This is a genomic window from Photobacterium sp. J15 (assembly GCF_963870815.1).
Taxonomy (GTDB): Bacteria; Pseudomonadota; Gammaproteobacteria; order Enterobacterales; family Vibrionaceae; genus Photobacterium; species Photobacterium marinum.
This window is the reverse complement of sequence record NZ_CAWMUI010000003.1, coordinates 1-57,671: the sequence shown is the minus strand read 5'-3', so window position 1 is coordinate 57,671 and position 57,671 is coordinate 1. Positions and strand designations below refer to the sequence as shown.

Genomic DNA, 57,671 nt, shown 5'->3' with positions numbered 1-57,671 from the left:
TCGACAATATCTCCCAACCGTTATGATCACTGTGATTACTCATCCCCCCTCCCGGTAAGCGCAACCTACTAATATCAAAAACTTACAGCCTGCCTGTATATTTAACCCAGCGCGCCTTGCAACTCAAGTGATTGCATATTAAGACTTACCTGCCTACCCGATCCGTATCAAGTTATGAGCTTCAGCGCCAAAATTTATTTCGAATAAGGCCCGGAACAACAAAATAACGTGACACCGTCACTATACAAATTCGACTGGCGGCTCCTTCCTCTCAAGCTGACGCTCAGAGAAGACCCATGACTTTCAGACACAACTCACCGCTTGCTGGCCGATTGTACTAACCGGCAGCAGCCACCCTGTCACAACTCCACACTCCTAAAAAAACCATTCAAAGACGCAGTTCACGATAAGTCGCAGCCAAAGCAACCTCAGCGTAAAGTCAAAGCAATTGCGTAACCGCCATACTACCCGTATAGACAGTCGTAACTTGTTAGCACAACACTCAAACTTTCGCTGAGGTGTAGCCAGATCCAACTAAACCACAAACACTGCACCTAACTTTGAATATTTTGTTTCTTAAGTGATTTAGCGAGATCTAATGACATCAACCACTGTGTATTTAAGTGATGCCCCGCTTTAGGAACCTTGATATGTGGCTGGTCTAAGGCAGAGTTCATGCCACCAAACCAGTCAAAGGAACCAATCAGCTGAGTCGTATTACTCATCCCATCCGGCAGATTGACGACAGCCCCAACAGTGGTCAGTTCAATATCCTTAGCCCGACTCCAGGCAGCTTCATCCCCACTACTGGCAATATTACGTAACGCATAAGCAATACTCAGACAGCCTTTAGAGTGACCCAGCAGTGTGCGTACAGTTCGTCCTTCCTCCGTCAGCAGCTCTATAAGGGTCTGAGTATCAGGACTCTTCATCTGATCCTTCGCAACTTGCTTCCAGAATTCGCTGAATGCACTTAGCTGCCCCTGATCACAGCTAATCTGCCGTTCAATAGCCCCAAAGAAAAACCAACCACCTAGAGCTTCCTGAAACAGATCAGCCATGCCATAACCAGAAACAATCACCCCAACGGGCTCACGCAAATGGTTGGCCAGTGTCCTACCCAAAGAAGCCGCCCCCAGATCGGAACTCCCCACCCCAGCAACAGCGAAATGGCTGAGTTTATCTCCCGGAGCTTCCCTCAACCTCGCAGCATCATCAAACTTCGTCACCCCCTGTTCAGGCCCATCCGGAGTGACCAGTAAAATACTGCCTTCCAGGCTAGTCTGCTCAGTCAAATAACGACGCTCAGAATCACTGAGGTTGCCGACATCGTAAAAGAGACCATCAAGCAGGGTATTTCGTACTTTCAGTGGTTGGATGTAGTTGGCTGTAAACATACTCGTTCTCCTTTTCTCATTCATGTAAAATGAAATTCAGGCCCTTGTTCCTAAAGCGGCTCTCTAAAGAGAAAGAACTTAGCCCAGATTATGCGGTCTCTCAGTTACTCCCAGGACAGACAGCCCATCGCTTTGACGGGGCAATAACCCACAGATTGTCGCGGATCTGCCTTCAGATTAACTATTTTCCTCTATTGTTTGCCCTTTTATCTCAACTGATTTGATATCGCCCGCATATACACCAAATTGTACATGCCGATTGGATATTTTGCCGTTTTCCTGAAGTAAAGGTCGATGTACTAACGCTACATCCAGAACATTTATCTGAACAATCAAATAAAAGGAAACAAAAATGGCCAGTGCATTACATGAGTTGCAAGAAACTCTGCTTAACCTCAAAAGTTCAGTAAACCTTTGGACAAGCAGCCTTAACAAAGCCGTTGTTACGTCCTCAAATACTGTAATGATTGATGAAAAAACAGTACTGAACAGTAACCTTGGCGGTCTGGGAGCCTTTGTTGGTGTATGGGAAGGACTGAGTGCGCCAAAATCGATGAACGAAATTGTTGGTTTGACATACCTAGACGGAGTATCTCAAGGGCAGTTTGCCAATAAAACAATCGAAACCAATCATGCCGGTGTCAATTTATTAGATGGCCTTTACAGCATTGGGCTGTTTATGCGCCAAAATGACGTTACTTCTCTGGTCGCCACCGCCATATTAAATCAGTCCACCCCGCTGAACTATCAGTCGACCTCTGTCTTTGTTCAAAACGCGACAACACAAAATATTAGCGTGAGATACCAGATACCTGAAAATCTTTCACCACAGTCACGTTCTGACTGGATTTACCTGTTTAAAGGTGATCAACCTGTAATGAATAACAGCGATTACTTACGCCATGTCAGTGTTGGTTCTTCTCCTGCAGGAGTGCTTAATATTCAAGTAGACGATATCGTTCTCAAACCAGGCAGTTATATTGTGCAATACAATCCTGGTCACTCATTAGCAACAGTGGGCGCCGCCTACTCGTTTGTTATTGAATAATCAACTGTATTACCGTTGCTGAAAAGTGACACACCAAAATTACCCGCACATCGGATAGAGCAGAGAACTATCAAATATTCGATTGCGAGCATTATTGCACTAATAATTAAGCCGGCGATGTATACCGCCGGCTAATAAAGATTACGCTTCCTTGAACCTCTCCCCTTTAAACACTCGGACAGGATTTCCGCGTTCGAGCTGCAAGTGTGCCAGCCAACGCTCTTGGGCTTGAGCACTGACCTGCTTCTCCCTTAACTCAGCCAACTTGTGAGCCAGTAATGCCTTCGCAAGACGCTTATTCGCATGCTGACTGCGCTCCGTCTGAACCTTGACACTAATACCTGTCGCTAAGTGCGTCGCATGCACTGCTGAGTTGGTTTTGTTCACATGCTGCCCACCTGCACCGCTGGAACGGCACGCCTGGAAGGTAACTTCGCTATCTAAAACAGCGTCAGCGTCTTTGAATAAACGACAGCTGATAAACCAGTTCTTACGACCATGCTTAGGTCTCAGTGGACTTTTACAGACCCACAATACAGACCCAACCCAACGCGTTGTAAGAGTTGTTGAAGCATCGCCATCAAGCCCAACCAGGACTGAACGCATGGAGCCTTTCACCGGCCCTTCAAGAGCCTCCAACACCGTTATTGTCACCTTTTGCTGTATCGCTTCCTTCTCAAGCTGTCTTAGCGCCTGCTGAACAGCCAAACAGCATTCTGCTGGACCTTGCCCAGCACTGAGTTGCAACATCATCATCCCTGCGTCCCTCTCGTCTTGTAGGTCAACACAGGACGAAATCGGGCGACAATATCGATTAACCCAGCCTCGCTCATCGCACTGATAACGTTGTCGATAGATTTGTACGCCTGAGGCGCTTCCTCGTACACCAGCTCACGACTGCCGCAGATAACACGACCACCCAGCTCAGTACGCTTCATCTGCTCCACCGTGTACTTACGCGATAGCCGCGCCTTGCAGCCACTGCGGATCCACTTACGCCCGGCGCCATGAGCCAGAGAACATAAGCTGGTGTCACTAGGTCGGGCTTGCACCAAATAGCTGTAATCACCACGAGAGCCAGGGATCATCACCATCCCTTGCTCTGCAGGTGTCGCCCCCTTACGGTGAACCCAACCTGCGCCAAGTGAATACGGCTCAACAAGGTTATGATTGACGTCCAGAATCATTTCACCACGAGCCTTTAGGTTTGATAAAAGCCTTCTGGCAATGAACTCACGATTAAGTTCAGCAAAGCGCAAAGCATGATTGTGACGCTCCACATACTCATGGAAAGCGTCCGAGCCAACATCCAGCCCTTTATGAGAATACTTATCTACATGCTGCCTGAGGATCTGCTCACCTAACCCACGTGAACCGCTGTGTACCAGCAAACAGAGATGTTTAACACTCAGGTTTACCGCAGCGAGTTGCTCCGGCATATAGACTTCGTCAACCATTTGTAGCTCAGCGAAGTGATTACCCCCACCAATGGTTCCCAGTGCCGAATCAAACACACCAGGCAGAACCTGCTTGTCTTGTTGGCGCTTCCTGACCATCTCTTGCCAGTCATCGCCTAAAGGCTGATCGATATTGCCCAATAGCTTTTCGAGCTTATCCAGCTTAGTTTTGTACACAGCTAGATCCGTAGACCAAACAGCCATACCACAGCCAATATCATTGCCTACTAGAGCCGGATAGATATACCCCTCACTCAAGAAAGCTGCACCGATCGGATAACCGCGCCCGGGATGCAAGTCAGGCATTCCCACAGCTCGGATCACACCAGAAAGTTCAGAGGTTTTGATTAATTGTTGGATCGCATCGCTTTCGATCCAGGTGTCCCCGCGTGCAACCAAAGAGGCTCGCGCAGAAACGTTTTGAATACAGTTGCCCATAGTCCAATTCCATACAGAATTTGAATAGATATATGTGAATAGACAAGCCTAAGGCTGGGCAACAAACAGAGAGGTTGGATTAACCCAGACGAGGCTTGTAAGAAGATTTATTACGTCGCATTGTCGTTCTCCTTATCAAGTTGAGTGAATATTAGTCGGGCGGATACTAACGTAATTGCAGTTGTTATGCAAACACCAACCACGGGCCTGAAGAGCTTACCAGCGGAGGTAAACAAAGTGTGTTTGAAACTTTCTCGGTACAAACTACCAAGCTACGCATAAAACTTAAAACAGGACAAAAGCGACTTAGAGTAGGTTGTCAGATCTAGTCGTGTTGTTAGTTTGTAATTGCTAGCTACAACCGCATAAATCGAATACTTCTCATCCAGATGCACTTTTCGGAATCTCCACATATTGCGTTCCGGCATGTAATTAACTTAAATTCATTTGCTTTCGTCATGCCAACCCCATTCAACATTAGAGTTTTTCTGGTTTTATGTCGGGTTTGGCTGAATGTACGACCAAATCATCCTTCAGATACTCCCCCAAACGCTGCCTGACGACTTTAAACTGTTTAGGTTACAAGTCACTAAAATATAATACCGGAAAGCACCAGAGGCTTTTTAGGGCGCTTCAGCGCCACATGGAAAATCTTTAATTCCTCCTGCGTCAGTTAACCATTGACTATACGTTCGATGCGAACTTCCTTTTATCACAATAAATTTTGAAGTGTTTAAGCGAATTGTTGCTTGTAGTCGCTGATGGACATTTTGCTGACTTCTACCCGCTCGTAAATATTTACGTGTTCAAACTCAACACCTTCAGTCTTTGTCAATTCAGTTAACACTTTGTGCATAAGGCCAAGTTTTTTCAGCTTCATCCTATTGGTAGAAAGGCTTCTTCAATACGCATTGATAATTTCCAGCTCCCATTCACCAGCACACTTAAAATCACCACGTTTGTATCCTGATTTGGATTTTGGTTGTGGGACAGTCTTCAATAACCTGTGACGCCTCCCTGACTGAACTACCCACTTGATTTGATGCCACCTGATTGAAAAGTTATAACGTGGAAACATCACCTGTAATTCATACGTGGTTTTCTCCGACGAATCGACCTTTCTTTGTGAACGTACAACTCCCCTTTTCGCAACATCCCTCATCCCCGCCTTCTGTACATGGATGTAAAACGAAATTCTTCATCAATTAAATCGTAAATATTTTTTTGTAGCTACGCGATTTTTTCCATCACTAAAATCCTCCCTCTAGCAGTTTAATAAATAACACTACTAGTCTACTGAAGTGACAAATGACCACCTATTTGTCTCTAACAAAAAGCAGCAACTCTATTTGTCTCTTAGAAAATGACGAGTCTATTTGTCTCTAGCTATATATTAAAAATGTAGTTTGTTTTTTTGACGATAAAATGCCAAATTTCTTCAAAAAAATGAGGCTTTATTATGGATATAGCGACAAACAATTAAGCTAACAACTCAACCATACTAACCAATTTTAACCATTGGAGGTGTGTTACATTTCAATATAATCGCAAAGAAACACATTCAATAAAACACCCTGCTGAATTTTTCTCTTCTGAAAGTTAACATTACAGTAATCACAGGGTGAAAAAACTTGTTAACTTAGCCAGCGAATTAAATACAGGCTAGATTCAATCGTTATATTAGCATTTTACAAATGCTGCATTGGGTGGTTTTAAACAGCACTCAATTAAAAATAAAGCTTGGAGATTTAGCATCTACGATTGCATTAAAGATGTTGGCATTATTGATTTTACCACCGTGAAATCAATAACATTACGTAAATCAAGTTCAAAAAAACACTACAATATGCGTTGGATTTAAATACATTCTCATTGGTTAATAATAGCAAAATGCAATACGACCTAACTGATAATTATAGCAATGAACAGTAAAAGCCACAGTGAAAAGCTATAACTTTCCATTAGTTTTTATAGTTATGTCTTAGTGCATTTGCCTTCCAAGATACAGATTTTGGGTACTGATTATTTTCCTATTTATAGCGATTAGCGTTAGGATCACCTGGCTCTGAAACTCACAATTGGACAAAAATTTGCCAGCCTATTTGCTAAATTAGCAATCCATGAATAACTTCAATTATGGCAAACCTGAGTTGTGAGGGGGTATTGCAAGTAGTATACTGGCGCTGATTATCAACAGGTAACTTTATGTACATCAATAGGCTTGATTGGTGCAGATTAAGTAAATGGACGACTAATTTTATAACTTTAAAGTGGTTAGATCATGAAGTAATGAGATCTTACTTTACTGACACAATACTTAAGTTTTCATGCAAAAAAGTGGAATTGTTTAATATACATAATACATAGGTTTTATGAGAGGATTCTCTAACTATGCAGAAGACTCAAACAGTAACTATTTAAGCTAAGAACCAAAATGATAATAGATCCAGATATACTATTTGTTGGTAACAGTAAAACTAAAGATACCGACGGAAATGATTTTTTGACCTTCCCAGTATTCAAAAGTCTAACAGGAATAAGCTACGACTTTCAGCCACGATTCTTACCAGAAGATCCACAGTCACTTGAAGAATGCCTAAATTTGGCTTTTGATCGTGCAAGAGTCGAAGCAAACCGAGTTATCGCAGATTTTGATGGTTTCGATTGGGATAAGCTCAAGCGAGAAGATAGTCGTAACTATCTAAACACCAAATTATTTGTTGAAATGTACGAAAAGCGTTTGGCAAATATTAATGATGCAGAAAAGCACAGAGAGACCCTTGATACGTTTGGTAAGTTCAAACTACTCAACTATCTGACAATGCTATGTGAAGAGGTAATCTTTTCTTTCAGAAACGATGACTGGACAGACTTGCGCAAATCTAATAAAGCAGTAGGTACCAAAGACTATATCTTCTTTTGCAAATATGTTCAGCGTGTTCATGAGCTTTCTATTAACGTTCGAACCAAGAAATATATTGATAAGATTGAAACTCATCTTAACAATGTCCGTAATTACATGAATAGTGATTATCTAACAAGCCCATTTGTTCCAACTTCATCAAATATAACTGGAAGTTATCCCATCACAGGTTCTTCGACGCAAGTCGTTAGCTCAAAGCCTGTTAAGGACATCAACGAGCTACAAGAAGAATTGAACTCTATGATAGGTCTTCATACGGTTAAATCCCGTGTAACGGCCCTAGTTAGTGAGATTGCGATAAAAAAAGAACGTGAGGCTCATGGACTACCCATTAGTGAACGTAGCTACCATATGGTTTTCACTGGTAATGCTGGTACTGGGAAAACCGTTGTGGCACGTATTATTTCCAAGATGTTCTTTGCTCTCGGCCTAACCAGCAGTGATAAATTTATTGAGGCTACACGTAGTGATCTTGTTGGTGAGTATGTTGGGCATACTGCAATAAAAACCAATGGAGTGGTTGATAGCTCTTTGGGTGGAGTTCTGTTTATTGATGAAGCATATGCATTAAAAGGGGAAGGGAATGACTTTGGTAAAGAAGCCATAACTACCCTTATCAAACGCATGGAAGATGACAGAGATAATCTAATCGTTATTATGGCTGGTTACGAAAATGAAATGGAAGAGCTTATGGAAAGCAACCAAGGGCTACGCTCTCGCTTAAACCGTAGGATTCATTTTGATGACTACGATAGCAATGAGCTTACTGAGATATTGAAACTCAACTTTGAAAAGAATGCCTATGTACTCGATAAAATGGTTAGTGACGACTTATTAAATATGATAGTGGGTGTTAACGCTGAAGACAAAATAAAGTTTTCTAATGGTCGGGGCATCCGTAACCTGTTTGAGAAAATTATCGAAAACCAAGAGTTGAGGATGTGTCGCAACGGCAGAGTAGGAAAACTAGACAAAGATAGCTTACAACTAATTAAGTTAGAAGATATTGCATCTGTCGCCTAATTTTGATCTCAGCGATGGTCACCTCCTTACCAAGATTTTTCTGTCAGTGACAATGGTAAAGTCAAAAATGAAAACATTCTTATTATATGTTCCAATGATGTTATTAAGTATAGACGTGTTTTCAGCACAACTTTCCTCTGCTGATGAAGTCGCTGCGTTTAAGACCGCAGGCTATCGTTCAGATGGCAAGTATTGGCGTAGTGATTGTCATGAACTTAGCCCCTCATCTTCGGGTGAGATAACAATCGTACGAGATTTAAATGGTGATAGCCTACCAGAAGTGCTAATCACTGAGGGTAGTACTTATTGTTATGGTAATACTGGCTATCACTATTCTCTCGTCAGTAAATTGAATAATAGTAGCTGGAAGCTAGTCACCAGTGGAGTTGGAATACCTACGTTTATAGCAACTGAGGATTCTCACGGTTGGCCAGATATTGAGGTAGTAGGCACGGGGTTCTGTTTTCCTGTTATGCGTTGGAATGGACGTAATTATGTATTTAATCGGTATCAATATGATAATGTCCTTTGTTCTCCACAATAATTAATGCCACTTCTATTGATAAGGTCTTATGTAAGGTCGTTTAAATTTGATTTAACCAATATCAATTTTATTGGAAAGAAACAGAGATCAGCTCTCACACATGATTTTGGATCTAGCGCTCCTGAAACTACTAGATCCAAAGTCACCAAACATAGCGCAACACTTGCTACTAGGAGAAAGCGAGCGTAGCTGACACTTAGCAGCCCTCTGCATCCTCGTATAAGCAGCGGTATCGCTAAGCAACATTATCAGCCTGTGAATGAACAATTACTCTAAATAGCTTTGGGGCAGAAAAGATTTACAAAGGAAGTGAACTGTTATGTCAGATAGGTGATAATGAAAAATATCAGTTAAACATAAGGTGAGTTCAAGTGAAAGCCCCAAAAATAGGGCTTTACACCTATTAAATCAGAAAATCATCTAGTGGTTTTCCTTCGTTTTCAATAGCTTCTTTCAGAGGCGCAGGCATGCGACCTTGGCCTGTCCAGGTGCGCTCTTTACCATCAACGTTGAATTTATACTTAGCTGGACGAGTTGCACGCTTCGCTTTTTTAGGTGTGTCGGCTAGAGTTGCTAGCAACTCTTCTGGGGCGATACCATCTGCGATCAGCATATCGCGGTATGCCTTTAATTTTTCTTCTTTTTCCTCCTCTGCTTGGCGAGCTCCTGCTTCAGCTTCTTCACGCTCGGCAACCACAGTTTGCAGTTTCTCAAGGGCCTCTTGAAGTTGTTCTAACGTAAATTCTTCTCGTGCAGTAGCGCGCAAAGAACGCAGGTTTAATAGTGTCTTAAAAACGTCACTCATAATTTAAATGTTCATAGTAAATAAAGCAGATACATTACATTAATTTCGGTAATTAGACTATTCACGATTAATGACAATAACACTTGCAACGCTTTGAAACACAGGCTTTTTAGTGTATCAAAAAGCCTGAATTGCCATCTCTAGCAGTCGGTTTGCTCTGAAAGCCTCAGAGCATCTTCCAATTCAACGCCAAGGTCACGGATTGTATTATCTAATTTAGAATGACCCAACAAGAGTTGCACAGCCCTGATATTATTTGTCCTAGCGTAGATTAAAGAGGCTTTAGTGCGACGTATGGAATGCATTCCATAATAATCTGCATTCAACCCCAGTTTACTCGCCCAATTCCTGATTATTGAACGATAAAACGAGTAGCTTATAGGTTGCCCCTTTCGACGAGCACTAGGAAAAAGGTAACTACTTGCTTCTAGAAGGCTGAATAGATCCATCGGCTGATACTTTGCTGCGTTCTTGGCGTGCTCTCGTAATGCACATCAGTACCAGTTTTCTGCTGGATGCATTGCACCCTCTCGTAGATCACTCCTTGGGATGATACATCGTATACGTTGAGTTGAAGTAAATCGCTGGCTCTCAATTTACTATCAATGGCCAGATTAAGTAGTGCAAGCTGCATCAAATCTTTCTCAAGCACTAATCGAGTTCCGATTCGCCAGATTTCTTCAAGCTTGAATGGCCTTTTTATGCCGCCACATGCCCCTGATAATTGCTTCCTCATATTGACCTTCTTTCGAATCTTATTGGCCAACTAGGATTTTAGGAAAGCTAGCATGACGTTCTAGCTAGGAAAGTCATGGACATAAATGATTCAGCCTAGTTAGGCGGCACGCAACTCTTTCTGTTGGACCTAATTCTCTGATCTGGGGCATCACCACTCAGGTCTCTCAGTATATCCCAGGAATCAACCGATAGCGCACGCGTCGCGCATAGTCTCGATAGCCCGGCAACTCTTTCTGTAAAGTCTGGTCTTCGAGTACGGTTCTAATCACCGCGATGATTAATGCCACCGCCGCAGGAATCAGTGTCCATACCGAACTCAGAGCAAGAACAATACCGAACAGTGCAAGAATATTTCCGGCATAACCCGGATGCCGCACAAACCGATATGGGCCACTATCACACACCACATGCCCTCGATCCGTCTGAATGTGCATCACGCTGGAGAAAAAGCGGTTCTCTACCAATGCCCATGCAGCGAAAGCGTATCCGAGCGAGATCAAAATGAAGCCAATTACAATAAGCCATAACGCAAATTTGGAGGACCAGTCATAGCGGTGGTCCAGCCCTGCCACAATGACCATAGGAAACCCGACACTCACAGCCATCAGTGGAGCAAGTACTCTGTCCCAGGTTTTTGCGTTTTGAATATTTGCAATATTTTGTCTTTCGGCTGTTAATCCGGGATGTCGTTGTTCCGCCCATATGCGCCCACCAATACCTGCAGCCAAGATCAGCATGGAAAATAGCCACGCCTGCCACCAACCGAGGTCCCCACCGCATATAAATAAAATCAGCGGGATTAAGAGATACACCACAACTAATCTGATCCACTGACGGAGAGATACTGTCTGGGCTGCCTCTTTATTAACCGTCTTTGCTGACATGTCTTCCCCGAAATAGAATGGATTTGAGTGTGTACCTAACGCTCCGCTCAGGCGCCATCATCCAGAGTGGGATTAACCTGCACCCAACTTTCTAGCCCACTGATAGGTTAGCGCTTTAACCAACTAAACACATAATGAAGCATTAGATAATTTAGGCCAATTAACAGACAAGTCCATTGTAGAAAGAGATTACTCTAAATTGATAAAGAGCATCATCGTGCTAGATGAAGAGGCTGGCACAACGAGGGACACCAACGTATTAGTGCTTTATTTATTGGGCTTTCTGTTTACTCGCCTGTATTAACTCCCTATCTTATCCGAGGTTACAATGAAGGCAACGATACAGCTGCAGCTAACGATGATGCTAGATCATTGAACCGAGGGAGTCGACCAGATACGTTAAACCTTTGTATCAGCTATAACGTGTTGTTTTGCCAGTGTAAAATTTCAGTTCTCATGCAAGAGTGACGCAGGTCTAATGCTTAGTACATTTTTTTGCTAGATTGTATATAAAATTAATCACCCATGTAGGGCGATATATTCGGGGGGCTATTGGCAGAGACACTGTGCTGTTAAGTATAGGTATCCTATAGCCTGCTGCTTAAACGTACCTGATAACAATCTTTAACAACATAAATGGAGTTATATTGTGTCAGATTTGAAATTCAGTGTGGTTGGACATTCCGAATCGGCTACTCGCGTTGCCGTTAAGGCTCGTGATTTTACGCTGGTTGTCGATGAACCCATAGGGCTTGGCGGTCAGGACCTGGGGCCTAATCCAGTGGAATACGAGCTTGCTGCGCTTGTGGGGTGCATCAATGTTATGGGCCACATAATTGCGAAAGAGATGAGCTTTGGTATTAATAGTCTTAAAATTAAAGCATCAGGTCAGCTTAATCCCGACCGCTTGTTCGGTAAGGAAACAGCCGATCGGGCAGGCTATAAGAACATTGAGGTCGTTCTTGAGGTGGATGCAGATACAGATCAGGACACCTTGGATATCTGGATGAAAAAAATTGAGTCACGCTGTCCGGTATCCGATAACTTGACTAATACCACCCCGGTTACCCTTGCGCTCAAGGCGTTAGCTGTGGCTTAAGTTGGCTAGAAACTTTCTCAATTAAAATCAAAAGGTTCGTCGTCGCTTTTTCCTGAAAACCGCGATGAACCTTTAATTTATTGGTTATGGGTGTACACGGGGAACTAAGTCTTAAGCAACGTCATAATTGGGAAAAAATGAACATAGCTGACACTCTGCAACCTCCTTCACCCACGCATAAGCTCTGGTATCGAAAAATAGCATTAACAGCCTGTGAATGAGTTTCAGTTCTAAGTGATAATGGTGCAATTCCGAGTTACGATCCATAGAACACTCTAACTTTTTGCATTACTTCTAGTATCGCAACCATGCGGCCAGCCTACATGTGGCTAGTCTAGTTACTATGCCTCTTCAGTCAGGATAGACTGACTCAACGTTTGAAGGCATATCCACACTCTTTATCCTTTAGGGTTAGCGAATTGAACGCCATTCCTCCCCCAAAGCAGCACTTATTCTTTGGCCTGCATTCGTCAGCGTCACCTAGCGACAGTGATGAAATCATACGAAAAACCATTGAAGCCCTCAAAATAAGAAGCAAAGAAAACCAGCTAAATAACGGTTACTAACGATAACGTTGACACTCAACTATCTCCCCTTCCCCATTAAAAAAACAGGACGCTCATCCAGCTAAGTCATTATCATACCGACATTTTTTAATAAAAATCCGCCTTCTTAGAAGGCGGTTTTAATATCAGCCCCCTAAAAGGGGGCGACGACGCTCTTAATTCTTTAACAACTCTAACTGTTGCTCATGCTCAAGCTCTTTTTTGTCTTGGTGCCTCACATATCTTCTAATGATTTCTTCATTAACTCCAACGGTGTCGACAAAGTATCCTCTCGCCCAAAAATGATTTCCCCATAACTTCTTTCTGATGTGCGGAAATTTATTAAAAAGCCGTATTGCCGTTCGGCCTTTCAATACACCCATCAAAGTTGAAATCGATACCTTTGGAGGGATTACCGCAACAAGATGAACATGATCAGGCTGGATATTTAGCTCCAAAACCTCGCAATCCTTCATGTTGCAGAGAATGTATATTGAACGATAAAGCTCTTTACCTACATTCCCTTTCAAAATCTTAAATCGGTATTTGGTCGTCCAAACAATATGATATTTACAACGCCAGTAAACATGTGATGAACTTCGATAATCGCCCATGTTAGTTGATCCCTCTTACTTGTGGTGAATAAGAGTTTTTCTTCTAACATGGGCACTTCTACGGGCAATATCCCTAGGAGCAATCACCACCGCCATAGGCGGTGGTTTAGGGATGACAGCCAAGGGGCTGCACCATAATGGCGCAGCCTATTAATTAGCTTACCATCAGTCCATGCTGTGGTAACAGTTCCCGCAATACATACCAACGATGGTAAGACGCTGCTTGATAGTATTGGAATATAGGATGTGAAATCGCTTCTTTGCTTGACCGGCACTCAAGCGCCTCAAAACCTTCATTCCAGTCTTTATATTCTGGTATATTTTCCGCCACATTAAGCAACTCTCCATATTTAGCTTCGTGTTGCCAACGTTTGCATCGGGCATCACCTTTCGCCTGGTATTGCAATATGGCCACCACTTTGGGCTCCAACTGATTCCAGGTCTGCTGCTGTGAAACGTCAAACCAATCAGGGTTTTTGCTCGCAATTTGAGTAAAATATGCATGGATGTTTTTGCAATACTCAGCAAACGTTGTGACATTGTCACGCCAACCGGAGTCACCGCTTAACGTATAGTCAAAACGCCATTGCAGATATGGTCGATCAGGAAAAGTGACAACCCCTCCATGTCCAAGCGCATTAGACACCTCCTGTGCCACCGATGATTTAATATTTCGAATCAGTGGATTAAACATATCCCATACGTTGTTCTTTTTCGTTACGATGTAGTCTTTGATGCCACCATCTAATCCAATGAATTCAAAAGAGTATTTATCTACACGATTGCGCCGTGAGCTCACTCCTGAAAAGCCATAATGAGCAAAGGTGTCAGCATATACGTGCGCCATTATCCCTACCAGGGACAAATAATAAGGCTTCTCAGATTGTGCAAGATGGTTGGCACACATTTGCCGAGCAATCACGCTGTCTTTCCGACAAATAAGCCGTTCCGTAAATGAATTACCCTCATTACCGGGTAAAAAGTGAAACGGAACCCATACCTCACGCTGATCCTTAGGGTCCAGGTTCTCAAACGCCGTTGTATGATGCGCAGTGGCTTCCACCTGACAGCTAGACGCATCCCCTAATTCGATCCCAGTTTGATGAGCATTGTCATCGACGAATTGCGCGGAAGTAGCGATAACGCGCGAAGCCTCACGTGAAAGACCAGCCGCACGAGCAATACAGTAAGTACCGTAATAGTGCATATCAATTTGCATTACCGTTCTCCTTACATCGCGCGTTTAGCGGCAGAAAGCATATCCTGGGTTAGTTCCCAGGCTTCATCCCCGAGCTGGCGGATATTATCCTCAAGCTCAGCGACACTTAAGTTACGTGAAGAGGCAGACTGAATAACCTGAACCAACGCTTGATACTTTTCGTTGTTTTGGATGGCAGGGCTCAGGTGAACCAAGTCAAAGTTTGTGTTTAGCAGGAGCTGCCCCTCTCGTTCACCAAGCTGCTGATTTGCATGGGCTACAGATTTTTTGATTCGGTCTCGCATACTCATAACACTTTCTCCATAACGGGCTGGGCTTTTTCATCGAGTTCACGAACTTTCTCTAACCCTTGTTCTGCCTTGTCCGATAACTCACTAAGTTGTTGGTTGATTTGACTTCGAAGCTGTTCAAGATCAACACGTTCAAGTAACTGGTTCTGCACATCCTGAACCTGACGAATACTGTTGAGGTGAGCAGTGATGGTTTGATTTCCAAGCATCAGCATTGCGAAGCTCTGCCGAATATCTGAAATCATTTTTGCTTCTGCTTGCTCGAGTGGCAAAAGTAACTCACGACGTTTAATTTCAATTTCTTCAGTAGCAACCAGAGCCCATTCTTTAATACCATTTAGCTGAGCCATTCGATTGGGCTGTGAGGTTTTAACAAAGTCATCGATTTTCCCGTCATAAACAACTTTGCCTTGCGCCATTTCAATTAGCATCCCCTGTGAAATCCAGTCCTCAAGCATTGTTGGGACCCATTCTCTGTACAGGTACTCTTCTCGCTGTCGCTTTAGAACAGCAATGTGCTGTTGGACCAAGTCCATATATGCACGCTCTACGTGCGTCATGTCTTGCTCCATTTTGTAGGAAAGCTCAACTACTTCTTTAGGTACAGTTGCAGAACAAGCTGACAATAGTAACGAAATGCTGAGTAAAACCACTGTTTTCATCCAGCGTTTACGTTGGATGAATGGGGGGCAGAAAGGTGAGTTGATATTGGATACATTGATTACACACACAGATGAGGTGCTACCGTTCTCCACGATCAACCGATGTACAGAATCGGACATTATTATACCTTCTATTTCGGCGGACAGAGTCGTCCGCCATACTTCAAATTCAATTAACGTGGATACGAGCGTTTGTGCTTGCAGACGTATTCGAGGCGGCCGAAGCGGCGACGCACATACGCACAAACATCAACGAGTTTTGGTCGAATACTCATGTGAGATTCCTCCATCTTGCATAACAAAGAGGGAACTCTACGATTGAAGTGAAGGCTATAGAAAGGTACTATCGCAATTGTCACCGAGCGATTAGGTTTCTAAGCAGACCTGAGACCTCTTAGTGTTGGGTCTTGTAATCGTCCACGGCTAATGGTCGAGTACAGTTCACTTCACTGTAAAAAGGCACTTTTAGTATTTACTGAAAGTGCCTTTTTATTCCTTTGAGACACCTTTAAACGGTTTCTTGTCGCTTTTTACGTCCATAAAACGTCCTGTTTCAGCATCTCTTTTTACCCAGTTCCCTGCCCCAGTCTGAGTTTGAGAACGGTTTTTCACCGCACCTTTACGGTAATCATTACCTGTATTTTTTGCCATTTGAAATCCTCATTAACCTCGAGCAAACCATACGCTCTTCAACAAGATCACTTTACCATCATTGTGGTCACTAGATCAACAGCACTTATAAAAAGAAGACGAAGACTTCATATTTAGACGACGAAATGTGGATAAATTGTAAACTTTTACATATGATGTTTATGATGTCCAACGTGAGAAAATGATAATGCTGAACTACGATGAACTAAAAACTGAACATAAAAACAATGCAGATCGTTTTGCTTACATAGACTTCATGTTGCGTTTCACTGGCACTGTAAGACGTTCAGAAATAGGTACCCAGTTTAACCTGTCTGATGCAGCAGCCTCGAAAGTCTTAAAAGCTTATAACGACGTATGTCCCAACAATATGAGATACGATCATTCCATACGAGCCAATTCTTTAAGTCCAGATTACGAGCCGCTACTTGAGTGGGGAGCAGAAGTTGCTCTTGGCATGCTAGCAAACGGATTTAACAAAAATAAGCTTTCTGAACCTGCTCGAACTGTCATTCCATACGAGAAAATCACATCACTCCCTGACCAAATGAAAACAGAAACCGTCGCAGCCATAACTCGTGCTATTAGTGGTGGCTATTCTGTGCATTGCGAATACTACTCAAAAAGTGGAAAAGGACTTTCAGACAGGGAGTTGGTACCACTCGAAATATTAAATGATGGTGAATTTTGGATGTTTAGAGCCTACGACCGCTCAGAGAACTCCTCTAGTCGAAGTAAATTCAAGTTTTTTAACTTTGCCAGAGTTCTCTCACTAGCAGAGAACTCATACGAAAGTACGTCGAAAAGAAAAGAGCACGAAAACATCAAATACGACGTCGATTGGAATCTAGAAATACCATTAGATCTAAAATTACATGAAGACAGGTGTGAAAAAGAGCGAGAGGAAATCCGCATCGATTTTGGCCTGAGTAGCGGCGTAGACCAGTTATTTATATTAAAAAGAGCTGCATTTTTGTGGATACTTAAAAACAAATGGAGCATTGATACCCGAACTACAGAGCAAATAGCAACAGAGAACAAACGTCTTGAAAAAGTTAACAAACAACTTGGAGAAAATTACATAAGTAACAACAAAAAAGATTACAAGTTTAGGCTCTGTAACCTCGAGATGATAGAGATGCTGCTCGAACAGAACAATAGCTATATCAAACTCAGATAGGCATAAAGTGCATCAGGTCAAATACAGATAAATTCAAATACCTACATGCCAGAATGACTGACACTTAGCCTCCGGCTAAAGAAAGGAGCTCATTTAATTGTTACAAGCATCGGCTTTCCTCTCCAAAGTAGCAAGCTGAGTCAGCGAAGAACCCGCTGACTCAGCAACGGAAAAGCATGCCAGCTAAATTCTGGCTTTGTTATCTATAAATGACTGCAGATATTGACAGAGTCAATTAACAATCTGTTCTGATTAGCTTCCAGAGCTGCCCCTCAAAGAGGGCTGTCGTTCAATGCGTAAAAGTCTTTTGGATAAGTATCTGTAAACGCTCTCTAATTGATGTTGCAGACTCTCCCAAATTCACTGTAAAAAACCATATAGGGTGCCCCTGAATATTCACCATCTCGGCAATGTCTCCATCTACAGAGGGGTGAAGCAGCATGCCAGTACTAGTCAGAGACTTTTCATTTTGTGTGTTTTCCTGGCTCCGCAAATAAGCATACATCTGATAGATGTAACTACTCCGAAGCGTATCTTCCCGATACCAGCCTTTTACCGTCAACGAATTAAATTTCGTATCTATAACTAACCTCTCGCCAGTTGCACGCTGATCAACAATGATGTCAGTTTTCATACCAGGAAGAATTCTGTCTATCCCTTCACTTTTTTCTGAGATTTGCCAGTCAAATTGTTTACCAGCCAACACTTGCCACTCACGTTTATCCAAAGCAACGGCATAAAAGCCCGCAATTGCTTTTTCAAATAATTTTCGGAGCCATCCCACCTGCTTATCCGGAGTGGTCAAATGAAACTGACCGTCAAATTCTGTTGGCAGAGACAAAGCAAAAGCCAGGTCAGCAGCTGCTACCATCTTTTGATCTCCTACATCATGACGGCCAAATCTTTCGGATTTTCCGGAGTAATTAGTCGGCTTCAGCTTACTTACACCCAGACGTTCCATTCTCAGAGTCAGACTTCTGCACTTATTTGCCAGGGCTGATTTAATCCCCAGCTTCGCTACAGACTCCAGAGCTGCTCTTACATAACGGTTACGTGAGGTATCAACAGTCAGCTCATCAAAACGACAACGAACCTTTCCTTTTTCAAGTAATCGCCGACGTTCAGTGGTTAGTGTATCTATCCTTCCCCGAACTCGACTCAGTTCCGCAACTTTTGATTCATAGCCATAGCTCAGATTCCGCATCATACGTTCTTCAACCTGATGACACAGAATCTCTGCGACAAGGTCTGCTATTTCTTCCGGATTATTCTCAACATCAACTTTGCCTGAGCCAAGATGACGGTAAAGATCTGAGGCATATAGCATAAGCAACCACAGGTTACGGACAGGGATTTTCCCTAACCTTCTCGTGGTCTCTGCATGACTTTGATTTTGGGCTGAGGCTGGCATTAAATACCTTTTACCAAAGTATCCCGCGCTTTATTTGCGCGCTCTATATCGTCAAACCAATACTCTTCAAGAAGCGGTCCGATTTCATATTCAACAACTCCGTGAAACCAGGATGATGAGTCCTCTATTTTAGTGTTCAGCGGCGGGGTGACGTAACTGTGACCAATTTTGAACTGTGGACCCAGATTGCGATCATCAGATATCTCATTATTCAGGGAAACCAGTCGCTGTTCTATCATCTCCAGAAAGCCAATATCAATACCAGCCTTCTTATTTACCCAGTTACGCCACGATTGACCAAAGGCAGGTTTAAGGTCGAAAAACGCAAATCGTCGACGAAGCGCAAGATCTACCAGAGCCAGCGAGCGATCGGCAATATTCATTGTTCCGATAACGTACAGATTTGCCGGAATATGAATCCTCTCACCTTCAGATCTCCGATAACTCAGCTCAAGTGCTTCACCGGGAGTACGTTTATCTGTTTCTAATAACGTGAGCATTTCACCAAAAATCTGAGCCGGGTTTCCCCGGTTAATTTCTTCGATAACCACAACATGCTTAGTGCCGGCATCCTGCTTAGCCTGATTTATCATCTCTAAGAACGGACCATCTACAAGTGTAAGCTTACCCTCTCCAGATGGCCGCCACCCGCGCACAAAGTCTTCGTATGTTAAGTTGGGATGAAACTGAACCGCACGAAGGGAGTTTTCGTTTTTTTCTCCCATCAGCGCATAGGCCAGTTTTTTGGCCAGCCAGGTTTTTCCGGTTCCCGGAGGTCCCTGCAGAATAAGGTTCTTCTTGTGACGAAGCTGAGCAATAATTTTTGAGATACTTTCACGATCAAGAAAACATCCGTCAGAAATAATATCACTGACTGTGTAAGACTCTACAGGAGCTGGCGGCACCACTGTATCATCCTGCTCACCTGTGTCTTCATCCGGATCGGCGGTTGTATCAGTATCCCTGAACACCCAGGCAGCCAAAGATAATTCCGGGAACGAGTGAACCGGGTAAGCATCTTCCCGGAACCGTGTTTCCAGGTCATCAATCAATCCCAAGTACTCTTTCGCACCAGAACGGCCGTTCTCCCCGTTTTTTCCTACTTCCAGGCCCAATTTTTTTGTGATGTAAGTTTGGGACTGACCGTCAAGTGTCAGATACTTCCAGGGGCGAATCCAATAAAGCCCCATAGAAAGATTCCAGCCTGTTCCCCAACATTTAGCTGCGGAATCATAAGCTGCAGAAAGTGCTTCTGCGGAATCGGCGTCAGGGGTGTTTGCATGCTCTATGGCTGTCGCGAATAGCTCCCATAAGGTATCAATATCATAGTCACCCCGACGATATTTGTAACCGAAGAACCAGGATCGCTGGTTGTTAACAACAGGAATACCTTCAAAGGAATTAGGCACAGAAGCCTCTACTCCTAAAAACGAAGCAAGCTCACGTGCGATAGCTATACGATTGGTATCAGTAAGACCTCTGTTGAACAAACCAAAAACCGTGAACGGACAAATGTCACCTAACGGCTCTTTAACCCCCTCCTCCGGCTGGTCCTGAAGAACTGAAATACAATCAATTTTATTGGCCAAATCACGAATCGCAGCAATTAAAGGAGTTCGATCGGCTTTATACGTTAACAGCCTGTCTGCAAACTCTTCGTAAAACTGAGTCCACTTAAACCGTTGCCTGTCTGCGGGAGTATCACCGAACCGCTCTTTCCAGTATGGTGCGTTACGAAAGCGGTCAATATCCTGCGGTTTATTATTGAATGTAAAATCAATAAGACCTTCGGTCATCCAGTCATCAGATGAGACACGCCAGATAGTGATCCGGTTGGTATAGAAATACCACTCTTTAACCGGGTCAAAACGAGGTTCCCATTCGACATCGACAAACTGACCGTCACCGTGGTTACGCCTGATAATACCAACAGCCTTGATACCCATAACAGAAACGGTCTGACCTTTATTATTAAAGGACAACCTGTGTTTACGTGTATAAGATGACTTAATGGCAATTCTGTCCCCCGGCTGCATTGAGCGAACGACATCCAAATACTTATCCTGATAGCCGTTTTGCCAAATTCCCTGTTTTAAAAATCTCTCAGTTTGATCTTCGCTGCCTTTACCGTAAGACGCACCGACAAACCAGCAATATGGAATAGGGTCTTGAGGTGAGGTTTCATCGAATAGCTGAATCAATTTTCCGACGGCAGCACTGGGGGTTTCGTCAGAATTAATATCAAACTGATATAAATCCCCGCCTTCAAGCAGCCTTGTATAAAGATCATCCAGCTCTGCACGGTTTAGCGAGTACGGGGTTGTATTCACTTCTTTACCTAAACTTGCTATTGCCTGAGCATAGGCATCACTGGTCGCAGACTGCTCTGTTGTCCGTAACACAAAGTCTTTATATTTGTCTTCATCAGTCAAAATAAACTAATCCTTATTTGCTCCCCCATGAAGCCAATCATTTGTTTACACTAGCCTTAACCCACAGATTTGGCACAAATAAAATCAGGAGGTAAATCAATGAATCACATGATGATGCATTAGGTTTACCTAGTCAAATAGTGGACGAATAAGTTATGAAGAGTGGCTACCCTAACTTAAAAATGGCATAAACGTGTCAGTGTTTTTACTAATTTAGTAACTAATGATTTATCTCCGTTATGGGTAACCTCTCTTTCTGTGACCAGGTTTTCTACTTCGCTAAAGGCGAAAACCAATCTTTCATTACAGAACAAATGGGCCACACAAACACAATGATGCCTAGGCTTGTCTACAAGAAGGTCATAGAATCACACCGGCATGAGCAGGTGGATATGTTGAATAGGGTAATTTCTTCGAGTAACTGATTGATTTTGATAAAATCAATCCTCATATATTCATTAGGTTGATCATATGAGATTCAAGATGCTTAAAGAATTAATTCGTGAATTTACTGCTGTGTGGCCTTCTGAATCAGTGAAGGCGAAAGCGGAACACGCTGAGTTCAAAGAATACAACAAAATCATTGATGCTCAAGCTAAGGCTGGAATCTTAGAAGGCACTTACAATCAACATAAAAAAACTTATCCATTTAAAGAGTTAGAAATTTCTAAGTTATTAACTAAGCAAATTCCAGAGTCTATCTATTCAAACGTCAAACTTTCAAAGGATAAGTTCAAAGTTACTGGATCAATTGGTCAAGGCGGTATTGCTGATATCCCTTGGATCTGCATTTTCGATTTGGATATTACCTCTACAGCATCAAATGGCTATTACATTGTTTACTTGTTTGATGCCCAATTAGAAAATCTTTACTTATGTCTTGGCCAAGGGTGGACTCAATATGAGACAGCTTTTGGTGTTACCGAAGGAAGATTCAGAATTGGCAATGCTGTAAACGCAATACGAGACCAACTAATACTTCCTCAAAGCTTTTCACATACAACGATTGATCTAACTTCGACTGGGGGTTTAGCCAAAGGCTACAGAGATGGTGTTATTTTCAGTAAGAAATATCACCTTAGCTCCCTACCTGATGATCACACTTTAATCAACGACCTAAATGTCGTTCTTAAGTCATACCATGAATTAAAGTCGCTAATTGGTTTGAATATTATGGACTTCGATATCTTCGTTAAAGAAGAATCCTTCCAAAATCAAATTCAGGACTCTGCGCCTAAAACGCCAAAAGGGAAAATAAAACGGAAGAAAAAAATAAGAACTCACCTCAAAGAAACCTACGTCCGCTGCATTGGCCCTTCTGCAGATGCAATAAAAAATGCTAACTACAAGTGTGAAAATGACGAGAATCACACAACATTCATTTCAGCTGCATCTGGAAGGCAATATGTAGAAGCACACCATCTGATACCAATGGAGTTTCAAGATGACTTTGAATACAGCATCGATGTGCCAGAAAACATCATCAGTTTGTGCCCAACTTGTCATAGGTTGTTTCATCATGCTGCCGCTGAAGCGAAGGAAGATATTCTTGGGAAGTTCTTTGATAAAAGAAGTATAGCGCTTTCAAACGAACGAGGTGTGAGTATCAATAAAGAAAAGCTTCTTGGGTACTACAAAATTTAGCTGTATTAGTTCAGACAAGCTCCGACAATTCAATGATGAGTAAATAAACGATTTGCTTGACTCACCAAGCACAAAAAATACAATACATATACACATCATATACAAAGCATATATTAATGGGTATTGTAAAAATATCAGATGAGCTTCATGAAGAAATAAGAAAAGCAAGCTCAGTTATGTCTCGCTCTATCAATTCACAAGCCGAATTTTGGATAAAAATTGGCATGCTGGCAGAACTCCACCCACAGCTCTCATTCAATCAAATTATCGCCGATCTTATGAAATCGGCAGAAGTGTCGGTTGCAAATGTAGCACTACCCGAAGGAGAGGATGATGAACAGTAATGTGAGTATAAAATCTACTGCTGAAATCGAACTGATGCGCAATTCCGGAAGGTTACTTGCTCAGGTTTTTCACATGCTGGATTCTTACATTAAGCCAGGCATATCAACGATGGATATCAATAACAAAGTTGATGATTTTATTGTTAACGACCTAAAAGCTCGGCCAGCCAGCAAGGGACAATATGATTATCAATATGTTTTAAATTCATCTATCAATGAAGTTGTATGTCATGGTGTACCCAAAGTAACCCAATTTCTAAAAAGCAAAGATATCATTAACTTAGATATCACTTTAGAGAAGGACGGCTTTATTGCTGATTCCAGCAAAATGTATGTCATGCCAGAAGCATCCCCTTTGGCGAAAAAACTGGTTGAGGTTACATATGACGCAATGTGGGCTGGGATCAAACAAGTAAAGCCTGGGGCCAAACTAGGAGATATTGGTCATGCTATTCAGCGTTATGCTGAGTCTCATGGTTACAGCATAGTAAGAGAATATTGTGGCCACGGTATTGGCCGAGAAATGCATGAAGAGCCGCAAATTCTCCATTACGGTACTCCAAACCAAGGCCTTGTTCTCAAGGAAGGAATGGCATTCACTATTGAGCCAATGGTTAATCAAGGCACAGCGAAAATCAAAACCAAAAAAGATGGTTGGACCGTAATTACTCGAGACAAGAAACTGTCTGCTCAGTCTGAGCACACTGTATTGGTAACAAGTTCTGGCTATGAAGTGCTCACGCTACGAGAAGAAGAACAATTGCCGACAAATTGAGACATCTCTTAGCATGCTGGAAAACAGTTATATTGAAAATCGTTAGCGCAGTTTAATTAAAGCAGCTAACGTTAGCTGTTAGTGAGTTATAAGGCTCACACCTAAACGGGGCAAGAACGACTTAGATGTAGATCATTAAGCCGCTCTTGTCTGTTTGCATAGGAAAATATCTGCGTATATCTGTTTGAAGCGTAAAACTAATCAGCCGTAAATTGCCACGCAGACAGCATTAAAGTAAAAACCAACACTGATGGACTATGCTTGGGTGCTAGTACCCCAAATTAACCTTCCCTATGATTTAGATTAGCTACTAGATAGTTTACTAAATCAGAAACAGGAACATGGGTAATCACACCATCTTTCCGACACTTGACCGAAACCATGTTTTCAGCCATTTCCTTATCGCCAACAGTTAGAATATAAGGCAATTTTTGTTTGTGAAAGCGTTTCATTTTTCGAGCTACAGAATGTTGGCTGACATCAACTAACACTGGAATATCTCGAGCCAAACATTGCGCTTCTAACTGACGAACAAATTCGCTGTTTGACTCATTGACTGAAGCAATAGCAACGGGAACCGGATGTAACCAGACAGGAAGGTTACCCTGTGACGCTTCCAGTAGAACACCTATCCAGCGCTCGATAGAACCATACATCGCTTGGTGCATAATCACTGGAGCCTCAACGTCCCCTTGTTCATTTATATACTTAACATCGAATCTTTCTGGCAAATTGAAATCGAACTGAATTGTTCCACACTGCCAACTTCTTCCCATTGAATCAGTAAGTGATAGCTCAATTTTCGGGCCATAGAAAGCCCCCTCACCAGGCTGGAATTCGGCGTTAAATCCCTCAATATGGCATGCTGAATCCAACAATTTTTGTGCTCGCAACCACTGTTCATTACTACCTAACGCCTTTTCCGGCTTAGTGGATACTTTTACCTCCAAATTATGGTAACCGTAATCGCCGTAAACCTGCTTTGCGCGTTGTAGAAAATGACAGATTTCCTCTTCTGCCTGAGACCAACGACAAAACACATGAGCATCATCCTGTGTGAATTGACGTGCGCGTAGGCAGCCATTTAACGATCCTGACGATTCATTGCGATGAACCAAGCCAAACTCAAATAACTTCAAAGGTAAATCTCTATGGCTGTGTACACCGCGCTTATACATCAAAATGTGAGCAGGACACGACATCGGTTTTAACACATAGCCATCCCGGTTTTCCTTCCCGCCACCGAAAAACATATTTTCAGCAAACATGTCTATGTGCCCAGATGTTTCCCATAACTCCTGCTTCATGAAAACAGGTGTATTTACTTCTTCAAAGCCACTTCGACGATAAACACGCCTCATGTGCTCTTGAATATATCTGAATAAGCGCCAACCATTAGGGTGCCAGAAAATCATTCCTGGAGCCTGAGGTTCAGAATGAAAAAGGTCTAATTGTTCTGCAATTTCGCGATGAGTTTTCATTTTTTTTTCCTATGTGAACTCTGAGCGAAATGCAAAGCCAAGGTATAAAAAAACCCTCTGGCGATTATCGCTCAGAGGGTTTTCTAAAGACGCAAAAAACTACCCCCCGAGTGATCTCGTGGTGGTAGTGGTGGTGTTAATTGCGTTTAAATAAATTCGATTCATAATTTATGATTATCAAATTAGTTAAACAACAGCAAGCTTTTTCAAAAAAGCCCCCCCTTAATTTGATAATTAGTGAGAAAGTAACGCTCGATAAAAAAGATCTCACCAAATGCTGGCGTACAAGGCGAAGAGCTTTGCTAATACAAAAAAAAGATGGGTAAACAGTTATCGAAAAAGTATTCCCGAGGAGCATACACCACACTCAGGGTTTGTTGCGCACACGTTGTGTCGATACAGGAACAACAAAACTGTCTACGCTCGCAGTCTGGCCAACCATTACCAGCCACAACTACTAATTCGTCAAAAAAACAGGGGGCAACCTTCAAGTTATGAAGGATAAAGATGGTAATAATTTTGAGTCTAACTAGGCAATACATACAAAAATAACTGCCGAGTTTGAACAAAATTTCAAACTCGGTGTATTAGGTAAGAAATCGATTGAGCTAGAGATGATTACCTACCTAATCATTGGACAAAAACGTGTTTCAAGTTGGCCTCGTGATTGTCTGGAAATGGCACAGAATTACCGCCTTTAGCAACTAAATCTCTACTACGTTCTCCCCTGATAGTGATAAAATCTCCGCATCAGAATTACCGAGAAACTCTATGTTTATCCATCATGTTAACGGCATCGACTGGCTGGTGATTACAGCTTTTGAAGAACTGAAAACTATATTTATCGAAGAAGCCGGTGCGATCCCCTTTTGCTTCTCTACCGACAGCGAATTGAACTTGATTGATCAAGCCAAGCGCACTTATGGATATTTGCCTACACTCAGCGGCGTAATCACCGATACCGGCACTTTTCAAAGCCAGGATAACGAAGAAGATTTGAACCCACAGCTTGCCTGCCTAGTTGAGGGGCGTGGTCGGGTGTTTATCTATCACGGCGGCTTTGTGGCTTTTGTGGATGACGAGCAAACCTTTATTACTCGAATGGACTGAAAATTATTCAGTAAGTTGAAATCGGCGAATTGGCATCCCTAGCCGTTCATCCGCAAGCGTTTCGTTTATTAACCGGGTGCGGATTGAATGGAGCCGGATCCTAGCTTCAGTAAAAAAGCAATGCAGCGGTTAACTGGCGAGCTGTATCCCATATAAGGAATGGGGCAATTCCGAGTTACGATCCATAGAACACTCTAACTTTTGCATTATTTCTAGTATCGCAACCATTCAGCCACCCTACATGTGGCTGGCCAAATTAACTACGCCGCTTCACCTGGCCTTAGTCACTCGAAGCATGAACTCAGAAATGAGCAATAAAAGCTTTAGCATAAAAAAGCAGAGTTTAAGCACAGGCATAAAGATAAGGGAGTGTCATTAAAGCTCGAATCTGTCTTTGAAAACACTAAATGGCAAGAGGATGAGATCACCAATCACCGACAACAGATGATTAGTAATTTTAACCGGTATCTTGAAACAGTGGAGAGTAAGACAAGCGCGCTGATCGGTGAGAAACACTGAATCGAAGAACACAATTTTGAATATCGTTTATTTTCAGGCTAGAGACCTAGCCTGAAAATACCAATGGAGTTGTGAACAATCAGTGAAACTGCCAGCCTAACTCTAACAAGCTAGCTCAGTATGGAATTTCACTGCACAATCTAAATTAACAAAACGCGCATCTGCTGTGACAAACCTTTCACTGTTACAATGCGGCGAGACCAAGTAGGTCGTCATGTTCGCACGCTTTGCAGCAGTCAATCCAGTAAAGCTGTCTTCAATTACTAAACAATCTGTGACATCAACCTTCAATTCACGAGCAGCCGACAGGTAGACATCCGGATGGGGTTTGCCATGCACTTCATCTTCAGCGCTGCAGATAACACTGAATTTGTCCCACAGATTCAGACGATCAAACACAGCTTTGACCACCACATGGTTAGATGAGGTGGCCAGCGCTATTTTTAACCCCTGATCAGCGAAATAGGTCAGTGCATCATAAACGCCGCACATCGCCTGACCGGTTTGTGTAATGTGGTTACATAGCTTCGTTAGAATCATGGTTTCTAATTTTGCCGCAGAGATGGTCAGTGAGTGCGCTTCACACCAAGTGCGCGCAATTTCATCAATCCGTTTTCCCATAGTTAACTGCTCGCAATCGTGCCGCGTAATCGTAACACCAAAGCTAGCTAGTGATTCCATCTGCGCATCTTGCCACAAAGGTTCAGAGTCAATGATCACACCATCCATATCAAAAATAATCGCTTTTTTATTCATACCTGCCTCAAACAATACAAGCAATAGTCGCTTTGCTTGTATTAGTTACTGTGTTTTCAAACCCAAGCTATTCGACCTTAATTAAATAGGTGAAGAAAAATCCAGCATATACGGCGCAATATAGGCAATAACTACACCTATCATGCTTAAGTGCGGCTGCGTGACGACTGCAATGGTTCGCGCCAAAAAGTTAGACAGACAGGCACGAGCTATACAACGAAATTGCCGAAAACAGCGCACCACTTCCATTCAACCTAGCTTTTCACCCATGATGCCCCAGAACAATGTGGAGCTACGTGTATTGGTTTTTCATTATGACTCCTCTTCTTATTAATTTCGGACACTCTACAAGAACATTAAATCAAATAAAGAGTTATAGATCACAATAGAGCAAAAGACCGAAAGTCAGTCTTTTGCTCTATTTTGTACAATTGATTCAACTTGCACTTATTACGAGTTAGAGAGAAGATACGTATTCAACATGTGTTGGAGTGCGGCGGAGTATTGCCAAAATCAACATAATAGATTGAATAAAAAGGAATATTCATGGTAAGAGACGATGATTTCAAAGCGGACCAGATGGTTAGAGCCGCCTGGATGTACTATATCTCAGGTCGCAATCAAACTGACATTGCCTCGGAGCTTGGTTTATCGCGACCAGTTGTTCAGCGTCTAATCGCGGCAGCGAAAGAAGAAGGCATAGTATCCATCGGCTTGCACCATCCCATTTCTACTTGCTTGGATTACGCGGAACTGCTCAAAGAAAAGTACCAATTGGTTGAATGTAATATCGTTCCAACCTCAAGAACTGATGAAACATTGGATAACGTCTCATTTGGCTGTTTTCAGTTGATGTCTAAGTATATGAAAAATCAACCGGAAAAGGTTATTGGTATCGGCTCTGGTCTGACGCTGAAAAAGGCCATCAACCGAATTGATTTTGAATCGCCTAACAGCAAGTGTGTGGCGCTGATAAGCGCAATGGGTATGGATGGACAGTGTAACTATTACGATGATGTACCGCTGATTCTGGCTCAAAAAATCCAAGCCAACTATTACCAGTTGCCTGTACCGCGTTACGCAGCTACGTCTGATGAGCACAAAATATGGACCAGTATGCGTGTATTCAAAGAGGTAGAGACCGTAGCTAATAACGCGAACGTCATTTTCATCGGTATCGGTTCACTGAGCAAAGCCAGCCCGATAATAAAAGACGGCTTCATTTCCTCCGACAAAGCTGATGAGCTCAATCAGCAAGGTGCAGTAGGCGAAATTCTTGGTCGCTTTATAAATGCAGAAGGTCAGGTGATTGATTGCATAAACAATACCTTTATCACCAGTTATGATATTCGCAACAATGAATGCTTACGTATAGGTGCAGCTTGTGGTGAAGATAAGCGCCCAGCTATCCTAGCTGCGCTGAGAGGGCACTGGATTAACGGCTTAGTAACTGATGAGACGACTGCTCGCTGGCTGTTAACTAGATAATATGACTATAGAGCGACTACTACATATTATGTTAAAAAATATGCCGTGTAGTCGCAGAAAAAAATCCAATGCAGTCACTCTCTTTTACACCGCGTGAAGGGGCTTCTATAAGCCATTTCCACTTGCCATCTACCTTCCAAAGTATTCATAAATAATTTTTCAGATTTCAACTAACCAATAACCTCCTAACGTTATCTATACACATATAATGTGTGCCTTTGCATACACATTCATTTTTTAATCAGTTATTTAGTTCGAAAGTAGGGGGCAAAATGCAACAAGTCGTCTTGATAGACACAATTGACTAAATCTACCTTCGGATAACTTTTGGTAGGGCATTCACACATTAACAAGATATAAATGAGTAATTAACTTAACGAACAGTGGGATATATACGAGCCAGGAAAAATCACCACTCGAAAACCAGATAAATACATCATGTGCTCGAGCATCAATTCGCAGCAATGTACTTAAGGTTTTACGAAGTAGATAGCGCCTTTTACAATTTCTAGCTCTTCTGCTTACTCTGCGTGTTGCCGCTTCAGCTTGGCGACTTCAGCTACTCACTTAGTTTTCAGCGGCTATTAAACTCCTGCAAAGCCAGCAATTCTGATGAATTACCGACCAAACGAAATAGCCTATGGTTGTCAGGATTCATCACTAGCGCTAACATGTACTGTATATATAAACAGTATCGGTACCTTCAATGTCTGGTTTCACCGGGTTTGAGAACCCAACAACTCCATATCGAGAAAAGCCACTGAATTTGGGTGATATTATCCTGCGCCCAGCATCTACGTTCATCTATCAAAAAGCTCATTCCGATACATCGGCCCTTGTTCGTAAAGATGACTGGGTGGTGGTTGATGCGTCCATGAAACCAGAATCGACGGATTTGGTCTTGGCTGAACAATATGGCGAGCAATCAATTGTACCTTTAGCCAAAATCCATAACATCCAATCAGAATTAACCGTGATAGGTACCGCCACAGCCATTATCCGTCACCACCGCCCTGCACCACCGCTACCTAAAGGTAAACTGCAGCAAGAACTTCATCCCGCACTTATTCCCATGCCGGCCGCCGCTTTTTTATCAAAAGCAAAAGGTTCACGGATGGCAGGTTTAGGTATAAGGGACAACTCATTGCTTATTGTCCGCCGTGATGTTGATTATCAGCAAGGTGATCTAGCGGTCGTCTATGCCGACAATGCATTTCAATGCCGCTTACTGAACTTATCAAATGGCACACTCGATGACGGGTTGGGTATCCAAACACCAATTACAGGACCACTGGCTATCGAAGGGGTTGTTACAGCTTCAATCTCGTTTCAGCGACAAGTGATCCCACAATGGCAGGCTTAATAGCCATCTTAGATGGTACCCGCTTCTATGCCTCCGCCAGTGGTATTTTGCACCCTGAATACCGCGAAAAGCCGGTAGTTGTCACAAGTGGTAACCAAGGAATTATTATTGCAGCGAACCGGCTTGCAACGGATAAGTGTGGCCTGAAAAAATTCAAGCCTGTATTTGAGTACAAAGACAAAATAGACACACTTGGCGTACAAGTACTTGAAGCCAACTTTAACCTGTTTGGATATCATTCAGAACAATTCCAATCCATAATCAAAAGCCATTTCCCAGAAAGCAGCAGTTACAGTGTCGACGAGGTGTTTTGCCAGATGCCTTGCCACATCCATGCGTTACATTATCTTCAAAAGGTTAGGCGCAATGTCTACAAGCTCACCCGCACCCCCATTGGTGCCGCTGCAAGTCACAACTGCACGCTGGCTAAAGTGGCAGCCTGGGCATCAAAGAAGCAACCGGGCTATAAAGGCCTGTGCGTACTAGAGTCACTCCCAGAGATCGACCGGATACTCTCAACAATGCCAGTTGGAGATTTATGGGGTGTCGGCCGGAGAATTGACGCCCGGTTAAAGCACATGGGTATTAATAAAGCCATTGAACTCAAACATGCCGATGTAAAAAAGATGAAAAAGGAGTTCGGCAAACCTATTACCTCATTGATTGCTGAACTGCATGGACAGCGAATCTTTAACTGGCGAAAGCCCGATGAACTACACATCAAAGACATGATCAGCAGCACCCGCAGCATCAAGGAACGACTGCATTGCGTCGAAGAATTACGACAGGCATTGGCGTACCATGTCCATGAAGTCTGTGCCAAGGCACGCAACCAACAGAGCAAAATCAAAACGATCCAGTTCTTCTGCCGAACATCACCTTACGATAATCAAAAATATTCTAGCGGTACATGCGTGAAACTGGATTATCCAAGCAGTGACACCGCAATGTTTTTGAAGTTACTCTCAGAGGCCATACCCAGACTGATACCACAGAAAGGAACCTGGATACCTTTATATAAGATAGGCGTCACCGCCCTTGAAGTGACCGATTCCAGGCATGATCAAGGCGACTTATTTGCCCCTATTGAAGACACGAGGAAAATGTCAGCGCTCGATAGCATTAACGCACTTTTTGGTAAAAACACACTATTCCTGGGCGCCAAAGGCACAGGAACCACAGGGGAAAGAATGGAGTCAGGCCAGCTCAAAAACCCTCACTCCCGATGGAGCGATGTACCCACTGTCTTTTGCTAAAAAGGAAAAGGAAGAGTTAACTAGAAGGCCATCACTCTATTCAGAGAAAAATCACTCGCAACAGCCGACCAGAGGCCTTCATCAGTGCGAATGTGCCAGGTATCGGGCGTTTAGATTAGAAAAAGTTACCGAAGCGACAATGAGGATTCGCGTTAACCGAACTTTGCAGCAAAACGTTCAATCAAGAAATCGAGGAACAAACGAAGTCGTTTCGGCTGATACTGACGGCTTAAGTATATTACGTTCAAGTTAGCCCCCGTAGAAGAAGTCGACGCGTTGAAATTCTTCATATAACCATTGAGCACCGTAACTAAGCGCTGCTGCTTGATATCCTCTTGTACGTCGAGAATCGACTTCAGCGCAATACCTGCCCCACCCAATGCCCATTGGCGAATGATCTCACCATCATCGGAGAAACGCTTTGGCACTACGGTAACCACATTATGTTGCTTTTCATCTTGGAAATGCCATGTTTTCAGCTCTTCATTGCTGCGCACCATGGCTAGGCAATCATGTTCTGCTAAATCTTGTGGTGTTATTGGCATGCCTTTCTTCGCCAAGTACTGAGGAGAAGCGCACAAGACACGTCGACTGGAAGCGAGCTTACGAGAGATAAGGTTGCTGTCTACCAACTCTCCGTAGCGGATTACGATATCTAGCCCCGACTCCGCCAAATTAGATAAGTTATCGTTCAAGTATAAGTAAGGTACCACATCTGGATATTGCTCACTAAACTCCGACAATATCGGTGAGATGTATTGTTTACCAATATCTCGAGGAGCGGAGATTTTTAACGTTCCGCGTACTTCTTTCGTTCCCGTTTGGAGCAGATTTTCCGTCTCTTTGACGCTGTCAATAATTTCCAGGCAAGCTCGATAATACATACTCCCAGTTTCTGTCAAAGAAATGTGCCTTGTACTGCGATGGAGCAACTTAATCCCATAGCGATCTTCCAGCGCTTGCAGTCTTGCCGTGACAGTTGCAGGAGATAAACCTAACTCTCTACCTGCTGCTGCTAAACCTTTATTCTTAACGATGCTGGCAAACATCGTCATATTAGAAAACTTGTCCACGGCCTCTCCTTTAACTTTATTATTCGGCTGAAGTGAAAAGTGAATTCGAATATTACCTAATTATCATACTCACTCAATTTAATATACTGGCTTCATAAAAACGACATTAGAGAAACAAGTTATGACAGCGGAGAAAACGTCTTACGTCGTATTAGGTGGCACATCAGGCATTGGTGCTGAACTTGCCAAACAACTAGAGAGTGAAGGCACCGTCGTGTACGTTGCCAGTCGCAAAACAGGATTAGACATCAGTGACGAACAATCGGTGTACCACTACTTCGAAACCATCGGTACCTTCGACCACCTAATCATAACAGCAGGCTCTTATGCGCCAGCAGGCAAAGTTGTAGATGTTGACGTCTCCCAAGCGAAACAGGCCTTTGATACCAAGTTCTGGGGTGCCATTAATGCCGCGAAACACGGCGCACGCTACATCAAGAAAGGCGGTTCAATCACTCTAACTTCAGGCATGTTGTCTCGCAAAGTCGTAGCCAACACCTACGTAAAAACAGCCATTAATGCCGCAATCGAAGCCACCACCAAAGTATTGGCAAAAGAGCTGGCTCCTATTCGTGTTAATGCCGTCAGCCCGGGGTTAACCAAAACCGAGGCCTACCAAGGCATGAATGAAGACGACAGAAAGGCCATGTATGAAAGCACTCGAAATAGCTTGCCCGTAGGAAAAGTCGGCGAAGCCAGTGAAGTGGCAAAAGCATACCTGCTTCTTATTCAAAATACATATATGACAGGTGCCGTGATTGACGTCGATGGTGGCGCTCTGCTTGGCTAGCGCTTGATTGATACCCTGTATCAATGCTTGCAAAAGCTTGGCGCCAATGGATTCAAGCTAAATAAAAAAAGAGACTCCCCCATGAAGAAAAATAAAATTTTAAATTCAATTCAGACCACAGCTATAGGTATCGCCATGTTAGTAGGTAGTACAGTTCAAGCTCATGAAATTACACCCGAAATTTTTGTCAGTGCCGTTCCATCAGCACATACAGAAGAAATTAAACAAGCAGCCATGAACTACGCCAAGTTTTGGGATACAGGCGACGAAATATATGCTCGTGAAGCTTTGTTTGAAAACTTTAAAGATATGACTCCGCCAGAAGGTAGAAAAGAAGGTGTTGAAGGTGTACTGGAAGCCTCTCAAAATTTCCGTAAAGCCGTACCTAATTTACATGTAGAAGTTGAGCATTTACTCATAACTGGAGACTTTGCAACGATTCGATACCGTTTTAAAGGCAACTTTAACGGCAGAATGGGCGATATTATAGGTCAAGGACAAGTTGTCGACTTTCCAGCGGTTGATATTTATGAAGTACATAACGGTAAGATCATAAAAAATTGGCATTTAGAAGACTATAATACTTTCTTTTCTCAAGTGAAATAATCTCAGCTATCAGCTCTTTTCATAATTGCCAACAAGATCTAGATAATATTCATGTTTAGGATGAGCTGCACTGTCAATTCCAGACAGTACATAAAGTAAACTTGTAAGCGTACTATTATCTCTAGGCACGCTTACACTAATTTATTTAGACAGTAGAGATAATCCATATCAGCACAATATAAAACTGGTTAATCGCAATATTTAAAGCCAGCAATTAATTTTGCATATAAGTACGTTGAATGAGCAATTATTCAAATATAACTTTGGATTTGAATATAAATCAGCTCTCATATTTAAATTATAATTACAATTCAAAAGGAAGAATTATGTTTAACGAAAATTTATTAGCTATATCAATAAGTGTAACCATGTTAGCTTCTCCTGTGTGGGCAAACTCGGATTTTGATTCGACTTCTACTCGATATGAGACTCTGCAACAAAAGCTAGTTTCACAAAATAAAAAACTGGAAATACGATTATTTAATGGAAGTGGAATGAATTACGGGAATGGCCACCTACCTATTAATGCTAAATTACAGGGTGAGGACTCACGGTTAACATTGACTTTTGATCATGTCTATTATCGAAATGTCGATTCAATTAAGAATCTTTTGATTGCGCCAAGTGATGGTAGCAATAAGATAACAGAGTCTGAATTCAATGCGTTTCTCTACCATACCATTGCTCCGACGATCTCCTTAGTTCCTTATTCCTTTGAGGCGAATAATGCTAGAACGGAGAAATCATCTAAAATTCCTGAGATCACATGCTATCTTGATGGTATTAAAGATGCAGCAACTCAAGAATTACTTGCATTTAACTCTGATTATTCAAACGATAAGCGACTCTCTTTCACGTACGCTTGTCCTATTGATACTAATTATGTAGATAATGATACTTTCTATAATATATCCTGGAATGTGCCTAGCGATTCGATGTATAAGTTTTATAAGCCGGCTGAAAAAACACAATATCGACTTGCACTAACACGTGGCGATAGTAATTTTGCTCGCAGTGACGTTAATAATTTAACACCTCGTTTATTTATGAATATGGCTTTAAAAGATGTTGCGGTTGGCGGTGATTATACAATAATGCCTCATGCGCTTGGGCCAAATGGTATATTCAAGTTCAACATACACTTATCATCAGAAACCGAGATAAAACAAGCTAAAACCACAATTGAGAAAATGAAAACGTCACTTGAGGCACTAGGTTATCATCCTCATGTGGAATTTGTTGATAATTGGGCGGATTCTAATGTCATTATTTATAAAACACCTCTGCCCAATGCAGAGCATCAAAATTCAATGATTCGTGGCGGGGCTCAGTGGGTAAAACTCTCTAATAGAAATGCTATGATATTTAATAGTGATTTTGATTTGAGTACGAATTTTGGTTCGTTCGTCATGTTGCATGAGCTATCGCACATCATTGGATTGGCACACCAAACAAGTGATGTCGAAAGCTTGATGGGTCAACATAACTATTTGCCGGTGATCTTAGCGCCGTCTGAAAACTCACAGCCAAACACGGTATTCTCTTATGCGGATGCTCAAGTGTTGGCGCATATTGCTCAGCAAATGCCATAAAAAAGATAGTCAAGGATGACGAACTCTAGGCTGTGTCCCGTAACTAAATTTCTATATTTGTCTCATGCTAATGTCCTGAGGTAAGTGGTTATGAAATTTATGACGAAACATGGGATTATTAGAACCTCTGCTTCCAGCGGAACGCAGCCATCAAAAGAGTCATCCTTAAAAAGATAATCGCATCGTGCTCAATGGGATTTTCTGGGGGTTATGTTCTAGTGCACCAGGCGTTATGGGCCATCATGTTAAACCAATTACTGTCATTGCGTTGCTAAACAAGTATACGGATATGTTGGTCATAAAGTATTCCATGCATCACGGCACTGTGCAGTAAGACGCCACCCAACGAAGTCGAAAGCTTAGGTTGCCCTTAAATATTTCATTAACTTTCACGGCCAATGTCAGTTTTATGGTTGGCAGAAAATAATGGGTATGAGCTGTCATCTCAACCTATTTCAAATACCCAAAGTGCATATTGATATACATGTGAAAATAAGGAGTACAACCACGCGATTCGATCCTTAGTTCGAGATTATCGAACAGAAGGTAACAGAAAAAGCAAAGCCGTAACTCTTGGTCTGCTCCCGCTCTCAGTACTTTATGAGTTGCTGGGTGTCAAAGGATATCTTTGCGGAAGGCTTGAGCTCAGTGCAGTGAAAGTTGCAAGTTGGGTTCTTATAGGGACGGTACTTGGCACGATTTTGTCGTCTACCCGACCAAAAAAGTGCTAGCTGTTCAAATTGAAACGCCTCTAAAGAAAAGCGCTTTAGAGTTAATATCCATAATTTTTAAAACACAGTTACAAAATCTTAGTTGGGAACGTATTCCCATGGTCGCCCCAATGGAAGCAAGAGTTGTAAGAAGAGGGATTACACTTATCTCACGTTAGAAGAAAGTTATTTGAGCCCAAAAGAAAAATTAGCCAAGTTAGAGCTATAAGCATATAAGCCCACATCTATCTGCTCCACTCTTTTAGCAAAGAGACTCAAAACTGACTACAACTAAGTCATATTAATCCTGGCCTTCATCTGAACTTAAAGATTTCAACAGTTCTTCTTTTTCAGTCTCACTCATTTTATCGATAACACACGCTAACTCAGCACTTAGCTCACTTTCACAGAAAAAGTAGTTAAGTGGCACATCAAGCTCTTGAGCCATTCGACGCAATGTACCGATATCTGGCACATGCCGGCCCTTCTCATAGTGATTCATTCGACCACTTGCTGAGCTTGGTTCCATACCGATTTTCACCCCTAGATCTTTTTGGGTGATCTTGGCTTTTTTACGCGCAGCTTTGAGCCTCTCTGGGATTGGGTTGTAGTTTTGCACTGACTCATTTCTAACAAACCTTTCGATAACTTAGATTGTCTAAGTTTTGCCGATTCTTGTATACTTAGCAATCCTAAGTTTATCCTATTGGCATTTTTCCTATGAAACAAACCAAAACAATCAATGCGTTTATGTATAAACTTCTGATTGAAAAGGATATGGATGACTTTTCAGTGATTGAAGCTCGCGATGTGCTCGTGTCTTTGATGGACGAAATAACTGATTTAGATGAAGCTCGTCGATTGATTTATAGGCAAATACTTTCATTTGTTCGCAAAGGGTTGCTTGTACATCAAGGTGTGGGGAGGGACAAAAGATACTTTAAAACAGACCTCTTTAAGGAGTTGTCCTTTAAGCCTCGACAACCAGCAAAAAGCACTGCGCTGGAAAAAAAAGTTATCACTAACTTGAGTGAATTAGTTTCAGAACAAAACACTTATAAAGGTGAGTTAGCGATAACTCTTGGTGAAATGGAAGAATATCAAGCGCTAATGGAACGGTTTCCTCAGCAACACAACATGCTGAAGCCTTTATTTGATGATAGTAAAGAACGCTCTGCCAAGTTGCTTGGCAAAATCAACGCCATTACCAATGTTCTTAAGTTATCGAAGCAAGAGACGAAGACAAAATGTTAAGAAGATGGCAGTCAGAATGTATAGATGCAGCACTGACTAAGTACCAAGCCAAGCAAGCACATTTCTTTTGTCAGGCAACCCCTGGAGCCGGAAAGACGATCATGGCGGCAGAATTAGCTAAGCGTCTAATTGAAATGGATAAAGTGGATTTGGTGCTTTGCTTTTCTCCATCATTAACGGTTTCAAAAGGGATTGAAAGTACGTTTTCTTGGAAACTAAACTGTCCTTTTAATGGCGGATTGGGGTCTGTTGGTGCTTCATATACCTATCAATCTATAAAATTTTTCGATGACTATTTTTGGAGTGCTATTAAAAAGCATCGCTTATTTGTCATATTCGATGAAATTCATCATTGTTCTGGGAGTGATGAAACTTCAGCAAATACCTGGGGCGAGCAAGTATTAACAAAACTACAAACCATTGCCAAATATACACTAGCTTTGTCCGGGACTCCTTGGCGCTCTGACTCTGTACCAATTGCTCTAGCAACATATACAACCTGTGAGGGAGTATTGCAGTGTGATTATACTTACAGTTTGCGGTCTGCTGTCAAAGATCGAGTTTGTCGAGCACCTAAAATTGTACTTGTTGATAATGAACATTTATCAGTATCTGAGGGCTCTGAAACAAAGTCATTCTCTTCAATTCTCGACTTACTGAAATTCTCTAACATGTCATATCAAAGCATCATTCATAATGATCACGCAGCCGCTTATTTGCTTGAACTTGGCTGTAGAAAGTTAGAGAAAATCAGGAAAGATTCTTCCAATGCTGGTGGCTTAGTTGTTGCAGCCTCAGTTAAACATGCAGAAAAAATACAATCATTGCTTATTAACAGGTTTGGCCAATCAGCAAGCATTGTGACCTAGCGGCATGAGAATGCATTACAAGAAATTGAATCATTCAGGCACTCAACTACTCAATGGATTGTAAGCGTAGGAATGATAAGTGAAGGTACGGATATACCAAGACTTCAAGTTTGTTGCCATATGAGTTCAGTAAAGACAGAGCTTTACTTCAGGCAGGTTCTAGGAAGGATCCTTCGGGTTAATAACTCATCTAACCAGCAGGCATGGTTACTGACTTTTGCAGAAGAAAACTTGGTCGGTTTTGCAGAACGCATAGAGCAAGATCTACCTGAAACATGTAAGTTAGTTAATTTGGATAAGATTTCTCCAGCCATTCAAAATATAAACGAACCAGCTGGTGGTCATATTACTTGCCACCAGAGCAACATCGATTTTGCAGCGAATAGATTCTTCTGGGGTAATGCAGGTATGTCAGACAATATTACTTCACAGGCCCATGAAGCATTTACGGATGAATTGCGTATGGGGAGATTCAAGGAAAGAATCATTGCCGCATTCTGCTAATTAATGAGATAAAACACAAAATTGCTTCGGTCGCAAAAAAATCAGCAATTCAACTAAATAACCCTTCATCCCCCGGGTTATTTAGTGTTTTGATTATTATGAAGCTGGCGCTAAACAGTCTCACTATCACAACCTGGAACACTCTAAAACGCTAAATTGTTGTACGGGTACAACCCTTTTAAATCATTAGCTTACTGTATTTAGTCGTACTAAATAAATATCACCCTGCCCCCCAAGCGATGAGAACGAGTTTTTGATGCTTCAAGGCCAACAATAAAGGCAATAAGACGATGCCCTTTCTTGATCAAATGCTCGACCAGATTTTCGACATCGTAGCTTTTAACGCAATCGCCATCATAGGTTCTTACCAGCTCTTTATGAAGGGCTACAAAATGGGGGCCGGCTCTGTGGAAATGCTCGTCAACCACCGCTCCACCAAAATCCTCGAGGCACTCTCTTTGCTCGGTATATTTGTGATGGGTGGCGTCGCGGCCAGTTACGTCAACCTCGTAACCGGACTGGAGTACATCACAAAGGACGGTGTAGACATCAATGTTCAGCTGATGCTAAACGGTATCTTCCCGAAATTGCTTCCACTTATTGTCGTACTGGGAACTTGGTTTGCAATGGCTATGAAAGGTCAGAGTCCGGTTAAAGCGATGCTCTCACTGGTTGTTCTGTTCTTCATCGGTGTCGCGGTGTTTTTTTTCTAAATAAGAGATTCAACGCACTCAATCGAGAGCCTTTTATTTGGAGGAGCACATGAACTCACTGACATATCCAATACACCGCATCCGCGCTTGGCTAAAAGATGATGCCCTTCCCATCTGGATAAGCACAATAGATAAAGAAAAGGGGCTCTTTGCTGAAGGCCTTAATCAGGCAGGCCCCCCTTCCCTACCTAAATAACCCAGTTTATTGTTCAACCCAGACAAATCTAAGTATTTGCTAATTCCACACAGCTCGGGCTAATTGACAGCCGAGATACAATCGTTCTCGCAATCAAGGCTTGCCTCATTTCGGCAGCCCCCATACAGGCTTTCAATTTTCCCTAGAGCAAGGAAGGCATGGTGATGATCGTCAAATAAACCTCTATGAGCAGGCCGAATATTACTATGGCGTACGGGGCGAAGGACCGTTACTAATGACAAAAATGATGGAAAAACAGTTTTCGAAAGGTATAGCCAAGGAATGTACAACACATCCCGGGATTCGTTGTGCACAGGTTGGTCAATACAAGAACAACAAAATTGTCTGCGCTTGTCGGCCACAACTACCAAGCAATCCAAAAAGCAGTATTCAACATTCGAGTTCTGAAAGATAAGGATGACTATAGAAACCAAGTAGCCACCCTACCAGAAAGCTCTGATAGTTATATACAAGCGATCTTACCAAACCGAAGACAACAACACCGAAAAAGAAATAACAAAAGATGACAGAGCGTACATTGTAATGACATGCATTAATTTGTAATTAGCCATGTGATGACTGTTAATTTTAGCTAATATGGTTTTGACCAAACATTAGCCATTAATACAATATACTGGGATATAGATGAAATACGTTTGTTTTTGCTTGCTTCTCTTATCTTCTTCAGCTTTTGCTGATACAGAGGATTACGATATCACTACTTCTATTCTAAACAATGGCCAAACACTGTCTTCACATCATTTCCAAATATCACCCAATCACACACAAACGGATTCCAACTTGACCTGTGTCTACACACTGCATCTGAGCAAACAATCTACTGATTTAATTGACATTGAATCAGAAATCCACTGCGGTGAGTATAGCTTTTATCCTAGTTTCACTTTTTCTGCCAGTGGAGATGCTGGAAGCTTAGACGTTGACTGGAATACAGAAAAGTGGACGTTTACTGTTAATGCAACACCTAATACGCATGATATCAATTAAGCAGTTAACCATGACCATTTCATTGAAAAAAGCGACGTATATTGAACATGCAACACTCATTGAGGCAATATTCTCTGATCTCAAGCAATATAATATAAATGTTGCAGGGTGCCATAACCCAATAGAAGCAACCACCGAATTCTTCCATGCAAAGCCCGCCTCAGTTTCTAATGAGAACAAGCATAGTTTTATTGCCTTTTATAATGACATCCCAATTGGCATCATTGATATCATCAATCATTTTCCTTTTGATAAAACCTCTTATATTGGCTTGTTTGCCATACTAGAACAATACCAAGGAAAGCATGTCGGCAAGCGTATATTTACTACACTTGAAGTCCTGTGCAAAAAAACTTTGCATACCCACACCCTGAGATTAGGAGTCAAAAAGTCCAATCCTGTCAACGGATTCTGGGAAAAAATGGGCTTTACGTTAATCTCAGTAAAAGAAGACGCCTATGTTATGGAAAAAGACATAATCTAGACTTCATTTTGTACTTTATCAACAGATAAAGATTAAGACACAAACAAAGCTGATGTGTTTTAGTCGATATCTTTGTTATTCTCTGCAATTATTAGTTATTGTGGTTTTTTTCTTGTGAAAGCGGTTCTGTTCATTCTTTGCATTGTCATATCCTTATCTTCATCCGAAGTCTTGGCCACTGAAGTTGCTATCGGCATACAAGCCACAATAAATAGTATTGATATTCAAGATCCAGCTGATAGCGAAAGAACAATTGCCCGTATGACCAGCGACATGAAGTATTATCCGACTGTATCGCTCCTGTCAGATGAATATTACTTTAGCAAAGACTCGAATGTTGGTGTTCAATTGCAATTTGACTGGAGTATATTCAAAGCCGATAAGCAAGAAATTGGCGAAAATGATACTGGCATTGATTTGGGAACATCCATGTCGGGCTATGCCCTCTCGGGTGTACCGGTCGTCTTTTACCACTTTAACCGGCACAACCAAGACGAATGGAATGTAAAATTAGGGACAGGATTGGGACTTGGGTACTTAAAACTCAAGGGAGACTACCAAGTCACAGATGTGACCCATCCTGATTACGGTAAGAAAAAACAAGCAAACATGGATGAATTCGGGCTTGCTGTCGGTGTCTACTTGGAAGCCAATAAAGGAAATCACATTATCTCGGTTTACAACTTTAGTCCTGTAACCCAGAGTGATGCCTCACAATTCGAAGAATATAATTTTTTCTTATCTTATAAGTATCGCGTTAACATTGATGATCTACTTTAACCGTTTTCGACTTCAACGTTATCTGATTATTCTTGCGCTCTTCCCATTCACTTCTGAGAACTCCGTATTTAACAGAGTCGTAGTAATGCCCTTTATAGTAACGAACTTTACGTAGACGGGCTTCTTGCTGTAGCCCAAGTTTTTCAGCACATGCCATCATACGAGGGTTTCCCGACCAAGTAGTCAATCCCACACGCTCAATTTCAAGTGTTGAAAACAAGTGACTTATCCATAGAGGAAGTGCCTTAGCTGCCAACCCTTTACCCCAAAAGTTGGAGCTATAGATGATGATACCTACCTCTAACCAACGAGTCGCCTCGCATTCCCAATAATAACTGACCGAGCCAACTGGTATATCATTGACAGTTATCAACTGCATGTCTGTACCGTCACAAAGGCGTGAGAATGTACCTTTAGCAAACTCGTTAAGTGTTGGCGTAGAATAAAGAAAGTAAGGACCATTAAACTTGGTCCATTCCTCATCTGAGGTCACTAAATGGTAGAGCTCGTCTAATTCACTCGATTTAGCACTTCGAATTTTCACTTCATCCAGTTTCATCTTTTCTTGTCCTGCCAGGCAGCTAAAACATTCTATACAGCATTTTGATAATCTTACTTATCAAATCTCCAACGCCGTCCATATGGAGTTATGTACACCATCTAACAACGAGCCTCATAGCCAAGGTTTATACAAACATTTCATCGTAATCAACTATGAACTTTATCGCCTTGCTGAGATCGTTATTTCGATTGAACTCGTGGATAAATGCGACAACATCACAACCAGCTGCAACACCAGCCTCAACCCCTGCGTTTGAATCTTCAAACACTAGAACTTCAGAGGCTTTCAAGCCCAACTGATTTAAAGAGAGTGTATACGCTTCTGGGTCCGGTTTATGCCTAGTTACATGCTCTTGAGTAATGACGACATCAAACAGTTCCGTTAACCCCAAAGCAGCCAATATACTGTTGACCATCCAAGTTGCCGCCGAACTCACTACAGCACACTTTCTGCCTGATCTTTTCAAGTGCAAAAGATAATCCAGAGCGCCTCGGTTTAACTCAAGTTTTTCCGACAATAACTTTTCATAATGGCCTCTGAAAAACTGATTAAACTCAGGTAAGTCTGGATTGATTTCAGCATCCTTGAAAAAATGACCGGTTACAACAGACCAACTTTCTCCCATGACACCTTTGTAAACATTAAAGTCTACATCCGAACCATAATGGCCACATGCTAACGACAAAGCTAAACCTTTGAGCGGTTCCGAATTTACCAGCGTCCCATCCATATCAAACAGATATGCTTTATATTCCTTAACTTTCTCTCCCTGATTAGTTATCTCTAGAAAGTCTCACAATTACGAGAAGATACGCTATTATCACCACAGCAAACCTAACACCAAAGCCATCAATTGTAATGCAGAGCCTTAAGTCTCTTTATACCATTACATCACGCATAAGCTGAACCTCGACAGCTTTTGAACCATCTTGCAGCTCAAATAGCTTTGAGTAAAAGCTTTGAGTTACTTCAAAGCCTAAGTGTTTAAATACTGTAACATTACCAGTTTGTTCAACACACCAAACTGATATCGATTTAACTCCAGAATACTTTGGGAGTACACCATCAATCAGCTTTCTTGCGATACCTTGTCGTCTATAACCTTTAGCCACAGCCAATGTTCTTAGGTTCATAACATCATTGTTTATACTTACCTCAATACATCCGACCAAATTATTACCAATAAAATAACCAAAAGGCTCCCACTTTTCATGTGATTGAGATTTTTGTTCATGGGCTAATTTTGTTGGTTGATAAATAGTACGAAGCTCATCAAAAGCAATAGTTGTAAGTCGATGAAAATGCTCTTCAGTACTGAGTAGTTTATGAATCAATATTTTCCCCTCATTGGATCACACCGCGTAATTCATTCATCTCGCAACACTTCTTCGGCAGAACTAACAGTCATAAATAACTCAACAAACCCAGTTATTTTCAACAGCCTCAATACACTAGATTTGCGCGACACATAAATCCACAACCATACAAACCTAAGAGGCTAACCTGGTAGTGCGAGTGAAAAAACAAATTAAAGGAAGAGACTCTGAACAGTGAGATTACTAATAAGAAAACCATTTACATCCGAAACAACTCAATCCTTAAATGTGTTTCATCTTCATAGGCAACAACAGATTGAAAATATCGCGTTTGATCTATCACAGCAGAAAACACATCTTTAAGCTCAGCATTACCAATAAAGAGAATCTGGGTTGATTTAATCATCAGCCCTTCACTATCAAAGCTAGACGTTAAATCCTCATCAACCACACAGACCAGTACCTTGCCATACCGCGCATTTAAATCGATATCACAAGCTTTCGAATATTGAACTTTTGTGTTCAACTTCAGCTCTAGGTCAGCAACAAGTCCTACAAAAAGGTACAAGTCAGTTGAACAGGTCTGCAGCAAGCGCTCAACTTCAGTATCAAGGATTGACTCCAGGTTGGTATCTGACTGGCGACCAAGTGATATCCATTGTTTGGCCGATTTTCGAATAGTACGATAGCGATTTGCTTTTGCAATACGCTTGAAATACTTAACCAGAAGGTTATTTCTTTCAATTAAGCTTAGTGGTTTGTCTAGTTTTTTAAATTCGAGGTGTAGTAGGGCGTTAGTGCTAACATCTAGTAATAGCTGGGTGTGGTTCATTTACATAACAATCTGTAGCTGAGGTTACTTGCCATCATACTCTTATTTATCCCAGAGCATAGCCTCAACTTTACCGCGACCGCTCAGAAATATCCGATTGATTTTTTACACATACTGACTGATGCGATTTATATTTTACCAAGCCGGAAATAGGTAAGGGCCGTACTTCCCAGTAGCCAAGCTTTTAAGACTGTAATTCGCCAGTATCTTACAGTGAACACATCCATCTCTTGATTCATTCTTCAAATGCACTTTGAGATTGATGCTCATCATATCCCGACTATGCAACTGTATCTTGGGGTTTTCCGACAACAATTTCCTCAACGATTGAGCCTATTAATATTCCAATTCAAGCTCATTTACTGATAACAATTATCCAAAATACAAATTAAAGGGGAGGGGACCTAACTTACATGAAAGCCGATAGAACTCTGCCAGCATCATTTACCTGTGGAACAACTGCTGAGTTCTCCACTATAGAAAATCCGATTGCTTATATGTTATCAGTTCAAAAGTAAATACAGATATTAGCTCAGCTGCGACAAATAAAGTTGATTGCAAGACTCAACTAACCAGCACTAAAATCTCTTGCACGTTGTGCAGGTACAATCCTTTAAAATCAGCAACTTAAAAAAATAAGAAAAATGGTGCTTTTGATAATGAATAATACATTATCAATAGCAGAATTACTCTCAACTGAAACTGATACCGCGATTATTAAACACTGATTCATACGCACACAGATAAAATATGGTAACTAGCGACTGATACTGCCATATCTTCGAGCAAACTCCTCAACGATACCGCAACAGCCTCCTCAGGCAAAAAGACATCACTTATATATGAACAAGAGCCAATATAAAACACCATATAATTGCGAAGGCGCTCAAATAAACAGCAACATGAACTTGCCCCGTTATTAACCAGACTGTCAATATTGACTTGTCTGTGACAAGACATGTTCATAAAATCAAACTGACTCAATTGATACTAGCCTTATCGCTATATCACCTTACTGATATTGAACCGCCATACATCTTTTGTATGGCGTTTTTTTTATTCTATGATTTCAGCAAGTATTGATTCCTTCCTTTTCGCTCTACAAACATGAAAATCATTAAGAAGCACACCTTATTAACACGTCCCCAAAACCGCTTCAGCTCCTAACAATTACCGCTTGTCAGCTCCCTACCTATTGGAAAAAAACAGTAAAAAAATTCACTTCCTTTCAATGAGTCCTAACAAGCAAACACTGAGTCGGCAGCTAGAGAGGTTGAGGGGGAGGGAGGTATCGATTTAAAATTATCACAATTTGCTATTTAATCTGACGTTAAAAAAGAAGCAAATCCAAGGTTTGTTGAGTGTGCAGAGAAAAACCTCAGACGTAAACAACATCAGCTATCATGCCAGAAGAATAGCACCAATCTAGCTAGAGCGAGTTGCTTGTAGCTAAATGCCACGAGTAAACGCTAATACTCGTACTGATTTTCAACACAGACTCAGTCACTCTCTCGTTGTCGATAAACGGAGATAGTAGAAACGCTGAAATGAGTCAGAATGAAAAGAATCACAAGCTAGCTAACTAAACAGATAGCAGTTCCTCATAGCATAGCTTTGCTGAAAAGCAAGAGTACAAAGCCAAGATGCACAGCACACACTTGATAAAATCGAACAGTGGTATGCCAGCTATAAAGCTTGTAACTGTTGCGGACATAAAGTTGAAGATATTTCTTTATCGGTACGTAAGTTGGATTGCCTATATTGCGGAACTAAGGATATAGAACCGGGTTAAAGTGCCACTCTTAATATCCGTGACAAAAGCATAGTGGAATTAAAATCGACTGAACAAATCATTACTGCTTGCGTAAACACAGTTACGAACTAGTTGCAGCAAAGGAAACAAGCAGTAACTCTCAGGAGGGATACAGATAGCTAATAACAATATCCCCTTTTTCCAAAACAGGTCAGGGTGATTTGCATCCAGATAGCTCACCATGGGCAAAGATGGGATGATAACGAAATTGACACGCAATGGCTGCGCACTTAAAAACCGTCAACCACCGCATTAACAACAACCAGTAGCTCACTTTATTGTCCGCAATACAGACACAAAACGGAAAAGGTAGTAGTGTTTCCCTGGCAAATAGTACTGTAGCGCTTAACTTATATCTCCCTAAACTAAAAAAGCACTCATAAAATGTACTGATTGAACGCCCGAACCGCAAAAATAGACAAAAATAAACCTAAGAGATGTTGTGCAGGTACAACCTTTTATAATCAGCTACTTATCTAAATAAGAAAGTGACAAAAAAGTACCATCTTATCTGTCAAAGTAAATGAAAGACAATAATATTCCACAATAAAATACAAAAATCATTGCTCTAAGGTGGAAACACCATTATCATCATCGCATTAAATATTCTTTAGTTGAGTGGATGGTATAAAATGGATGTATTGTTAGCACTGGATGATTGCGCTGAACGCATGCAGCATGAAGATGTCCGTTTAAAAGACATCATCAATGAAAAGTCACGTATAAATGTTACCGACAGCGAACTTGATGAAGGTGTCGATCGCCTTATCTATAACCATTCATTAAACAAAACTAAAATCCGTGAAATCGTCAATCTATCAACCAAAACATTCAACAAGCGCATCACCGCGCTGGAAGAAGAAGAGGTCATTGGCGAACCTATCCAACAGGGTAAATCTTCTCTTTATAATCGCTTTGATGTCCAGGTGATCCTAGACCACCTTGGTCACCGCCAATACCGTGATGACTTCACATCCAGCGTTATTTCTGTTCAGAACCATAAAGGGGGGACGGGTAAGTCCACAACAACGAAATCCTTGGCAACGGCCGCTGCTCTAGATTTAAACCTCAATGCCCGGGTGTGTATCCTTGACCTTGACCCTCAGGGTTCCGCAGGTCTTCAAGCCCAGCCGAAAGATGACGATGGGATCTATCTGACTATTGCAGATATCGCACTGCGTAAATACACACCGTCCTTTAACGAATATATCGAAAACTACGGCCTTTCAGAGCAAGAGGTCGTGTTGGGTGCGGCATTCAACACACACCTGCCTAATTTAGATGTGTACTCAGCATTTCCGGAGGATGAGGTTTTCAGTGATATTTATGCTGAGCTTAATGATGAAGGCAAAGCAGAACTGCTTCAGGAGCTGCGCAATTTCATTTTGCCTATCCTAAAAGAACATTACGACATTATCTTTATTGATACTCCGCCACAGGATAGCCCAATTTGTTGGTCTGCTCTTGAAGCGGCAGATTTCCTGCTATTGCCGGTAACACCGCACAAGCTCGATTACCTATCAACAAAGAACTTTATCACCTTTATAAAAGACCGTATCCGCCAACTGCCAAGCGGTGGCGAGCAATTGAAGATGTTCAAGTGCTTACGTGTCAACGTGGATTCTAACAGTCCTCAGGTTGAGCAAACCTCCAACATGATTATCCGCTCATTTGTTGAACACCTGTGCTCAAATTCAATCAAGCACTCTGAACTGTTCCTAGCTGCGGACAACCTCAACCGTAGTATTTTTGACATCCAGAAGACCGAAGCCCGCGACAACAAATACGCGTCATCATCGGCTTACGACAATGCCGTGGTTTCAACCAAAGCGGTATACGAAGAAATCATGGCTAATATCAAGAAAATTTCCGGACGGGCTAACTAATGAATAGAACAAAAAAAGTGACCGGCTTCGGTGGTATCAACCGAGGTGCATCAGGTATTAAACCGCAGGCAAAACCGGTAACGAACAAAATCAAACTGCCATCAGGCCAAGAGATATCACTAAGGCTCCACACATACAAAGGCACGGAAGAGATCCAAAAGCATGTTCGAGTCGATCCACTCAACATCCGTCGCCCGGAAGAACTGACCCGTGACAAGCTGGCTGATATTTATGACGGCATTGCTAACGGCAACCAAATCACCAATGCCATCGGTTACCAAGGGGAAGATGGGTTAGTGTATGTTGTTGACGGTTCGCGCCGTATGACATGTGCAGATATGGCCGATGCTCCACTGCGGATTGATGTAAGTGACACAAAGATAGCGCCAAAAGATGCTGAATTTATCGTTCTGCAGTCAGACAAACGTAAAGCATTCAGCTACCTGGACTGGGGACATTATTTCGCAGCCAAACTGAATCTATTAAAAGATGAAGCTCCAGATCTTACCCAAAAACAATTTGCAGAAAACGAAAACGTAGATCCTACACTGATGTCTCGTTACCTCAATGCGATCACATTGGATCCTGTTTTCTGGTCGGTTATGGGCAGCAATGAGATCAGTGCGCGTTTGATGAACCGTATGGTCACATTGAATAACTCGCTAAAAGACAGCGCCGTTGAGCCCCAACAACTACATGAAAGATACCTTGGAAATATCGGCTCAACCGCACCAGACGAGCTGACATCTAATGAGCGCTTTGACCTGCTTAACCGCAGCTTCAACCAGCTAAATATCAAAAAGCGATCGTCAAGCAAGAAGGTTGAACCTGAAACCCTGTGGAACGGGAACACTGCAAGACAGAAAGTTGAATGGAAACAAAAAAACAGTAAGAGTGCAGTTATCAATCTTGCAGGACTTGACGAAACGCTACAGGCAAAAATCAAGCAAGCCGTAATTGATGCCCTAGCGTAAGATAAGTAGAAAAAATGCTGCCCTCGGGCAGCATTTTTAATTCATCCCACCCAAAGTACGCCCAGCCACCAGCACACAACCTTATATAGCCAAGAATATCTCACTCCATTGTGAATACATCTTCTCCATGCAACTGACATACAGCATCAGACGGTAACGTCAATTTTAGTCGAATATCGCCTTAAACATGTAACAACAAGTGCAACCAATCATAATAACCATCGTCAAAGTTATAATGCCTTTGTTTATCTTAGTTATATGGGGTGGGGGTATTTTGCTATGCGATAATATATCGATTTACGATTCAGAACTAAATCGTACAACCTGTCTATTAGTAACTCACTACTGGACGTGCGACGTGAAGTCGTATGAAGCGCTGTTCACCGCTTGATGAGTGAACCATCTGTATCACCAGATGAATCTAGGAGCCTGAATAAAGCAGCGGCTCTGACAATGTAACGAAGATTGGTCATATACCAATCGGGATTGAAATCGTGAGAGAACGATCCTCCTGATAACCACAGAATCGGGTAAGTGCTAGGTAGTTAGTATGATGAACATACGTGAATCCGTGTAAGGTGCGTTATGTGATGAAACAGCGGAAGTGGTTAATACGCTGTAGCCAAAAGGCAATGAGAGTAGGAAAGAGGTTGTCCAGTACTCTTTCGTGGTCAATAAAGCTCTCCGCACCATAGCGGGCATCTACCCTGACATTGCGCGACATACGGAACACGGTAAGCCTGTATCGCTCCCTCTGGGAAAGCCTATGTGGCCGATAGTGATGCAGGTATAGGAGGTCGGAGAAAGCGAAGGCTGCATTGTAACGATGCAGATACAGATTTATATCTGGTCACGAAAGTGAGCCCACTTCAGACTGGTCTCCCGTTGCGAGAGAATTTGAAGAACTTCATTCAAGGAGAAACGCAAATGATGATTTCAAAAGAGATTAGTGCCTCTCCTGACAGTACTCAATGGCAGTCAATCGACTGGAAATCCGTTGAGTCGCATGTATTAAAGCTTCAGATGCGTATCGCAAAGGCAACTAGAGAAGGTAAACACGGCAAAGCGAAAGCCTTGCAATGGATACTAACTCATTCTCGCTCAGCAAAACTTCTTGCTGTTAAACGAGTATCACAAAACAAAGGCAGTAAAACGCCAGGAATAGACGGTGTCATCTGGAACACAGATGCACGCCGCATGAAAGCAGTTAATCAATTGAGCAGAAAGGCGTATAAGGCCAAACCGCTCAAGCGTATTTACATCCCCAAAAAGAATGGCAAGCTTCGACCGCTGGGTATCCCGTGCATGATAGACAGGGCGCAACAAGCACTCCACCTTCTTGCACTAGAGCCAGTATCAGAAACACTTGCAGACCCTAATAGCTATGGATTTAGACCAAACCGCAGCACCGCCGATGCAGTTGCGCAGTGCTTCAAGTGTTTGGCTCTAAAGCGATCCGCTGAATGGGTTCTTGAGGGAGACATCAAATCTTGTTTCGATAAGATCGGACATCAATGGCTTATTAATAACATTGCCGTAGATAAACGCATGTTGGAACAATGGTTAAAGTCTGGCTTTATGGACAAAGGGCTGTTTTATCATACTGACGAGGGAACACCACAAGGAGGGATTATATCCCCAACCTTGATGCTAATGACTCTTGCAGGGCTTGAACAGAGCATAAAGTCTACCGCACTCAAAAAGGGCGCGAGAGCCAACTTTATTGGATACGCCGACGATTTCGTCGTCACCTGCGCTTCAAAGGAAGTACTGGTGAACGATATCAAACCGTTGATCTCTGACTTCTTAGCGGAAAGAGGCTTAACACTCTCCGAAGAGAAAACGCACATTACCCACATCAGCAGTGGTTTTGACTTCCTAGGTTTTAATCATAGAAAGTATAAAGGAAAATTGCTCATTAAACCGAGCAAATCCAACACGCTGCTGTTTTTGAGTAACCTTCGCGAACTCATCAAGAAGCACGCAACCATCCCCGTTAACGATCTAATCAAGTTGATAAATCCGAAACTTAGGGGCTGGTCGAATTACTATCGACACTGCGTTGCAAAGCAGGTATTCGGATATGTAGGTCATAAGCTCTTCCATGCGTTATGGCATTGGGCTAAAAGGCGTCATCCAACGAAGTCTACGAGTTGGGTCACCCACAAATACTTCCTCAATCGGAAAGGCCAATGGCAATTTCACGGTTGGCAGAAGATCATGGATATGGATTGACAATTCAATTTCTTCCAAATAGCCAAAGTGCCTATAGAGAGACACGTGAAAATCCGAAGTGCGTCGACACCATTTGACCCTCAATACCGAGATTACTTAGCAAAGAGAAAGTCCAAAAGGCAAGCTCGCAACTCTTGGCACGATCCTGCTCTAACTGCTTTATAAGTTGCTGGGTATCATACGATGCCTTTGTGGAGGCTTGAGCCGTATGCAGTGAAAGTTGCACGTACGGTTCTTAGGGGGACGACACTTGGTAACAAGTGTCGTCTACCCGACAGAAATCATTTAGGTCAGCAGCTAAAAATAACTCCAAACACATTAGTTTTTTATTGCAGTTTCATCAATTACCTAAGTCTAAGATGAATATAAATGCGAAAGTTTCCTGATTTAGTTGTTTACCCATCCATAAGTCACCAGTAGCTAAATATTCACAGAATTAATCATTGAATTCATATGACATTGGGAAAATAGACTTTAATAACCCTGCCCCAATTCTTCGACTGCTCGAATAGTCATCATCCGCATGGCTCAAAGGTCGCCGAGTAAGAAATTGTTCAAAGTTCTAACAAAAAACACTCCATTGGTAATAGAATATTCGACTAAAATCACACGCTTAACACGAAATTTTCAAGGACCGGGTATGAATAATCAGGGCTGGATTCACTATTGGCGAAATTCTCTTGCCGATGCCGATAGCGCGAAAGGTGCATTAAAAAAGCAAGATCTGAAGAATTATGTGCGAGCGACAACCGACGAGTTCAAAGAAGGTAAGCTTAAACCTGATTCTACATTGCTAGAAGATCTGTTTCGCAATGAACCAGATACCCTAACCGCCGTACAAATTCATCATCGACCGGTCACCTATTATCTTCGGAAAGTTCATGGCAAAGATTACAGCGGCAATATGCCTAGTGTACTGACACCGATTGTCTGCTCTTTATGGGTCAATCGTGAAGGACGACTATTTCCCCACACCACGCCATTCATACCTCGTGATTTGCTTGCTCCTCAAGGAAATGACACCTTTACTATCGCTGACGTCGATAAGCTCGATGAATTCCTGACAACAAATGAAATTCCAGCGCAGTCTACTGAAAGTATTCCAGCCAAATTCGAACAAAAAGAACAGTATCAGAACCATCAAAAAAATTGGTACAACTACTACGGACTCACCCAAAAACTATTTGCCGATTACTGCGATAGAAAACGAATCGAGCAATTCTACGAAGACATTGAAAGTCGTGGCTTAGTCAACAAAATCAGCGAGTGCTTGGGAGCTTCAAGGCATATTTTAAAACTGTACGATAACCTGAGCAATTCAAGCACAACCTTGCCTCTGCTTGATAGTTACGCGGCAAAAACAGTAACCAACCACGATGAATGTATTGATGTATCTCAGACAGTGAATTCGCGTTTTGGCCACTCAAATAGTCAATTCCCGCTAGCTAAAGCGCAATGCGATGCCTTGGCCCATACCTTAGCCATGCAAGAAGGCGATATTCTTGCGGTAAATGGTCCTCCTGGCACAGGTAAAACAACGTTTGTTCTATCTGTAGTCGCGTCACTGTGGATTGAATCTGCGCTAAAAGAGAGTCAACCGCCGCTAATCATTGCGGCATCGACTAATAATCAAGCAGTAACCAACATCATTGATGCTTTTGGTAAAGACTTCGATGAAGGCGACGACGAACTATCAGGCCGATGGTTACCCGACATTTTTAGCTATGGTGGCTACCTGCCATCGGCGTATGGAGAATTGGAAGCTGCCAAAAGTTACCAAACTAAGCATTTCTATGAAAAAGTCGAGCAGTTGGATTTTCTCGATCAAGCCCAAGCGCATTATTTGGATAGAGCAAAACAGGCGTTTCCACAACAGAATTTTGCTGATGTAACGCAAGTTAAAGCGTATCTCCTTGCCGAATTGCGCCAACATCAAAACCAGTTAGATCACATCCAAAACAATTGGCATCACTACAACCGCCAACTGAATGACATCCATTCTCGGCTTGGGGACAATCCCCAACAAACATTGGCAGATCAACAACAAGCCGTTTCTAATGCGCAAGCATTGAAAGATAACGCCAAAGAACAGTTAACTGCGTGGCGAAACTACCTCGGCAATGAATCTACATGGTTAACTCTGTTTAAGTGGTTACCGCCAATCAAGAATAAACTTGAACTCCAGCGCAGGAGTTTCATGTTTAACCTTATTGAGCACGATGAAGAGCAAATTGAAAATCTGTCATCAGACCGATTTGAGAGCCTACTCAAGCAAGTATTTTCTAGTAAAAAAGACGATTTTGATGATCAAAAAAATCGGTATCAATCTTGGTTAGAGCAGTATCAAGAGTTTGAGCAATCACAACTGAATTGGCTTGATTCTATCAATAACTTTACTGAAGACTCTCCAGAGCAAACTATTCCACAACTGACCGACATCGATTCGGTTTTAGATATCACGACCCGTTTTCGAATGTTCCGCTTAGCTGTCCATTACTGGGAAGCATGCTGGCTGCTCAGTTGCCGAGATTTGGGCCAAGAGCTGAACAAGCAGGCCCGGAAAACAGGTTTGAAAACGGTTCGTCCTCGCTGGCAACGCCGAATGATGCTCACTCCTTGCATTGTATCAACGTTCCATTCTCTGCCTTCTCATATGACTTACCAGTCTCACGTTGGGAATAATGAATTTGAAACCGACTATCTGCTTAATGAAATCGACCTTTTGATCGTTGATGAAGCAGGCCAAGTAGCTCCAGAAGTTGCCGCGGCCTCGTTCTCACTAGCCAAAAAAGCGTTGGTGATTGGTGATATTTACCAAATCCCGCCGATTAGAAATGTGTGCTCATCAATTGACCGAGGTAATTTAAAGCAGCATAAAGTTATCAGCTCTGATGATGAATACACAGTCATTCAAGAGGAAGGCCGAAGTGTAGTGACTGGCAGTGTGATGCATGTAGCGCAACAAGCAAGCCTCTTTCATTATATGCCGGAAGCTGAGCCTGGAATGTTTTTGCAAGAACATAGACGCTGCTACGATGAATTAATCTCATACTGCAATGACCTTTGCTATCAAGGTATCCTGATCCCCAAGCGAGGACAAGCGACCGAAGATAGCCTCTACTCTCCTTTCAGTCATTTGCACGTCGACGGTATCGCGGAATCATTTAGCGGCAGCCGACGCAATAAGTTAGAAGCAAAAACTATCGCTGCATGGCTACATGCCAATAAGGTTGAAATAGAGAATTACTACGGCGAGCCACTGGCCAAGTGTGTGGGTATCATTACTCCATTTTCAGCTCAAGTGAACCAGATCAAGACCGCGTGTGGTGAGTTCGATATCAAAGCAGGCAAGGGGGATGACCAACTAACCGTTGGCACCGTTCACTCTCTTCAAGGTGCTGAACGCAAAATCATTATTTTTTCCCAGGTGTACACCAGACACAACGATGGCGGGTTTATCGATATGGATCCGTCAATGCTCAACGTCGCTGTCTCTCGAGCCAAAGATGCATTCTTGGTGTTTGGTGATTTGGATGTCATTGAAGCTGCGCCATCATCTTCTCCACGAGGATTACTCGCCAAGTATCTCTTCACTGACGAGCGAAATGAGCTTGAGTTTAGTGTTGGTCAACGCCCCGATTTATTACAAATATGCGGCCATCCGAAACTGCTAACCAATGCCGAAGAGCATGATGCGTTCTTATCAAAACTGCTGAGGGAAGTACAACGAAAAATAGATATCGTCTCGCCTTGGTTACTGCTAGACAAACTGCAATCAACTGGGCAGTTAGAACTACTAAAAACAGCACTGCACAAAGGTGTCCATATAACCATACACACCGACAGACATTTCAATACCACGGTCGCAAACCACCCGGATACCAATAAAGTAAAAGCGTTTCAACATTGCTGCGCGACCTTGGAACAGCTTGGTATCGTTATCAATGTGATAAATGGTGTCCATAGTAAAAGCGTTTTTGCTGATGATCGGTATATGGCGGTGGGGTCATTCAATTGGTTTAGTGCAAGCAGAAGCGGAAAATACGCCAATATCGAGACATCATTAATCTATGTCGGTGAGTTAGAGAAGGAGATCAAAACTCAACTCGACTTCTTAAATAGCCGAAGCTGCAACACAAACAAGCAGCCCGTGACGTAGACACAAAGCGTCACTCTTTTGTCCCGAAGTGACTCAAAATCATTTTCAGCATACCCTCAGACAGTTAATTGCTAATTATTCACTTTTAATTAGCAATTACGAAGTGAGTTGCATGCCTTTGACATGAATTTTATTGGGGTAAATTTGGAGCTAGAAGAGCAAGCTATTTTATGAGCGAAAATGACAATGGGGCATAGAAATGATTCAGCCAATTAAGACGTCGCGCCATTCTTTCTGTTGGGAATCAACCGATAGCGCACGCGTCGTGCATAGCCTCGATAACCAGGCAACTCTTCCTGCAAAGTCTGATCTTCAAGTTTGATGCTGCAACCATCAAATCAAAAATCAACACATAACAATTTCAAATACGGTTGCAGCAAAACATTCGCCAGTGTAATATTCGAGCGAATACAGACGCATTCTATTATTATTTTGGAGCCTTCTTAGCTCAACATAGGGTTGCTCTAAGCAACCCTTTTTATATTGTGAAAAAAGTATAAACGGCAGTGTATTTTTAATTTTGTATAGCTATCGACATGTCACCAGAAACAACGAATTTGTTTCAAGACAGCACAATATCTTGGCTTTAAGGGGGAATAGTACTGACACAACATTGAAAAGAATCCCCCTCTCGTTGAAGGGGATGGAATTAAATCAGAAAATCATCCAATGATTTTCCCTCTTGCTCGATAGCGTCTTTCAGCGGGCTAGGCATACGTCCCTGGCCAGTCCAGGTACGCTCTTCACCATCCACAGTATACTTATACTTAGCTGGTCTTGGAGCTCGCTTAGATTTTTGCTTCGAGTTTAGCAAAGCCAACAGTTCTTCAGGCTCAATACCCTCTGCAGCCAACATCTCCCTATAAAATTTTAGCTTCTCTTCACGCTCTTTATTTTTAGCGCGTTCTTCCGCTTCAGCTTCTTCCCTTTCGACAACAACAGATTGTAATTTGTTTAGTCCCTCTTGAAGCTCTTCTAACGTCAATTCACGTGCAGCAGCTCGCAGTGAGCGCAAGTTCAACAATGTGCTAAATACATCACTCATATTCAATATATTCTTTCTTGTTTAAGATAGAGGTACTGTAATCAAATCTAACGAATTAATCCAATAGTTAAAATAAAGATTAAATTATCATTGTTACCTACAGCATTATTCATAATGCATAAATAATCTAGAAAGATAAACATCCGAGATGAGGAACATAGAACTCACTAACAA

The 57,671-nt window shown here is 42.2% G+C and carries 46 protein-coding genes and 4 pseudogenes (1 of these 50 running past the window's edge); 26 read left to right on the top strand and 24 right to left on the bottom strand.

What is annotated here, in order from left to right; genetic code table 11:
* A protein-coding gene (locus AACQ93_RS25155) for a DUF6035 family protein (protein ID WP_064609840.1) crosses the window boundary here: on the bottom strand, positions 1-43 show its beginning. Its footprint begins 2,195 nt before the window's first position; 43 of the gene's 2,238 nt are visible here — the first part of the coding sequence; it begins with the start codon at positions 41-43; the stop codon falls past the left edge of the window.
* A 511-nt stretch (positions 44-554) separates the two neighbouring features.
* Positions 555-1,397: a hypothetical protein gene (locus AACQ93_RS25150; RefSeq protein WP_064609838.1), complete on the bottom strand. Its 843-nt coding sequence runs from the start codon at positions 1,395-1,397 to the stop codon at positions 555-557.
* A 352-nt stretch (positions 1,398-1,749) separates the two neighbouring features.
* On the opposite strand from AACQ93_RS25150, the gene AACQ93_RS25145 reads away from it, so the two are divergent.
* Positions 1,750-2,445 carry a hypothetical protein gene (locus AACQ93_RS25145; RefSeq protein WP_007468076.1) on the top strand — a complete coding sequence of 232 codons (696 nt, stop codon included), beginning with the start codon at positions 1,750-1,752 and terminating at the stop codon, positions 2,443-2,445.
* 141 nt (positions 2,446-2,586) lie between these two features.
* On the opposite strand, the gene prfH is transcribed toward AACQ93_RS25145, so the two are convergent.
* The 3 genes from prfH to mobI form a co-directional block, all read right to left on the bottom strand.
* Positions 2,587-3,201 carry a peptide chain release factor H gene (prfH, locus tag AACQ93_RS25140; RefSeq protein ID WP_064609837.1) on the bottom strand — a complete coding sequence of 205 codons (615 nt, stop codon included), beginning with the start codon at positions 3,199-3,201 and terminating at the stop codon, positions 2,587-2,589.
* The gene (locus tag AACQ93_RS25135; protein WP_064609835.1) at positions 3,198-4,340 is read right to left on the bottom strand and encodes an RNA ligase RtcB family protein; all 1,143 of its coding nucleotides are present in this window, start codon (positions 4,338-4,340) and stop codon (positions 3,198-3,200) included. Before AACQ93_RS25135 ends, prfH begins: the two co-directional genes overlap by 4 nt.
* Positions 4,341-5,241: 901 nt before the next feature.
* The gene (gene mobI / locus AACQ93_RS25510) at positions 5,242-5,502 is read right to left on the bottom strand and encodes a conjugative transfer protein MobI(A/C) (protein WP_064609833.1); all 261 of its coding nucleotides are present in this window, start codon (positions 5,500-5,502) and stop codon (positions 5,242-5,244) included.
* Positions 5,503-6,774: 1,272 nt separating this feature from the next.
* Between mobI and AACQ93_RS25130 the strand changes: the two genes are divergently transcribed.
* Positions 6,775-8,286 carry an AAA family ATPase gene (locus tag AACQ93_RS25130; RefSeq protein WP_064609831.1) on the top strand — a complete coding sequence of 504 codons (1,512 nt, stop codon included), beginning with the start codon at positions 6,775-6,777 and terminating at the stop codon, positions 8,284-8,286.
* A gap of 67 nt (positions 8,287-8,353) precedes the next feature.
* Positions 8,354-8,830: a hypothetical protein gene (locus tag AACQ93_RS25125; RefSeq protein WP_084419530.1), complete on the top strand. Its 477-nt coding sequence runs from the start codon at positions 8,354-8,356 to the stop codon at positions 8,828-8,830.
* Positions 8,831-9,233: 403 nt separating this feature from the next.
* Here AACQ93_RS25125 and AACQ93_RS25120 read toward each other — a convergent pair whose 3' ends face one another.
* From AACQ93_RS25120 to AACQ93_RS25110, 3 genes and pseudogenes are all read right to left on the bottom strand, one after another.
* On the bottom strand, positions 9,234-9,635 hold the full coding sequence (locus tag AACQ93_RS25120; RefSeq protein ID WP_064609829.1) for an H-NS family histone-like protein: 402 nt from the start codon (positions 9,633-9,635) through the stop codon (positions 9,234-9,236).
* 140 nt (positions 9,636-9,775) lie between these two features.
* Positions 9,776-10,371 (bottom strand): annotated as a pseudogene (locus tag AACQ93_RS25115) (tyrosine-type recombinase/integrase).
* Between the two features lie 166 nt (positions 10,372-10,537).
* Positions 10,538-11,257, bottom strand: a complete 720-nt coding sequence (locus AACQ93_RS25110) for a methyltransferase family protein (protein WP_064609827.1) — start codon at positions 11,255-11,257, stop codon at positions 10,538-10,540.
* Positions 11,258-11,906: 649 nt separating this feature from the next.
* Between AACQ93_RS25110 and AACQ93_RS25105 the strand changes: the two genes are divergently transcribed.
* A complete protein-coding gene (locus AACQ93_RS25105) occupies positions 11,907-12,356 on the top strand; it encodes an OsmC family protein (protein WP_064609825.1) in 450 nt (149 codons plus the stop codon).
* Positions 12,357-13,077: 721 nt separating this feature from the next.
* On the opposite strand, the gene tnpA is transcribed toward AACQ93_RS25105, so the two are convergent.
* The 5 genes from tnpA to AACQ93_RS25080 all read right to left on the bottom strand — a co-directional run bounded on the left by tnpA (position 13,078) and on the right by AACQ93_RS25080 (position 16,337).
* Positions 13,078-13,515, bottom strand: a complete 438-nt coding sequence (gene tnpA / locus AACQ93_RS25100) for an IS200/IS605 family transposase (protein ID WP_064609823.1) — start codon at positions 13,513-13,515, stop codon at positions 13,078-13,080.
* 154 nt (positions 13,516-13,669) lie between these two features.
* Positions 13,670-14,734 carry a DUF6765 family protein gene (locus AACQ93_RS25095; protein ID WP_064609821.1) on the bottom strand — a complete coding sequence of 355 codons (1,065 nt, stop codon included), beginning with the start codon at positions 14,732-14,734 and terminating at the stop codon, positions 13,670-13,672.
* Between the two features lie 11 nt (positions 14,735-14,745).
* On the bottom strand, positions 14,746-15,024 hold the full coding sequence (locus AACQ93_RS25090) for a hypothetical protein (RefSeq protein ID WP_064609820.1): 279 nt from the start codon (positions 15,022-15,024) through the stop codon (positions 14,746-14,748).
* Positions 15,021-15,806 (bottom strand): hypothetical protein, encoded by a 786-nt coding sequence (locus AACQ93_RS25085; RefSeq protein WP_232323403.1) that lies wholly within the window; start codon positions 15,804-15,806, stop codon positions 15,021-15,023. Before AACQ93_RS25085 ends, AACQ93_RS25090 begins: the two co-directional genes overlap by 4 nt.
* A gap of 369 nt (positions 15,807-16,175) precedes the next feature.
* Complete coding sequence (locus AACQ93_RS25080; protein WP_198160296.1) at positions 16,176-16,337, bottom strand: hypothetical protein; 162 nt, start codon at positions 16,335-16,337, stop codon at positions 16,176-16,178.
* Between the two features lie 187 nt (positions 16,338-16,524).
* On the opposite strand from AACQ93_RS25080, the gene AACQ93_RS25075 reads away from it, so the two are divergent.
* Positions 16,525-17,517: a WYL domain-containing protein gene (locus AACQ93_RS25075; protein WP_084419528.1), complete on the top strand. Its 993-nt coding sequence runs from the start codon at positions 16,525-16,527 to the stop codon at positions 17,515-17,517.
* A 289-nt stretch (positions 17,518-17,806) separates the two neighbouring features.
* Here the strand turns inward: AACQ93_RS25075 and mcrC are convergent, their stop codons facing one another.
* On the bottom strand, positions 17,807-18,928 hold the full coding sequence (gene mcrC / locus AACQ93_RS25070; protein WP_064609816.1) for a 5-methylcytosine-specific restriction endonuclease system specificity protein McrC: 1,122 nt from the start codon (positions 18,926-18,928) through the stop codon (positions 17,807-17,809).
* Positions 18,928-21,360 (bottom strand): McrB family protein, encoded by a 2,433-nt coding sequence (locus AACQ93_RS25065; RefSeq protein ID WP_232323402.1) that lies wholly within the window; start codon positions 21,358-21,360, stop codon positions 18,928-18,930. The genes mcrC and AACQ93_RS25065 overlap by 1 nt, the downstream gene beginning before the upstream one ends.
* Positions 21,361-21,843: 483 nt before the next feature.
* On the opposite strand from AACQ93_RS25065, the gene AACQ93_RS25060 reads away from it, so the two are divergent.
* From AACQ93_RS25060 to map, 3 genes are all read left to right on the top strand, one after another.
* Positions 21,844-23,004 (top strand): MrcB family domain-containing protein, encoded by a 1,161-nt coding sequence (locus tag AACQ93_RS25060; RefSeq protein WP_064609815.1) that lies wholly within the window; start codon positions 21,844-21,846, stop codon positions 23,002-23,004.
* Positions 23,005-23,120: 116 nt separating this feature from the next.
* Positions 23,121-23,348, top strand: a complete 228-nt coding sequence (locus AACQ93_RS25055; protein ID WP_064609813.1) for a ParD-like family protein — start codon at positions 23,121-23,123, stop codon at positions 23,346-23,348.
* Positions 23,338-24,123, top strand: coding sequence for a type I methionyl aminopeptidase (gene map, locus AACQ93_RS25050; protein WP_064609811.1), 786 nt, complete (start codon positions 23,338-23,340; stop codon positions 24,121-24,123). The genes AACQ93_RS25055 and map overlap by 11 nt, the downstream gene beginning before the upstream one ends.
* 281 nt (positions 24,124-24,404) lie before the next feature.
* Here the strand turns inward: map and thrS are convergent, their stop codons facing one another.
* Positions 24,405-25,604 (bottom strand): threonine--tRNA ligase, encoded by a 1,200-nt coding sequence (gene thrS, locus AACQ93_RS25045; RefSeq protein WP_064609810.1) that lies wholly within the window; start codon positions 25,602-25,604, stop codon positions 24,405-24,407.
* 771 nt (positions 25,605-26,375) lie between these two features.
* Between thrS and AACQ93_RS25040 the strand changes: the two genes are divergently transcribed.
* On the top strand, positions 26,376-26,714 hold the full coding sequence (locus tag AACQ93_RS25040; protein ID WP_064609808.1) for a hypothetical protein: 339 nt from the start codon (positions 26,376-26,378) through the stop codon (positions 26,712-26,714).
* Positions 26,715-27,335: 621 nt separating this feature from the next.
* Here AACQ93_RS25040 and hxpB read toward each other — a convergent pair.
* Positions 27,336-27,989 (bottom strand): hexitol phosphatase HxpB, encoded by a 654-nt coding sequence (gene hxpB, locus AACQ93_RS25035; RefSeq protein WP_064609929.1) that lies wholly within the window; start codon positions 27,987-27,989, stop codon positions 27,336-27,338.
* A 546-nt stretch (positions 27,990-28,535) separates the two neighbouring features.
* Between hxpB and AACQ93_RS25030 the strand changes: the two genes are divergently transcribed.
* From AACQ93_RS25030 to AACQ93_RS25020, 3 genes are all read left to right on the top strand, one after another.
* Complete coding sequence (locus tag AACQ93_RS25030; protein WP_064609806.1) at positions 28,536-29,477, top strand: sugar-binding transcriptional regulator; 942 nt, start codon at positions 28,536-28,538, stop codon at positions 29,475-29,477.
* Between the two features lie 706 nt (positions 29,478-30,183).
* On the top strand, positions 30,184-30,840 hold the full coding sequence (locus tag AACQ93_RS25025; RefSeq protein WP_064609804.1) for a S24 family peptidase: 657 nt from the start codon (positions 30,184-30,186) through the stop codon (positions 30,838-30,840).
* Positions 30,828-32,096: a Y-family DNA polymerase gene (locus AACQ93_RS25020; protein WP_064609802.1), complete on the top strand. Its 1,269-nt coding sequence runs from the start codon at positions 30,828-30,830 to the stop codon at positions 32,094-32,096. Before AACQ93_RS25025 ends, AACQ93_RS25020 begins: the two co-directional genes overlap by 13 nt.
* A gap of 152 nt (positions 32,097-32,248) precedes the next feature.
* Here AACQ93_RS25020 and AACQ93_RS25015 read toward each other — a convergent pair whose 3' ends face one another.
* Positions 32,249-33,169, bottom strand: coding sequence for a LysR family transcriptional regulator (locus tag AACQ93_RS25015; RefSeq protein WP_007468055.1), 921 nt, complete (start codon positions 33,167-33,169; stop codon positions 32,249-32,251).
* A 121-nt stretch (positions 33,170-33,290) separates the two neighbouring features.
* On the opposite strand from AACQ93_RS25015, the gene AACQ93_RS25010 reads away from it, so the two are divergent.
* From AACQ93_RS25010 to AACQ93_RS24995, 4 genes and pseudogenes are all read left to right on the top strand, one after another.
* Positions 33,291-33,959 (top strand): SDR family oxidoreductase, encoded by a 669-nt coding sequence (locus AACQ93_RS25010; protein ID WP_064609800.1) that lies wholly within the window; start codon positions 33,291-33,293, stop codon positions 33,957-33,959.
* 81 nt (positions 33,960-34,040) lie between these two features.
* On the top strand, positions 34,041-34,565 hold the full coding sequence (locus tag AACQ93_RS25005) for an ester cyclase (protein WP_064609798.1): 525 nt from the start codon (positions 34,041-34,043) through the stop codon (positions 34,563-34,565).
* A gap of 326 nt (positions 34,566-34,891) precedes the next feature.
* The gene (locus tag AACQ93_RS25000) at positions 34,892-36,157 is read left to right on the top strand and encodes a hypothetical protein (RefSeq protein ID WP_064609796.1); all 1,266 of its coding nucleotides are present in this window, start codon (positions 34,892-34,894) and stop codon (positions 36,155-36,157) included.
* A 255-nt stretch (positions 36,158-36,412) separates the two neighbouring features.
* A pseudogene (locus tag AACQ93_RS24995) lies at positions 36,413-36,761 on the top strand (group II intron maturase-specific domain-containing protein); the annotation flags it as partial.
* Between the two features lie 407 nt (positions 36,762-37,168).
* Here the strand turns inward: AACQ93_RS24995 and AACQ93_RS24990 are convergent.
* Positions 37,169-37,486, bottom strand: coding sequence for a helix-turn-helix domain-containing protein (locus tag AACQ93_RS24990; protein ID WP_064609794.1), 318 nt, complete (start codon positions 37,484-37,486; stop codon positions 37,169-37,171).
* Positions 37,487-37,587: 101 nt separating this feature from the next.
* On the opposite strand from AACQ93_RS24990, the gene AACQ93_RS24985 reads away from it, so the two are divergent.
* The 6 genes and pseudogenes from AACQ93_RS24985 (at position 37,588) to AACQ93_RS24960 (ending at position 42,675) form a co-directional block, all read left to right on the top strand.
* The gene (locus tag AACQ93_RS24985; RefSeq protein WP_064609792.1) at positions 37,588-38,121 is read left to right on the top strand and encodes a hypothetical protein; all 534 of its coding nucleotides are present in this window, start codon (positions 37,588-37,590) and stop codon (positions 38,119-38,121) included.
* Positions 38,115-39,494: pseudogene (locus AACQ93_RS24980) on the top strand (DEAD/DEAH box helicase). Before AACQ93_RS24985 ends, AACQ93_RS24980 begins: the two are co-directional and overlap by 7 nt.
* Positions 39,495-39,784: 290 nt before the next feature.
* Positions 39,785-40,207: a PTS system mannose/fructose/sorbose family transporter subunit IID gene (locus tag AACQ93_RS24975; protein WP_232323401.1), complete on the top strand. Its 423-nt coding sequence runs from the start codon at positions 39,785-39,787 to the stop codon at positions 40,205-40,207.
* Positions 40,208-41,048: 841 nt separating this feature from the next.
* The gene (locus AACQ93_RS24970; RefSeq protein WP_198160294.1) at positions 41,049-41,411 is read left to right on the top strand and encodes a hypothetical protein; all 363 of its coding nucleotides are present in this window, start codon (positions 41,049-41,051) and stop codon (positions 41,409-41,411) included.
* Between the two features lie 10 nt (positions 41,412-41,421).
* Positions 41,422-41,895, top strand: a complete 474-nt coding sequence (locus AACQ93_RS24965) for a GNAT family N-acetyltransferase (protein ID WP_064609790.1) — start codon at positions 41,422-41,424, stop codon at positions 41,893-41,895.
* A 114-nt stretch (positions 41,896-42,009) separates the two neighbouring features.
* Complete coding sequence (locus AACQ93_RS24960; RefSeq protein WP_064609788.1) at positions 42,010-42,675, top strand: hypothetical protein; 666 nt, start codon at positions 42,010-42,012, stop codon at positions 42,673-42,675.
* Here the strand turns inward: AACQ93_RS24960 and AACQ93_RS24955 are convergent.
* The 4 genes from AACQ93_RS24955 to AACQ93_RS24940 form a co-directional block, all read right to left on the bottom strand.
* The gene (locus AACQ93_RS24955) at positions 42,653-43,234 is read right to left on the bottom strand and encodes a GNAT family N-acetyltransferase (RefSeq protein WP_064609786.1); all 582 of its coding nucleotides are present in this window, start codon (positions 43,232-43,234) and stop codon (positions 42,653-42,655) included. The two genes, AACQ93_RS24960 and AACQ93_RS24955, sit on opposite strands and share 23 nt — an antisense overlap.
* A gap of 127 nt (positions 43,235-43,361) precedes the next feature.
* A complete protein-coding gene (locus tag AACQ93_RS24950; protein WP_064609784.1) occupies positions 43,362-44,018 on the bottom strand; it encodes an HAD-IA family hydrolase in 657 nt (218 codons plus the stop codon).
* 97 nt (positions 44,019-44,115) lie between these two features.
* Positions 44,116-44,571, bottom strand: coding sequence for a GNAT family N-acetyltransferase (locus AACQ93_RS24945; RefSeq protein ID WP_007468024.1), 456 nt, complete (start codon positions 44,569-44,571; stop codon positions 44,116-44,118).
* Positions 44,572-44,812: 241 nt separating this feature from the next.
* On the bottom strand, positions 44,813-45,385 hold the full coding sequence (locus AACQ93_RS24940; RefSeq protein WP_064609782.1) for a DUF2913 family protein: 573 nt from the start codon (positions 45,383-45,385) through the stop codon (positions 44,813-44,815).
* A gap of 2,445 nt (positions 45,386-47,830) precedes the next feature.
* Between AACQ93_RS24940 and AACQ93_RS24935 the strand changes: the two genes are divergently transcribed.
* The 4 genes and pseudogenes from AACQ93_RS24935 (at position 47,831) to AACQ93_RS24920 (ending at position 56,452) form a co-directional block, all read left to right on the top strand.
* A complete protein-coding gene (locus AACQ93_RS24935; RefSeq protein WP_007468018.1) occupies positions 47,831-49,084 on the top strand; it encodes a ParA family protein in 1,254 nt (417 codons plus the stop codon).
* The gene (locus AACQ93_RS24930) at positions 49,084-50,058 is read left to right on the top strand and encodes a hypothetical protein (protein WP_064609780.1); all 975 of its coding nucleotides are present in this window, start codon (positions 49,084-49,086) and stop codon (positions 50,056-50,058) included. The genes AACQ93_RS24935 and AACQ93_RS24930 overlap by 1 nt, the downstream gene beginning before the upstream one ends.
* Positions 50,059-50,985: 927 nt before the next feature.
* Positions 50,986-52,458: pseudogene (ltrA, locus tag AACQ93_RS24925) on the top strand (group II intron reverse transcriptase/maturase).
* Positions 52,459-52,933: 475 nt separating this feature from the next.
* Complete coding sequence (locus tag AACQ93_RS24920; protein ID WP_064609778.1) at positions 52,934-56,452, top strand: AAA domain-containing protein; 3,519 nt, start codon at positions 52,934-52,936, stop codon at positions 56,450-56,452.
* 649 nt (positions 56,453-57,101) lie between these two features.
* Here AACQ93_RS24920 and AACQ93_RS24915 read toward each other — a convergent pair.
* Positions 57,102-57,497, bottom strand: coding sequence for an H-NS family histone-like protein (locus tag AACQ93_RS24915; protein WP_007468006.1), 396 nt, complete (start codon positions 57,495-57,497; stop codon positions 57,102-57,104).
* Positions 57,498-57,671 lie beyond the last annotated feature (174 nt).

Bases quoted from the DNA above. Each gene is read 5' to 3' on its own strand.
- AACQ93_RS25150 (WP_064609838.1), bottom strand. From the start codon at position 1,397: ATGTTTACAGCCAACTACATCCAACCACTGAAAGTACGAAATACCCTG.
- AACQ93_RS25145 (WP_007468076.1), top strand. From the start codon at position 1,750: ATGGCCAGTGCATTACATGAGTTGCAAGAAACTCTGCTTAACCTCAAA.
- prfH (WP_064609837.1), bottom strand. From the start codon at position 3,201: ATGATGATGTTGCAACTCAGTGCTGGGCAAGGTCCAGCAGAATGCTGT.
- AACQ93_RS25135 (WP_064609835.1), bottom strand. From the start codon at position 4,340: ATGGGCAACTGTATTCAAAACGTTTCTGCGCGAGCCTCTTTGGTTGCA.
- mobI (WP_064609833.1), bottom strand. From the start codon at position 5,502: ATGAGGGATGTTGCGAAAAGGGGAGTTGTACGTTCACAAAGAAAGGTC.
- AACQ93_RS25130 (WP_064609831.1), top strand. From the start codon at position 6,775: ATGATAATAGATCCAGATATACTATTTGTTGGTAACAGTAAAACTAAA.
- AACQ93_RS25125 (WP_084419530.1), top strand. From the start codon at position 8,354: ATGAAAACATTCTTATTATATGTTCCAATGATGTTATTAAGTATAGAC.
- AACQ93_RS25120 (WP_064609829.1), bottom strand. From the start codon at position 9,635: ATGAGTGACGTTTTTAAGACACTATTAAACCTGCGTTCTTTGCGCGCT.
- AACQ93_RS25110 (WP_064609827.1), bottom strand. From the start codon at position 11,257: ATGTCAGCAAAGACGGTTAATAAAGAGGCAGCCCAGACAGTATCTCTC.
- tnpA (WP_064609823.1), bottom strand. From the start codon at position 13,515: ATGGGCGATTATCGAAGTTCATCACATGTTTACTGGCGTTGTAAATAT.
- AACQ93_RS25095 (WP_064609821.1), bottom strand. From the start codon at position 14,734: ATGCAAATTGATATGCACTATTACGGTACTTACTGTATTGCTCGTGCG.
- AACQ93_RS25090 (WP_064609820.1), bottom strand. From the start codon at position 15,024: ATGAGTATGCGAGACCGAATCAAAAAATCTGTAGCCCATGCAAATCAG.
- AACQ93_RS25085 (WP_232323403.1), bottom strand. From the start codon at position 15,806: ATGTCCGATTCTGTACATCGGTTGATCGTGGAGAACGGTAGCACCTCA.
- AACQ93_RS25080 (WP_198160296.1), bottom strand. From the start codon at position 16,337: ATGGCAAAAAATACAGGTAATGATTACCGTAAAGGTGCGGTGAAAAAC.
- AACQ93_RS25075 (WP_084419528.1), top strand. From the start codon at position 16,525: ATGCTGAACTACGATGAACTAAAAACTGAACATAAAAACAATGCAGAT.
- mcrC (WP_064609816.1), bottom strand. From the start codon at position 18,928: ATGCCAGCCTCAGCCCAAAATCAAAGTCATGCAGAGACCACGAGAAGG.
- AACQ93_RS25060 (WP_064609815.1), top strand. From the start codon at position 21,844: ATGCTTAAAGAATTAATTCGTGAATTTACTGCTGTGTGGCCTTCTGAA.
- AACQ93_RS25055 (WP_064609813.1), top strand. From the start codon at position 23,121: ATGGGTATTGTAAAAATATCAGATGAGCTTCATGAAGAAATAAGAAAA.
- map (WP_064609811.1), top strand. From the start codon at position 23,338: ATGAACAGTAATGTGAGTATAAAATCTACTGCTGAAATCGAACTGATG.
- thrS (WP_064609810.1), bottom strand. From the start codon at position 25,604: ATGAAAACTCATCGCGAAATTGCAGAACAATTAGACCTTTTTCATTCT.
- AACQ93_RS25040 (WP_064609808.1), top strand. From the start codon at position 26,376: ATGTTTATCCATCATGTTAACGGCATCGACTGGCTGGTGATTACAGCT.
- hxpB (WP_064609929.1), bottom strand. From the start codon at position 27,989: ATGAATAAAAAAGCGATTATTTTTGATATGGATGGTGTGATCATTGAC.
- AACQ93_RS25030 (WP_064609806.1), top strand. From the start codon at position 28,536: ATGGTAAGAGACGATGATTTCAAAGCGGACCAGATGGTTAGAGCCGCC.
- AACQ93_RS25025 (WP_064609804.1), top strand. From the start codon at position 30,184: ATGTCTGGTTTCACCGGGTTTGAGAACCCAACAACTCCATATCGAGAA.
- AACQ93_RS25020 (WP_064609802.1), top strand. From the start codon at position 30,828: ATGGCAGGCTTAATAGCCATCTTAGATGGTACCCGCTTCTATGCCTCC.
- AACQ93_RS25010 (WP_064609800.1), top strand. From the start codon at position 33,291: ATGACAGCGGAGAAAACGTCTTACGTCGTATTAGGTGGCACATCAGGC.
- AACQ93_RS25005 (WP_064609798.1), top strand. From the start codon at position 34,041: ATGAAGAAAAATAAAATTTTAAATTCAATTCAGACCACAGCTATAGGT.
- AACQ93_RS25000 (WP_064609796.1), top strand. From the start codon at position 34,892: ATGTTTAACGAAAATTTATTAGCTATATCAATAAGTGTAACCATGTTA.
- AACQ93_RS24985 (WP_064609792.1), top strand. From the start codon at position 37,588: ATGAAACAAACCAAAACAATCAATGCGTTTATGTATAAACTTCTGATT.
- AACQ93_RS24975 (WP_232323401.1), top strand. From the start codon at position 39,785: ATGCCCTTTCTTGATCAAATGCTCGACCAGATTTTCGACATCGTAGCT.
- AACQ93_RS24970 (WP_198160294.1), top strand. From the start codon at position 41,049: ATGAAATACGTTTGTTTTTGCTTGCTTCTCTTATCTTCTTCAGCTTTT.
- AACQ93_RS24965 (WP_064609790.1), top strand. From the start codon at position 41,422: ATGACCATTTCATTGAAAAAAGCGACGTATATTGAACATGCAACACTC.
- AACQ93_RS24955 (WP_064609786.1), bottom strand. From the start codon at position 43,234: ATGAAACTGGATGAAGTGAAAATTCGAAGTGCTAAATCGAGTGAATTA.
- AACQ93_RS24940 (WP_064609782.1), bottom strand. From the start codon at position 45,385: ATGAACCACACCCAGCTATTACTAGATGTTAGCACTAACGCCCTACTA.
- AACQ93_RS24935 (WP_007468018.1), top strand. From the start codon at position 47,831: ATGGATGTATTGTTAGCACTGGATGATTGCGCTGAACGCATGCAGCAT.
- AACQ93_RS24930 (WP_064609780.1), top strand. From the start codon at position 49,084: ATGAATAGAACAAAAAAAGTGACCGGCTTCGGTGGTATCAACCGAGGT.
- AACQ93_RS24920 (WP_064609778.1), top strand. From the start codon at position 52,934: ATGAATAATCAGGGCTGGATTCACTATTGGCGAAATTCTCTTGCCGAT.
- AACQ93_RS24915 (WP_007468006.1), bottom strand. From the start codon at position 57,497: ATGAGTGATGTATTTAGCACATTGTTGAACTTGCGCTCACTGCGAGCT.